51 protein-coding genes and 4 tRNA genes (2 of these 55 cut by a window edge) are annotated in these 57,671 nt (G+C 57.3%); 14 read left to right on the top strand and 41 right to left on the bottom strand.

What is annotated here, in order from left to right; genetic code table 11:
* From ABNH18_RS05885 to ABNH18_RS05840, 10 genes are all read right to left on the bottom strand, one after another.
* Nucleotides 1–1,154 carry the 5' portion of a SurA N-terminal domain-containing protein gene (locus ABNH18_RS05885; protein ID WP_349381915.1) on the bottom strand. It extends 778 nt beyond the left edge of the window, so only the first 1,154 of its 1,932 coding nucleotides appear in the window; its start codon is at nucleotides 1,152–1,154; the stop codon falls past the left edge of the window.
* Nucleotides 1,155–1,271: 117 nt separating this feature from the next.
* Nucleotides 1,272–1,348 (bottom strand) — tRNA-Asp (locus tag ABNH18_RS05880).
* Between the two features lie 10 nt (nucleotides 1,349–1,358).
* Complete coding sequence (locus tag ABNH18_RS05875; protein ID WP_039925990.1) at nucleotides 1,359–1,631, bottom strand: HU family DNA-binding protein; 273 nt, start codon at nucleotides 1,629–1,631, stop codon at nucleotides 1,359–1,361.
* A 185-nt stretch (nucleotides 1,632–1,816) separates the two neighbouring features.
* Complete coding sequence (gene lon, locus ABNH18_RS05870) at nucleotides 1,817–4,213, bottom strand: endopeptidase La (protein WP_349381914.1); 2,397 nt, start codon at nucleotides 4,211–4,213, stop codon at nucleotides 1,817–1,819.
* A gap of 55 nt (nucleotides 4,214–4,268) precedes the next feature.
* Nucleotides 4,269–5,549: an ATP-dependent Clp protease ATP-binding subunit ClpX gene (gene clpX, locus ABNH18_RS05865; RefSeq protein WP_349381913.1), complete on the bottom strand. Its 1,281-nt coding sequence runs from the start codon at nucleotides 5,547–5,549 to the stop codon at nucleotides 4,269–4,271.
* A gap of 118 nt (nucleotides 5,550–5,667) precedes the next feature.
* Nucleotides 5,668–6,285, bottom strand: a complete 618-nt coding sequence (gene clpP / locus ABNH18_RS05860; RefSeq protein WP_502876776.1) for an ATP-dependent Clp endopeptidase proteolytic subunit ClpP — start codon at nucleotides 6,283–6,285, stop codon at nucleotides 5,668–5,670.
* A 325-nt stretch (nucleotides 6,286–6,610) separates the two neighbouring features.
* A complete protein-coding gene (gene tig / locus ABNH18_RS05855; protein ID WP_349381911.1) occupies nucleotides 6,611–7,924 on the bottom strand; it encodes a trigger factor in 1,314 nt (437 codons plus the stop codon).
* A 202-nt stretch (nucleotides 7,925–8,126) separates the two neighbouring features.
* Nucleotides 8,127–8,202, bottom strand: a tRNA-His gene (locus ABNH18_RS05850).
* Between the two features lie 28 nt (nucleotides 8,203–8,230).
* A tRNA-Arg gene (locus tag ABNH18_RS05845) sits at nucleotides 8,231–8,307 on the bottom strand.
* A 26-nt stretch (nucleotides 8,308–8,333) separates the two neighbouring features.
* Nucleotides 8,334–8,410: transfer RNA gene (locus ABNH18_RS05840), tRNA-Pro, on the bottom strand.
* A gap of 256 nt (nucleotides 8,411–8,666) precedes the next feature.
* On the opposite strand from ABNH18_RS05840, the gene folD reads away from it, so the two are divergent.
* Nucleotides 8,667–9,512 (top strand): bifunctional methylenetetrahydrofolate dehydrogenase/methenyltetrahydrofolate cyclohydrolase FolD, encoded by an 846-nt coding sequence (gene folD, locus ABNH18_RS05835; RefSeq protein WP_349381910.1) that lies wholly within the window; start codon nucleotides 8,667–8,669, stop codon nucleotides 9,510–9,512.
* A 228-nt stretch (nucleotides 9,513–9,740) separates the two neighbouring features.
* Here folD and ABNH18_RS05830 read toward each other — a convergent pair whose 3' ends face one another.
* On the bottom strand, nucleotides 9,741–11,426 hold the full coding sequence (locus ABNH18_RS05830; RefSeq protein ID WP_349381909.1) for a glutamine--tRNA ligase/YqeY domain fusion protein: 1,686 nt from the start codon (nucleotides 11,424–11,426) through the stop codon (nucleotides 9,741–9,743).
* 156 nt (nucleotides 11,427–11,582) lie between these two features.
* Between ABNH18_RS05830 and ABNH18_RS05825 the strand changes: the two genes are divergently transcribed.
* From ABNH18_RS05825 to ABNH18_RS05815, 3 genes are read left to right on the top strand one after another with little or no spacing between them, the layout of a single operon-like run.
* On the top strand, nucleotides 11,583–12,080 hold the full coding sequence (locus ABNH18_RS05825; RefSeq protein ID WP_349381908.1) for a peptidylprolyl isomerase: 498 nt from the start codon (nucleotides 11,583–11,585) through the stop codon (nucleotides 12,078–12,080).
* Nucleotides 12,081–12,085: 5 nt separating this feature from the next.
* The gene (locus ABNH18_RS05820) at nucleotides 12,086–12,712 is read left to right on the top strand and encodes a peptidylprolyl isomerase (protein ID WP_349381907.1); all 627 of its coding nucleotides are present in this window, start codon (nucleotides 12,086–12,088) and stop codon (nucleotides 12,710–12,712) included.
* Nucleotides 12,713–12,714: 2 nt separating this feature from the next.
* Nucleotides 12,715–13,443, top strand: coding sequence for a UDP-2,3-diacylglucosamine diphosphatase (locus ABNH18_RS05815; RefSeq protein WP_349381906.1), 729 nt, complete (start codon nucleotides 12,715–12,717; stop codon nucleotides 13,441–13,443).
* Between the two features lie 121 nt (nucleotides 13,444–13,564).
* Here the strand turns inward: ABNH18_RS05815 and ABNH18_RS05810 are convergent, their stop codons facing one another.
* Nucleotides 13,565–14,167, bottom strand: coding sequence for a MiaE family protein (locus ABNH18_RS05810; RefSeq protein ID WP_349381905.1), 603 nt, complete (start codon nucleotides 14,165–14,167; stop codon nucleotides 13,565–13,567).
* Nucleotides 14,168–14,287: 120 nt separating this feature from the next.
* Here ABNH18_RS05810 and ABNH18_RS05805 point away from each other — a divergent pair, with 120 nt between their 5' ends.
* Both ABNH18_RS05805 and acnB read left to right on the top strand, forming a co-directional pair.
* Nucleotides 14,288–15,202: a lysophospholipid acyltransferase family protein gene (locus ABNH18_RS05805; RefSeq protein WP_349381904.1), complete on the top strand. Its 915-nt coding sequence runs from the start codon at nucleotides 14,288–14,290 to the stop codon at nucleotides 15,200–15,202.
* A 205-nt stretch (nucleotides 15,203–15,407) separates the two neighbouring features.
* Nucleotides 15,408–18,008 (top strand): bifunctional aconitate hydratase 2/2-methylisocitrate dehydratase, encoded by a 2,601-nt coding sequence (acnB, locus tag ABNH18_RS05800; RefSeq protein WP_349381903.1) that lies wholly within the window; start codon nucleotides 15,408–15,410, stop codon nucleotides 18,006–18,008.
* Nucleotides 18,009–18,141: 133 nt separating this feature from the next.
* Here the strand turns inward: acnB and hrpB are convergent, their stop codons facing one another.
* A complete protein-coding gene (gene hrpB / locus ABNH18_RS05795) occupies nucleotides 18,142–20,586 on the bottom strand; it encodes an ATP-dependent helicase HrpB (protein WP_349381902.1) in 2,445 nt (814 codons plus the stop codon).
* A 140-nt stretch (nucleotides 20,587–20,726) separates the two neighbouring features.
* On the opposite strand from hrpB, the gene ABNH18_RS05790 reads away from it, so the two are divergent.
* Nucleotides 20,727–21,293 carry a hypothetical protein gene (locus ABNH18_RS05790; RefSeq protein WP_349381901.1) on the top strand — a complete coding sequence of 189 codons (567 nt, stop codon included), beginning with the start codon at nucleotides 20,727–20,729 and terminating at the stop codon, nucleotides 21,291–21,293.
* 73 nt (nucleotides 21,294–21,366) lie between these two features.
* On the opposite strand, the gene ABNH18_RS05785 is transcribed toward ABNH18_RS05790, so the two are convergent.
* From ABNH18_RS05785 to leuC, 21 genes are all read right to left on the bottom strand, one after another.
* Complete coding sequence (locus tag ABNH18_RS05785; protein ID WP_349381900.1) at nucleotides 21,367–22,104, bottom strand: iron-containing redox enzyme family protein; 738 nt, start codon at nucleotides 22,102–22,104, stop codon at nucleotides 21,367–21,369.
* A gap of 72 nt (nucleotides 22,105–22,176) precedes the next feature.
* A complete protein-coding gene (locus tag ABNH18_RS05780) occupies nucleotides 22,177–24,213 on the bottom strand; it encodes a transglutaminase TgpA family protein (protein ID WP_349381899.1) in 2,037 nt (678 codons plus the stop codon).
* Nucleotides 24,213–25,184 (bottom strand): DUF58 domain-containing protein, encoded by a 972-nt coding sequence (locus tag ABNH18_RS05775; protein ID WP_349381898.1) that lies wholly within the window; start codon nucleotides 25,182–25,184, stop codon nucleotides 24,213–24,215. Before ABNH18_RS05775 ends, ABNH18_RS05780 begins: the two co-directional genes overlap by 1 nt.
* Nucleotides 25,185–25,193: 9 nt before the next feature.
* Complete coding sequence (locus ABNH18_RS05770) at nucleotides 25,194–26,105, bottom strand: AAA family ATPase (protein WP_349381897.1); 912 nt, start codon at nucleotides 26,103–26,105, stop codon at nucleotides 25,194–25,196.
* 201 nt (nucleotides 26,106–26,306) lie between these two features.
* Nucleotides 26,307–27,521: an O-succinylhomoserine sulfhydrylase gene (locus ABNH18_RS05765; RefSeq protein WP_349381896.1), complete on the bottom strand. Its 1,215-nt coding sequence runs from the start codon at nucleotides 27,519–27,521 to the stop codon at nucleotides 26,307–26,309.
* 71 nt (nucleotides 27,522–27,592) lie between these two features.
* Nucleotides 27,593–29,113, bottom strand: coding sequence for an amidophosphoribosyltransferase (gene purF, locus ABNH18_RS05760; RefSeq protein WP_349381895.1), 1,521 nt, complete (start codon nucleotides 29,111–29,113; stop codon nucleotides 27,593–27,595).
* 11 nt (nucleotides 29,114–29,124) lie between these two features.
* A complete protein-coding gene (locus tag ABNH18_RS05755) occupies nucleotides 29,125–29,619 on the bottom strand; it encodes a CvpA family protein (RefSeq protein WP_349381894.1) in 495 nt (164 codons plus the stop codon).
* Nucleotides 29,620–29,816: 197 nt separating this feature from the next.
* A complete protein-coding gene (locus ABNH18_RS05750) occupies nucleotides 29,817–30,440 on the bottom strand; it encodes an SPOR domain-containing protein (protein WP_349381893.1) in 624 nt (207 codons plus the stop codon).
* 80 nt (nucleotides 30,441–30,520) lie between these two features.
* Nucleotides 30,521–31,753 (bottom strand): bifunctional folylpolyglutamate synthase/dihydrofolate synthase, encoded by a 1,233-nt coding sequence (locus ABNH18_RS05745; RefSeq protein ID WP_349381892.1) that lies wholly within the window; start codon nucleotides 31,751–31,753, stop codon nucleotides 30,521–30,523.
* A complete protein-coding gene (accD, locus tag ABNH18_RS05740) occupies nucleotides 31,746–32,627 on the bottom strand; it encodes an acetyl-CoA carboxylase, carboxyltransferase subunit beta (RefSeq protein ID WP_349381891.1) in 882 nt (293 codons plus the stop codon). The genes ABNH18_RS05745 and accD overlap by 8 nt, the downstream gene beginning before the upstream one ends.
* Before the next feature lie 12 nt (nucleotides 32,628–32,639).
* Complete coding sequence (trpA, locus tag ABNH18_RS05735; RefSeq protein ID WP_349381890.1) at nucleotides 32,640–33,443, bottom strand: tryptophan synthase subunit alpha; 804 nt, start codon at nucleotides 33,441–33,443, stop codon at nucleotides 32,640–32,642.
* 112 nt (nucleotides 33,444–33,555) lie between these two features.
* Nucleotides 33,556–34,767, bottom strand: a complete 1,212-nt coding sequence (trpB, locus tag ABNH18_RS05730) for a tryptophan synthase subunit beta (RefSeq protein WP_349381889.1) — start codon at nucleotides 34,765–34,767, stop codon at nucleotides 33,556–33,558.
* The gene (locus tag ABNH18_RS05725) at nucleotides 34,760–35,416 is read right to left on the bottom strand and encodes a phosphoribosylanthranilate isomerase (protein ID WP_349381888.1); all 657 of its coding nucleotides are present in this window, start codon (nucleotides 35,414–35,416) and stop codon (nucleotides 34,760–34,762) included. The genes trpB and ABNH18_RS05725 overlap by 8 nt, the downstream gene beginning before the upstream one ends.
* A 74-nt stretch (nucleotides 35,417–35,490) precedes the next feature.
* Nucleotides 35,491–36,294, bottom strand: coding sequence for a tRNA pseudouridine(38-40) synthase TruA (gene truA, locus ABNH18_RS05720; protein WP_349381887.1), 804 nt, complete (start codon nucleotides 36,292–36,294; stop codon nucleotides 35,491–35,493).
* 178 nt (nucleotides 36,295–36,472) lie between these two features.
* A complete protein-coding gene (locus tag ABNH18_RS05715; RefSeq protein ID WP_349381886.1) occupies nucleotides 36,473–39,661 on the bottom strand; it encodes a FimV/HubP family polar landmark protein in 3,189 nt (1,062 codons plus the stop codon).
* A 165-nt stretch (nucleotides 39,662–39,826) separates the two neighbouring features.
* The gene (locus ABNH18_RS05710) at nucleotides 39,827–40,843 is read right to left on the bottom strand and encodes an aspartate-semialdehyde dehydrogenase (RefSeq protein WP_349381885.1); all 1,017 of its coding nucleotides are present in this window, start codon (nucleotides 40,841–40,843) and stop codon (nucleotides 39,827–39,829) included.
* Between the two features lie 21 nt (nucleotides 40,844–40,864).
* A complete protein-coding gene (gene asd, locus ABNH18_RS05705) occupies nucleotides 40,865–41,977 on the bottom strand; it encodes an aspartate-semialdehyde dehydrogenase (protein WP_349381884.1) in 1,113 nt (370 codons plus the stop codon).
* A 78-nt stretch (nucleotides 41,978–42,055) separates the two neighbouring features.
* Nucleotides 42,056–43,132 (bottom strand): 3-isopropylmalate dehydrogenase, encoded by a 1,077-nt coding sequence (leuB, locus tag ABNH18_RS05700; protein ID WP_349381883.1) that lies wholly within the window; start codon nucleotides 43,130–43,132, stop codon nucleotides 42,056–42,058.
* 35 nt (nucleotides 43,133–43,167) lie between these two features.
* A complete protein-coding gene (locus ABNH18_RS05695; protein WP_349381882.1) occupies nucleotides 43,168–43,614 on the bottom strand; it encodes a hypothetical protein in 447 nt (148 codons plus the stop codon).
* Nucleotides 43,615–43,635: 21 nt separating this feature from the next.
* On the bottom strand, nucleotides 43,636–44,280 hold the full coding sequence (gene leuD / locus ABNH18_RS05690; protein WP_349381881.1) for a 3-isopropylmalate dehydratase small subunit: 645 nt from the start codon (nucleotides 44,278–44,280) through the stop codon (nucleotides 43,636–43,638).
* 11 nt (nucleotides 44,281–44,291) lie between these two features.
* Nucleotides 44,292–45,710 carry a 3-isopropylmalate dehydratase large subunit gene (leuC, locus tag ABNH18_RS05685; RefSeq protein ID WP_349381880.1) on the bottom strand — a complete coding sequence of 473 codons (1,419 nt, stop codon included), beginning with the start codon at nucleotides 45,708–45,710 and terminating at the stop codon, nucleotides 44,292–44,294.
* A 169-nt stretch (nucleotides 45,711–45,879) separates the two neighbouring features.
* On the opposite strand from leuC, the gene ABNH18_RS05680 reads away from it, so the two are divergent.
* A complete protein-coding gene (locus ABNH18_RS05680) occupies nucleotides 45,880–46,755 on the top strand; it encodes a LysR family transcriptional regulator (protein WP_349381879.1) in 876 nt (291 codons plus the stop codon).
* 18 nt (nucleotides 46,756–46,773) lie between these two features.
* Here the strand turns inward: ABNH18_RS05680 and ABNH18_RS05675 are convergent, their stop codons facing one another.
* From ABNH18_RS05675 to prmB, 3 genes are all read right to left on the bottom strand, one after another.
* The gene (locus ABNH18_RS05675) at nucleotides 46,774–47,919 is read right to left on the bottom strand and encodes an MFS transporter (protein ID WP_349381878.1); all 1,146 of its coding nucleotides are present in this window, start codon (nucleotides 47,917–47,919) and stop codon (nucleotides 46,774–46,776) included.
* A gap of 135 nt (nucleotides 47,920–48,054) precedes the next feature.
* Nucleotides 48,055–49,146: a chorismate synthase gene (gene aroC, locus ABNH18_RS05670; RefSeq protein ID WP_349381877.1), complete on the bottom strand. Its 1,092-nt coding sequence runs from the start codon at nucleotides 49,144–49,146 to the stop codon at nucleotides 48,055–48,057.
* A 96-nt stretch (nucleotides 49,147–49,242) separates the two neighbouring features.
* Entirely contained in the window at nucleotides 49,243–50,172 is a 930-nt protein-coding gene (prmB, locus tag ABNH18_RS05665; protein WP_349381876.1) for a 50S ribosomal protein L3 N(5)-glutamine methyltransferase, read from the bottom strand.
* 149 nt (nucleotides 50,173–50,321) lie between these two features.
* On the opposite strand from prmB, the gene ABNH18_RS05660 reads away from it, so the two are divergent.
* From ABNH18_RS05660 to ABNH18_RS05640, 5 genes are all read left to right on the top strand, one after another.
* Entirely contained in the window at nucleotides 50,322–50,696 is a 375-nt protein-coding gene (locus ABNH18_RS05660) for a DUF7793 family protein (RefSeq protein ID WP_349381875.1), read from the top strand.
* Entirely contained in the window at nucleotides 50,693–51,172 is a 480-nt protein-coding gene (locus ABNH18_RS05655) for an EVE domain-containing protein (RefSeq protein ID WP_349381874.1), read from the top strand. The genes ABNH18_RS05660 and ABNH18_RS05655 overlap by 4 nt, the downstream gene beginning before the upstream one ends.
* 150 nt (nucleotides 51,173–51,322) lie before the next feature.
* Nucleotides 51,323–52,633 carry an ammonium transporter gene (locus ABNH18_RS05650; protein ID WP_349381873.1) on the top strand — a complete coding sequence of 437 codons (1,311 nt, stop codon included), beginning with the start codon at nucleotides 51,323–51,325 and terminating at the stop codon, nucleotides 52,631–52,633.
* On the top strand, nucleotides 52,630–53,262 hold the full coding sequence (locus ABNH18_RS05645; RefSeq protein WP_349381872.1) for a hypothetical protein: 633 nt from the start codon (nucleotides 52,630–52,632) through the stop codon (nucleotides 53,260–53,262). The genes ABNH18_RS05650 and ABNH18_RS05645 overlap by 4 nt, the downstream gene beginning before the upstream one ends.
* A gap of 96 nt (nucleotides 53,263–53,358) precedes the next feature.
* A complete protein-coding gene (locus ABNH18_RS05640) occupies nucleotides 53,359–54,693 on the top strand; it encodes a dicarboxylate/amino acid:cation symporter (protein WP_349381871.1) in 1,335 nt (444 codons plus the stop codon).
* Here ABNH18_RS05640 and ABNH18_RS05635 read toward each other — a convergent pair.
* Complete coding sequence (locus ABNH18_RS05635; RefSeq protein ID WP_349381870.1) at nucleotides 54,690–54,899, bottom strand: hypothetical protein; 210 nt, start codon at nucleotides 54,897–54,899, stop codon at nucleotides 54,690–54,692. The two genes, ABNH18_RS05640 and ABNH18_RS05635, sit on opposite strands and share 4 nt — an antisense overlap.
* A gap of 113 nt (nucleotides 54,900–55,012) precedes the next feature.
* On the opposite strand from ABNH18_RS05635, the gene ABNH18_RS05630 reads away from it, so the two are divergent.
* Nucleotides 55,013–55,831: an SDR family NAD(P)-dependent oxidoreductase gene (locus ABNH18_RS05630; protein ID WP_349381869.1), complete on the top strand. Its 819-nt coding sequence runs from the start codon at nucleotides 55,013–55,015 to the stop codon at nucleotides 55,829–55,831.
* Between the two features lie 17 nt (nucleotides 55,832–55,848).
* On the opposite strand, the gene ABNH18_RS05625 is transcribed toward ABNH18_RS05630, so the two are convergent.
* The 3 genes in view from ABNH18_RS05625 to ABNH18_RS05615 are tightly spaced (each overlapping or abutting the next) and all read right to left on the bottom strand, a layout consistent with a single transcriptional unit that may run on beyond the window.
* Nucleotides 55,849–56,355: a DUF2505 domain-containing protein gene (locus ABNH18_RS05625; protein WP_349381868.1), complete on the bottom strand. Its 507-nt coding sequence runs from the start codon at nucleotides 56,353–56,355 to the stop codon at nucleotides 55,849–55,851.
* Entirely contained in the window at nucleotides 56,352–57,440 is a 1,089-nt protein-coding gene (locus tag ABNH18_RS05620) for a GGDEF domain-containing response regulator (protein WP_349381867.1), read from the bottom strand. Before ABNH18_RS05620 ends, ABNH18_RS05625 begins: the two co-directional genes overlap by 4 nt.
* On the bottom strand, nucleotides 57,433–57,671 hold the end of the coding sequence (locus ABNH18_RS05615; protein WP_349381866.1) for a hypothetical protein. Its footprint extends 715 nt past the window's final position; the window shows 239 of its 954 coding nt (coding positions 716–954); its start codon lies beyond the right edge, outside the window — the gene reads right to left on this strand; the stop codon is at nucleotides 57,433–57,435. The genes ABNH18_RS05620 and ABNH18_RS05615 overlap by 8 nt, the downstream gene beginning before the upstream one ends.

The following is a 57,671-nucleotide window of genomic DNA, read 5'->3' as shown; positions in this document are numbered from 1 at the left end:
CGGATCTGATCCGACAATTCAGCCAGAGACGGCAAGGCACTAACGGTATCTTCTTGGGTGACTTTGATCAGGTGCACACCCGCGTCCGTCACCACTGGGGCAGACACCGTGCCGGATTCCAAATCAGCAATCGCTACTTCCATTTCTTCCGGCAAGGCACCTTTGGAAACCACGCCCAAATCACCACCCGACTGGGCGCTACCCGAGTCATCGGAATACTGGCTGGCAGCATCAGCAAAGGATTCGCCACCGGCAATGGCTTTCGCTGCTTCACGGGCACGGACCTTCGCTTGATCCAGGTCTCGATCATCGTTCACTTCGATAAGAATGTGCGACACATGACGTGGCGCATCACCGGCACCGGCATCTTCCATGATAGATGTGCGAACGTCATATTCTGCCTTCACATCTTCAGCTGTCACGCTAACCTGATCGGCATATTCGTCAGCAGACAGCTCAACATAGGACACCTTGAACTCTTCAGGGCGCATGAATTCACCCTGATTTTCGTCGTAGAAGGTTTTAACTTCTTCGTCAGATACGCTGAACTGTTTGCGCAGCGAATTGATATCCAGTTGTGCATAGCGGATATCGCGTGACTGCTCGCCCAGACGACGCTGCTCGTTCAGCTCGGAAGGAAGCGAGAAATCCGTCTGCATGAACCCCGCACGAAACTGCTCTTTAATCATGTCCTGACGCAGCCCCTGGATGTAACTTTGTGGGTTCATCCCTCGAGCACGCAGTTCACGTTCGAACCGTTGTTCAGAAAACTTTCCGTCTTCCTGGAACAACGACACTTTGTAAATATCGGCTGCAACCTGCTTTTCGCTAAACACCATGCTGGATTGCTCAGCGGCGGCCAGAATCAGTTGCTCGTTGACGATGCCGTCCAACACCATTTCCGGACGTACAAAGGAATCCAGCAATGCAGGATTCATATTCGGGCTTTGCTCTCGAAGCATGTTACGAACCCGCTCCACCCGCTGATTCACAACACTACGTGTGATCTTGCTGCCTTCCACTTCAGCCACCACGTCGCCTGTGCTTCCGCCGACAAAGTAGCCGTAAAAGCCGGAAATCACGAAAGGAAGAATGATTGCGGCAAGCAGGACCTTGCCCACGGGACCGCGGACAAACCGTCTGAACTCCTGCATGAAATTACTCCGTAGGGATACTCTCGAAATTCGATCTTATTATTCAGAACCGGCGAGCTGCTGCAGGTTCCCTTAAATGCAAAAAAGCGTACCCCTTACGAGTACGCTTTCTCAAACTGGCGGAGCGGACGGGACTCGAACCCGCGACCCCCGGCGTGACAGGCCGGTATTCTAACCAGCTGAACTACCGCTCCTGCAAACAGTTTAGTTCACCGCGTCTTTCAGTGCCTTACCGGCTTTGAAGCCCGGTACGTTGGCAGCGGCGATCTTGATGGTCTGGCCAGTTTGCGGGTTACGGCCATCGCGAGCTTCACGACGCTTCACAGCAAAAGTACCAAAACCTACCAGAGAAACGCTGTCACCTTTTTTCAGGGCGCCAGTTACCGCTTCCAAAGTAGAATCCAGAGCGCGACCAGCGTCGGCTTTGGAAATATCCGCGCTAGCGGCAATCGCATCAATCAACTCTGACTTATTCACAAAGTTCCCCTTTCTCTATTTTCCCGGTTTTATGGTCGAGGCGTGATGCACTCTCCTTATGCGAAGCCGCCTTTATACCAACGGGTATCAGGGGCGTCAAGAAAGGAGAAGCACGATCTCACCCAAGTTACAAATATTGAAAAACCATACAGATCAACAATTTAAAAAGGTTTAAATTCGATCCGTCAATGTGTACTAGGACGTTTGTTACCTTCCTGGTTTTTCTCTTCTGCCAGCGCCAAATCCTCTTCCAGTTCCGCTTCGGAAAGCGGGCTCGGTTGACGAGTCAGTGCTACATCAAGTACCTGGTCAATCCATTTTACTGGTCGAATGTCCAAGGACGCCTTGATATTGTCGGGGATCTCTTTGAGGTCCCTCTCATTCTCTTCCGGAATCAATACTGTCTTGATTCCGCCGCGATGGGCCGCGAGCAACTTCTCTTTCAGGCCACCAATCGGCAGCACCTGCCCACGCAGGGTAATTTCACCGGTCATCGCCACATCGGCACGCACCGGGATACCGGTCAGGACAGACACCATGGCCGTACACATACCGACACCTGCACTGGGCCCATCTTTGGGTGTCGCCCCTTCCGGCACATGCATGTGCAGGTCATTGCGATCCAGCGCCCGACGGCGAATCCCCAGCGTGCCTGCACGGCTTTTCACTACTGTCCACGCAGCCTGGATAGATTCCTGCATTACATCGCCAAGAGAGCCGGTAGAAATAACCCGCCCCTTGCCCGGCGTAGAAACACTTTCGATGGTGAGCAGCTCGCCGCCCACTGAGGTCCAGGCAAGGCCTGTCACCTGACCGATCTGGTCCTGCTCTTCGGCACGACCAAAGCTGAATTTTCGAACCCCGAGGTAGTGCTCAACCAACTCGTCGCTCATGGTGACGGTTTTGGCTTCACCGGAGAGCAAATGTTCCTTCACTACCTTGCGGCAAATCTTGCTGATTTCGCGTTCCAGTCCACGCACGCCAGCCTCTCGGCTGTAATGGCGAACGATGTACCGTAACACGGCTTCATCAAAAAACAGCTCATCTTTTTTCAGGCCGTTGTTTTTGATTTGCTTTGGGATCAGGTATTGCAGCGCAATATTGACCTTCTCTTCCTCGGTATAACCGGGAAGACGAATCACTTCCATGCGGTCCAGCAACGGTGCTGGGATATTCATGGAATTGGACGTACATATAAACAGGGTTTCGGACAAATTGTAGTCCACTTCCAGGTAGTGATCGCTGAACGTGTCGTTCTGTTCAGGGTCCAGCACTTCCAGCAAAGCAGACGCAGGATCACCCCGGTTGTCCATACCCATCTTGTCGACTTCATCGAATAAAAACAGGGGGTTACGCACGCCCACCTTGGACAGCTTCTGGATAACCTTGCCCGGCAAGGAGCCAATATAAGTACGGCGATGGCCACGAATTTCCGCTTCGTCACGGACGCCACCCAGCGCCATGCGAACGAACTTTCTGTTGGTCGCGCTGGCGATGGATTGCCCCAGCGAGGTCTTGCCCACCCCCGGTGGACCCACCAGGCACAATACCGGTCCTTTCACTTTGCCGACCCGAGTCTGTACGGCCAAAAATTCCAGCACGCGATCTTTTACATCTTCCAGCCCGTAGTGGTCCCGGTCTAAAATTTCCTTGGCGTAGTTCAGGTCATGACGGACACGGCTGCGTTTTTTCCACGGCACCGAGGTCATCCAGTCCAAATAGCCACGCACAACCGTGGCTTCTGCCGACATGGGCGACATCATTTTGAGCTTGTTTAGCTCCGCCTGCGCCTTGTCGCGAGCCTCTTTAGGCATGCCGGCACTGTCGATTTTCTTTTCCAGGTCGTCGAGATCATTACCGCTGTCTTCCAGATCACCCAGCTCTTTCTGGATGGCTTTCATCTGTTCGTTCAGGTAATACTCGCGCTGGCTTTTCTCCATCTGCTTTTTCACCCGTCCACGGATGCGCTTTTCCACTTTCAGCACATCGATGTCGGATTCCATCAGCGCAATCAGGTGCTCAACACGCTCGCGCACTTCCACCATTTCCAACACGTCCTGCTTTTCTTCCAGCTTGAGCTGCAGGTGTGCTGCGATGGTATCGGCCAATCGGCTGACTTCGTCGATGGAAGAAACGGAGCCGGTCACTTCTGGCGCCACTTTTTTGGAGAGTTTGACGTAATCTTCAAACTGCCCTTGCAAGGAGCGCGACAGTGCATCCTGTTCGCTCTCGTCCGGGAGCCCTTCTTCCAGCTCACGCACATCAGCAACCGCACCCTCATCGCCAAATTCAGCCTTGGCAACGTGGGCACGCTGGCCGCCTTCAACCAGCACCTTCACGGTGCCGTCTGGCAGCTTGAGCAATTGCAGGATGGTAGAAATCGTACCGACCCGGTAGATGTCATCCACGCCCGGATCGTCGTCGGAGGCATTGCGCTGGGCCACCAGCATGATCTGCTTGTCGGCTGCCATGGCAGCCTCAAGAGCCGCAATGGATCTTTCCCGGCCGACAAACAGCGGGATAACCATGTGCGGGTACACCACTACATCGCGTAGCGGTAAAAGCGGAATATCTTTCAGCACGTATTGCCTCTATGACTTAGGTGAAAGCAGGACAGACCGGGACCGTGTCCGGGTCTTAGTCCGGTGCCACCTTGGAAGACTGCTCGTTGTTTTCGTAAATCAACAACGGTTCGGATTCACCCTTGATGGTGGGGCTATCAATCACCACCTTGGCCACGCTATCCATGGACGGCACCTGGTACATGGTGTCCAGCAGTACGCCCTCAAGAATTGAGCGCAGGCCCCGGGCACCGGTCTTGCGTACCATTGCCTTGTTGGCGATCGCGCGCAGGGCGTCATCGCGGAAATCCAGCTCGACCCCTTCCATTTCAAACAGGCGGGCATATTGCTTGGTCAGCGCGTTGCGCGGTTCGGTGAGGATCTGGATCAGCGCTTCTTCGCTCAGCTCTTCCAGCGTCGCGATCACCGGCAGACGACCAATGAACTCGGGAATCAGGCCGTACTTGACCAGATCTTCCGGCTCCACATCAACCAACAGCTCACCCAGATTGCGGGCATTATCCTTACTCTTCACCTCGGCGGAGAAGCCAATGCCGCCCTTCTCAGAGCGTTCGCGAATCACCTTGTCGAGACCGGCAAAGGCACCACCACAGATGAACAGCATGTTGGACGTGTCCACCTGCAGGAATTCCTGCTGCGGGTGTTTGCGACCGCCCTGGGGCGGCACAGACGCCACAGTACCCTCGATTAGCTTCAACAGCGCCTGCTGCACGCCCTCACCGCTCACATCACGAGTGATAGACGGGTTGTCAGACTTGCGGGAAATCTTGTCGATTTCATCGATATAAACAATGCCGCGCTGGGCTTTGTCCACATCGTAGTCACATTTTTGCAGCAGTTTCTGGATAATGTTTTCCACGTCCTCACCGACATAACCGGCTTCGGTAAGCGTGGTGGCATCGGCAATGGTGAACGGCACGTTAAGCAGACGCGCCAGAGTCTCGGCCAGCAGGGTTTTACCGCTACCGGTGGGACCAATAAGTAAAATATTGCTTTTGCCGAGCTCAACTTCGTCACGGCCTTTGCCGCCACTGCGCAGGCGCTTGTAGTGGTTATACACCGCTACTGCCAGCACTTTCTTGGCGCGCTCCTGGCCGATCACGTATTCATCAAGGGTGTCCTTGATCTCGTTCGGCTTGGGCAGGCGCTCGCCACCGTTGTCGCTGGTGTCTTCCTGCACTTCCTCGCGGATAATGTCATTACACAGATCCACGCATTCATCGCAGATAAAGACCGAGGGCCCCGCAATCAGTTTGCGGACCTCATGCTGGCTTTTGCCGCAGAATGAGCAATACAGCAGTTTGCCGTCGTCGCCCTTGCCAGTGGAATCGGTCATCGAATTGCCTCTAAACCTGTGTATTTGCTTTGAAGATGCAGGGAAGCCCGGTGTTTTTCAAGCCCGCCGGGCCGCTCTGCCGTTCCGTTAGGACACTTTTTGTACTAACCCGTCCTATTTAAACAGGACGCTGGCTCAACACCGCGTCAATGATGCCGTATTCCTTCGCTTCGTCGGCACCCATGAAGTTGTCACGGTCAGTATCTTTTTCCAGCTGCTCAATGGGCTGACCCGTGTGGTGAGCCAGCAAGCTGTTGAGCTGCCCTTTGATTTTCAGAATTTCCTTGGCGTGGATTTCGATATCTGACGCCTGACCCTGGAAGCCACCCAGCGGCTGATGAATCATCACCCGGGCATTGGGCAGCGCAAAACGCTTGCCAGTGGCTCCTGCGGTAAGCAGGAAGGCACCCATGCTGGCCGCCTGGCCAATACACATGGTCGACACATCCGGCTTGATAAACTGCATGGTGTCGTAGATGGACATGCCAGCAGTGACCGAGCCACCCGGACTGTTAATGTACAGATGAATATCCTTGTCCGGGTTCTCGGATTCCAGGAACAGCATCTGTGCCACAATCAGGTTGGCCATGTGGTCTTCTACCTGGCCAATCATGAAAATCACCCGCTCCTTCAAAAGGCGGGAGTAGATATCGAAAGAACGTTCTCCACGGGCGGTCTGCTCGATCACAACCGGCACCAGACCCAGATTCGTCGGGTCTTTAATCAGCTGGCTCATTTCCGGAGTAAGCGAGTTAATACGGCTCAAGTCGATCATGTAGCGCTTTCCTTCTCGTCGATCGTCCGCGGACGTTCTCAACTGTTTATTGATGCCGGCGGTCAATAACCGGCAGTACCTTGGGCTGTCTTGGGGGCTAAAGGGCCTGAATGCAAGACAACCACGGCAAATAGGTGTTCAGGCATCTTATGACGGCACTAGAGGGGCGTCTATAAAAGCGGGCGGGAGAGGGGTTCAAGTGCACAATTCTTGCGCAAATTGCGCATAAATAACGCAAAACGGGGCCCGAAGGCCCCGTTTTGACAGTCAAACAGAAGGTTTAAAATCAGCCTTCCGCTTGTTCGCGCGGCTTCACCGCGTCCTCATAAGCCATGGTTTTCTCTTCCACCTTGGCGCTTTCCAGCACCAGGTCGACCACCTGCTCTTCCAGTACAGCGCCTTCAATTTGCTGCAGCTGCTGCGGGTTGCTGTAAACCCAGCTCACTACTTCTTCCGGCTTTTCGTACTGCTCGGCAATTTCTTCAACGCGGGCTTTCACCTTGTCGGCATCGGCCTTGATTTCATTTTTATCAATGATTGAACGCACCACCAACCCCAGACGTACAGAGCGCTCGGCCTGCTCTTTAAACAGGTCATCCGGCAGGATGGAGGGATCAAACTGCTGACCACCACCGAATTGCTGCATCATCTGCTGACGCATGCGCTGGATTTCCTGGGTGACCAAGGCGCCCGGCAGGTCAAATTCGTGCAGGTTCACCAGCCCGTCCATCGCCTGCTCTTTCACCTTGCTGGTGATGGCGTTTTTGAGCTCACGTTCCATATTCTTGCGTACTTCAGCCTTGAACTTGGCTTCATCACCATCGTCCACACCAAAGCCTTTCATAAACTCGGCGTCCACTTCTGGCAGCGCCTTGCCTTCCACCTTGTTCACCTTGATCTGGAACACAACAGCCTGACCCTTCAGGTCTTCGGACTGATAGTCTTCCGGGAAGGTCACGTCGATGTCTTTCTCATCACCGGCTTTCATGCCGACGATGCCATCTTCAAAACCGGGGATCATCTGACCGGAGCCCAGTTCCAGATTCTGACCTTCGGCGGTGCCACCTTCAAAGGCTTCACCGTCTTTCAGACCTTTAAAATCCAGGTTAACGCGGTCGCCGGTTTCGCTGGCGCGATCCACATCGGCAAACTCTGCACGCTGCTGACGCAGAGTTTCGATCATGGTGTCCACGTCGGCGTCAGTCACGTCGGACTGAGGCTTTTCCACTTCGATGGTATCAAACGCCGCCAGCTCAACCTCCGGGTACACCTCAAAGGTGGCCACGAATTCCAGATCCTTGCCTGCTTCGTTGGTCTTGGCTTCAAAGCCAGGCATGCCCGCCGGCTGCAGCTTTTCCTGCTCCACCGCTTCAATGAAGGCTTCACGCATGACGTCGGCCAGCACTTCGTTACGCACGGCCCCGCCAAAGCGACGCTTCACTTCACGCATGGGCACTTTACCCGGACGGAAACCGTCCAGACGGATGGTTTTCTGGGCTTCCTGCAGCTTGCCTTCTACTGCCACATCCACCTTTTCCGCGGGTACACCCACCGTCACACGGCGCTCAAGACCTGAAGTCGTTTCAACAGAAACCTGCATAACATCCTCTTTAAAAAAGACTTTTATCTCTGCCCGCCGCCGTAATAACGCGAAGACGGCCTAATTAAGGGCGCAGATTATAATCAAAGGGAGCCTCCCTGCCTACACTCTGCCTAACTATGGCAGTACCTAACGCTAACGTGGCAGCACCTGAGGCCCATACGAAAAAGCCTCCGGGGTTTAATCCCGGAGGCTTTTAATATGGGGTGACTGATGGGGCTCGAACCCACGACCGCCGGAATCACAATCCGGAGCTCTACCAACTGAGCTACAATCACCATAAAACTGTCTGCTTTCTTTCCTGCCTGGCGCACCTGGCAGGACTTGAACCTGCAACCTACGGCTTAGAAGGCCGTTGCTCTATCCAGTTGAGCTACAGGCGCTTGCAGATTTCCGCCATCAAGCTAACTGGTCGGGGTGGAGGGATTCGAACCCCCGACATCCTGCTCCCAAAGCAGGCGCGCTACCAGGCTGCGCTACACCCCGTCTCATAAAGCAAAGTTAGCAACTAAGCTCGAAAGCGAGGCGCGCATAATACTCGGCGCCCCCATAAGCGTCAACGGTGTTTGACGCAAAAAAATGTCTAACGTTCAGATTTTAGGCAACTTTTGTGCTTCGTTTTTGCGAACAGTGCCTGCGCATGCGAGAATCTCGCCGTTCACGGCTACCCCGGCAGGCTGCCATTACCGCAGCTCCGCTGAGCCACCCCCTATATGTAGTCCATTTCAGAGAGACCGCCCACATGACCGCCCAGATTCTTGATGGCAAAGCCCTGGCCCAGCAGTTTGAACAGGAGATGCGCCTGCGCGTCGATACCCTGAAAGCCAAGGCCAACGGCCGCACGCCGATTCTTGCCACCATTCTGGTGGGTGCCGACCCGGCATCTGCCACCTATGTAAAGATGAAAGGCAACGCCTGCCAGCGTGTCGGCATGGAATCCGTGGCCATTGAGCTCAGTGACGACACCACCACCGAACAGCTGCTGAGCAAAATTGACGAGTTGAACACCAATCCGGATGTACACGGCATTCTGTTGCAGCACCCAGTGCCTGCCCAAATCGACGAGCGCGCCTGCTTCGATGCCATCAGCCTGGAAAAAGACGTGGACGGAGTCACCTGCCTCGGGTTTGGTCGTATGAGCATGGGCGAAGCGGCCTACGGCTGCGCCACTCCCAAGGGCATCATGCGGCTTCTAGAGCACTATCAGGTGGAACTGGAAGGCAAGCATGCCGTCGTGGTGGGACGCAGCGCCATTTTGGGCAAGCCCATGGCCATGATGATGCTGGAAGCCAACGCCACCGTCACCATCTGCCACAGCCGCACCCAGAACCTGCCGGAACTGGTTAAGCAAGCGGACATCGTAGTCGGCGCCGTGGGCAAACCGGAATTTATCAAAGCGGACTGGATCAAGGACGGCGCCGTGGTGGTCGATGCCGGCTTCCACCCCGAGAAATGCGGTGATATTGAACTGGCACCGCTGGTTGACCGCGTGGCAGCCTACACACCGGTACCCGGAGGCGTCGGCCCAATGACCATCAACACGCTTATCTTCCAGACCCTGCAATCCGGTGAAAAAGCCTTCGGCTAAACGCCAGCGGGGCGCTCAAGGCGCCCCGCTCCTTGCGCTACACAAGAAACTCAGCCATATAACTACCATAAGGCAAAGCCTTTAGCGTGATGCGTGCCGCGTGAACCATGATGCGGCCGCAAAGCGGCAAAAAAAAGGCCGCACTCACCATCAGAGTACGGCCTTTGTACCTTCAGCCTGCCATTGCGCCTATCGCGCAGCAATCAGGTGATTCATTATCAAAACCGCTCAGGCCTCTTTCGGCCAGGATTCACGCAAGCCCACAGTCTGGTTGAACACCAGTCGCTCTTCGGTGCTGTCCTGATCCACACAGAAATAGCCCTCACGCTCGAACTGGTAACGGGTTTCCGCCAGCGCACCCCGCAAGCCCGGTTCCACCCAGCAACCCTTCAGCACGGTCAGAGAGTCCGGATTAATGTGTGACAGGAAGGTCTGCCCTTCCTCGAGAGCCTTGTTGGGGTTGGCCGCACTGAACAACCGGTCGTACAGACGCACCTCGCAGGGCAGGCCTTTTGCCGCGCTGACCCAATGGATCACACCGCGCATCTTGCCCTGGTCTTCGGCGTTTTCCGGATTCTTACCCAGGGTATCCGGGTCGTAGGTGCAGCGCACCTCCACAATTTCGCCCTGATCGTCGCGCACCACATCGGTGGCGCGAACCACATAGCCATAACGCAGCCGCACCCGATCACCCAGCACCAAACGCTTGAATTTCTTGTTAGCCTCTTCCCGGAAATCCTCCCGGTCGATGTAGACCTCGCGAGTCATCGGTACCTGGCGAGTACCCATGGTTTCGTTCTGCGGGTGCACCGGCGCCACCAATGACTCTTCCTTTCCCTCTTCCCAGTTTTCAATGACCACTTTCAGCGGGTTCATCACGCACATGGCCCGGGGCCCATGCTGGTTCAAGTCATCACGAATCGCTGCTTCCAGCATACCCATGTCCACCACGGAATCCGCACGGCTTACCCCCACCGATTCACAGAAGGTACGAATTGACGTGGGCGTGTAACCGCGACGGCGCAACCCGGATATGGTTGGCATGCGCGGATCACTCCAGCCATCCACGTGCCCTTCATCCACCAGTTGCTTGAGCTTGCGCTTGCTGGTCACCGTATAGTTCAAGTTCAGCCGGGCAAACTCGTACTGCCGGGGGGCAGCCGATACAGCGGTATTTTCTACCACCCAATCGTAAAAAGGACGATGGTCTTCGAATTCCAATGTGCACAGGCTATGAGTGATCCCCTCGATGGCATCCGATAACGGGTGTGTAAAGTCATACATGGGGTAGATCACCCACTTGTCACCGGTCTGGTGGTGGGTCTTCTTGCGGATCCGGTAAAGAATGGGATCGCGCAGGCTGATATTCGGGCTTTGCATGTCAATTTTTGCACGCAGCACCGCCTCACCCTCATCCAGCTTGTTGTCACGCATCTGCTCGAACAACGCCAGGTTCTCATCCACTGAACGGTCACGATAAGGGCTCGGCTTGCCGGGCGTAGTGAAATTACCGCGGTACTCAGCGATCTCAGCCGGGCTCAGGCTGTCGACATAAGCCAGACCTTTCTCGATCAAACCCACCGCCAGGTCATACAGCTGATCAAAGTAGTTGCTGGCAAAACGCTCTTCACCATTCCACTGAAAACCCAGCCACTGCACATCCTGCTTGATGGACTGGATGTACTCGTCCTCTTCCTTTTCCGGGTTGGTATCGTCAAAGCGCAGATTGCAGCTACCGCCATAGCTTTCCGCAATACCAAAATTGAGGCAGATAGATTTTGCATGTCCGATATGCAGGTAACCATTCGGCTCCGGCGGAAAACGGGTAGCCACCTGGCCGTCATTTTTACCTTCTGCGAGGTCACGGTCGATGATCTGTCTGATAAAATTGCTTGGCGCTTTCGTTTCGCTCATTGCCTGGGCCAGTCCGGATAGAGATACGGTAAATGGGTACGGTGAAAATGAAGGTGCGCTAGTGTACTGTAGCCCCCCCAACAGTCAAAGACTCAGGGCCCCTCTGCTCGCAAAATAGGCGTTAACTGACGGGCCCGACCCTGCGGAGAAACATCAATGAAAGTGTTGCTGACAACAACTTACGGCAAAATCACCCTGCAACTGGACGCAGAGAAAGCGCCGGGAACCACCGAGAACTTCGTGCAATACGTCAAGGAAGGCCACTTTGATGGCACCATCTTCCACCGCGTTATCAGCAACTTCATGATTCAGGGCGGTGGTTTCACCGAAGACATGCAGCAGAAGCCCACCCGCGCCACCATTCAGAATGAAGCCGGCAACGGCCTGTCCAACAAGGCCGGCACCATTGCCATGGCGCGTACCCCGGATCCGCATTCCGCCTCAGCACAGTTTTTCATCAACGTGGCCGACAATCACTTCCTGGACAAGGAACGCAGCCAGGACGGCTGGGGCTATGCCGTATTCGGTGCTGTGTCTGAAGGCATGGATGTGGTCGAGAAAATCCGCAATGTGGCCACCGGCAACAGCGCTGGCCACCAGGATGTGCCGGTAGAGCCCGTACTGATCGAATCTGCCGAGCTGATTGAGGACTGATCGTCATGCGCCTTGCTGCTGCCCTGCTCGCCCTGCTCCCCGGTCTGTTGCTGGCCAACCCGGTGGTCCGCCTGGACACCACCGCCGGCCCCATCACCATTGAGCTGTACGAAGACAAAGCCCCGAAAAGTGTCGCCAACTTCCTCCAGTATCTGGACAGTGGCTTCTACAATGGCACCCAGTTTCACCGCGTCATCAGCGGTTTCATGATTCAGGGTGGTGGCTTTGATCAGAGCGGCCAGCGCAAGGCGACTCGCGCTCCGATTCAGAACGAGGCTGACAACGGCCTCAAGAACAAACGCGGCACCCTGGCCATGGCTCGCACCAGTAACCCGCATTCGGCCACCGCCCAGTTCTTCGTCAACCTGGTCGACAACCGCGACTTGGATTTTAGCGGCAAAAACAGCCGCGGCTGGGGCTATGCTGTTTTTGCCCAGGTCACCGACGGTATGAGTGTGGTCGACAACATTGCCCGCGAACGCACCACCAGCCAACGCCTTAACGGCATGATGGCCCGCAACGTCCCGCAAGTACCGATCCTGATTACCAAGGCCTACCGGCTCGACACCGGTGCGGACAAGCCCGTCGCAAACACCGAAAAGAAGGGCAGCAAAGAAAAGGACGCTCAATAACCATGAGCTACACCCTTTTTATTTCCGACTTACACTTAGATCCAATTCGCCCGGAGCACCTGGAAGGCCTCAAGCAGCTGCTCGCGCAACACGCAGGCAAGGCTGACGCCCTCTATGTGCTCGGCGACCTCTTCGAAGCCTGGATTGGCGACGATGACGATACCGCCTTCAACCTGGATGCCATCAGCGCGTTCCGGCGCTTTTCCGACAGCGGCAGCAAGCTCTACTTCATGCACGGCAACCGGGATTTCATGCTCGGCAACGATTTTGCCGATGCCTGCGGTGGCACTCTGTTGGACGAAGGCACCGTGGTTGACCTCTACGGCACCGCGGCAATTCTGATGCATGGCGATAGCCTGTGCACCCTAGACACCGCCTACCAACAGTTCCGCACCATGGCCCGCAACCCACAGTGGCAACAGGGTATGCTTGCCAAGCCGCTGGAAGAACGGCGCATGATCGCCCAGGGCATGCGTATGCAAAGCCAGGGAAATAATGCCAACAAGGCGGAAAACATCATGGATGTCACCCCGGAGGAAGTGGTCCGGGAAATGCAGGAAGCCGGCGTTAAGCATTTGATCCACGGCCACACCCACCGCCCGAACGTGCACGACGTCACCCTGCCTGACGGCACCGGTAAACGCTGGGTACTGGGAGACTGGGGCGAACAGGGTTGGCAGATTATCGCCGACAGCGAAGATGGCATGCGACTGGAAAGCTTTGAGATTTAATCTGTAGGAGCGCTTCTTGAGGCGCGAACCCACGGGGCAGATGCTAACGTCACCTATCGGATAGGCCTGATCACCCGCAAGCGAGGTTCGCACCTCCAAAGGTACTTCTACAGCAACTTCGTCAGGCAGGTACGCCCGAATGAAAACGAAACTCCTCGTCCGGTGATTCGATCAAGTCCTGCTCCAGCCCCTTAAAGAAATTCACTCGCTCCTCAATGGGCTCCCCGGCGTATTGCTCCGCCAGTTTTAAATAATCCTCGAAATGCCGCGATTCACTTTTCAACAGGTAATGATAATAACGCCCCAGCTCCGCATCCACATGGGGCGCTAGCGCCGCAAAACGCTCACAGCTGCGCGCTTCAATTAACGCCCCCACAATCATGGTGTCCACCAACCGTCCAGGTTCAGACGTGCGAATACTCAGGCGTAACCCCTTGGCATAGCGCGCCGGCGTCATGTGATCGTACTGCACACCACGTTTGCGCATCAGCTGGACCACTTGCTCAAAATGCAGCAGCTCTTCGCGGGCCAACTGGCTTAGCGTATCCAGTAAGTCGGGGCGGTCCACGTAGCGAAACATCAAGTTAATCGCCGTACTGGCTGCTTTCTTTTCGCAGTGAGCGTGGTCGATAAGCAGGATATCCGGGTGCTGTAATGCCCAGTCGACCCAGGCTGACGGCGTGGCACAGGGGAGAAAATCGCGGATATGGGAAATGTCGTGCATGGGGATCTCGCTGGCTAAAAGTGACCCATCCGCAGACAGGCGCGAGCATTATAGCGTTTTTGCAGGCAATCTCATCCGCACGACTGGTGCTCACCCGTCGCGCCCGTATACTGTCGCGCCATGGGCAGAAAAACACATCCACGCGTACAACGAGTAAAAGGACAGGCGGCCATCATCGCATTGCGACTGCTGGGCAGCCTGCCCTTTGCCATCAATCGAGCTATCGCCACCGCCGTCGGTACGTTGCTTGCCTGGTTGCCCACGCAGGCATTAAAAGTCAGCAAGACCAACTTGGCGCTCTGCTATCCCACCCTCTCAGAGTCAGAACAGACCCGGCTGGCACGCCAGTCACTTATAGAAAGCGTCAAAAATACTTTCGAAATCGCCTTGTTCTGGCGCCACCCTGAGCAGGGACTGAAACGGGTGGTAGCCGTTGACGGGGAGGCGCCGTTGCGACAAGCGGTACGAGACGGCAAGCCCATCATGATCCTGGCGCCACACCTGGGCTGCTGGGAGGTATTGAATTTCTGGCTCGCCACCGAATTTGGCTTGCATGCCATGTTTGCCCCCTCAGGCCTACCGGAAGTCGACAACTTGGTACGCAGCGGCCGGGAGCATTTTGGCTCTACCATGTACCCGACCACCGCCCGAGGCGTCGCCGGCTTGGTGCGAGCCATGAAAAAAGGCGCTCTTACCGCAATTCTGCCGGACCAGGTACCCGACCGCCGCAGCGGACGGCATGCCCCCTTTTATGGCCAGCAGGCTTACACTGGCACGCTCGCCTGCAAGTTGATTCGCCAGACACAGGCCGTCACGTTTATGGCTTGGGCCCGTCGTCTGCCCGGCACCCAAGGCTACGAAATCCGGGTGCGTCCGGCAGACTCCGCCGTGGCGGATGATGACCTGGACATTTCACTGACCGCCATGAACGCCTCCATCGAGCATCTTATCGACGAGTCACCCAGCCAGTATCTGTGGAGCTACAAGCGCTTTCGCCGCCCACCAGCCGGGGTCGACACGCCCTACCAGGCCTGACTTCCCAAACCCGCTTCCCACGATTTCAGTGGCTCACCGCTTTCAGTGATTGTGAGTATTCATGCCATGAATGGTTGCAACCCCGGTTTGGCTTAACAATTGATGCCAATTCCGCTATACTCCGCGCGCAATTCCAACCCCCAGTAACACCCTAAAAGACTGATTTCCAAAAGAAATCAGCCAAGACGACGACGAGGGAAACGCTGTGCTAGAAGCCTATCGCAAACATGTAGAAGAGCGCGCCGCTGAAGGTGTACCGCCAAAGCCGCTTACCGAACAGCAGGTTGCCGACCTGGTAGAACTGCTGAAGACTCCGCCGGCTGGCGAAGAAGAATTTATCCAGGACCTGTTCGTAAACCGCGTTCCACCGGGTGTGGATCAGGCCGCATACGTAAAGGCCGCTTTCCTGACCGCGATTGTGAAAGGCGAAGCCAGCTCCCCTCTGATCGACAAGAAGCGTGCTGTCCAGCTGTTGGGCACCATGCAGGGTGGCTATAACGTGGCCCCGTTGATCGAAGCTCTGGATGATGCTGAGCTGGTTGACGAAGCCGCCGAGCAACTCAAGCACACCCTGTTGGTTTTCGATGCATTCCACGACGTGGAAGACAAAATGAAAGCCGGCAATGCCAAAGCCAAGGAAGTGATCGAGTCCTGGGCGGAAGGCGAATGGTTCACCAAGCGTGCCGACCTGGCCGAAAAAATGACCCTGTCCGTATTCAAGGTCACCGGCGAAACCAACACTGACGACCTGTCCCCCGCACAGGACGCCTGGAGCCGCCCGGATATTCCGTTGCACGGCAACGCCATGCTGAAAAATGCCCGTGATGGCATTAACCCGGAAAAAGACGGCGAAATCGGTCCGCTGACCCAGATGGACGAACTGAAGAAAAAAGGCCACCCGGTTGCCTATGTGGGCGACGTTGTGGGTACCGGTTCTTCCCGTAAGTCCGCCACCAACTCTGTGTTGTGGCACTTCGGTGACGACATTCCGTTCGTACCGAACAAGCGTGCTGGCGGTGTCTGTATCGGCGGCAAGATCGCTCCGATCTTCTTCAACACCATGGAAGATTCCGGCGCATTGCCCTTTGAATGCGACGTGGAAAAAATGAACACCGGTGACGTCATCGACGTTTACCCGTTCGCTGGCAAGGTCGAAAAAGACGGCGAAGTGATCGCTGAATTCGACCTGCGTTCTCAGGTACTGCTGGACGAAGTACGTGCCGGCGGCCGTATCAACCTGATCATCGGTCGCGGCCTGACCACCAAGGCGCGCGAAGCCCTGGGTCTGGCACCGTCCGAATTGTTCCGCAAGCCGGAACAACCGGGTGATTCTGACAAGGGCTTCACTCTGGCCCAGAAAATGGTCGGCAAAGCTTGCGGCATGGAAGGCGTTCGCGCCGGCATGTACTGCGAGCCGAAGATGACCACCGTTGGCTCCCAGGACACCACTGGCCCGATGACCCGTGACGAGCTGAAAGATCTGGCTTGCCTGGGCTTCCAGGCCGACCTGGTGATGCAGTCTTTCTGCCACACCGCCGCTTACCCCAAGCCGGTTGACGTGGAAACCCAGCACACCCTGCCTGACTTCATCATGAACCGTGGCGGTGTCTCCCTGCGTCCGGGCGACGGCATCATCCACTCCTGGCTGAACCGCATGTTGCTGCCCGATACCGTAGGTACCGGTGGTGACTCCCACACCCGTTTCCCCATGGGCATTTCCTTCCCGGCCGGTTCTGGTCTGGTTGCGTTTGCTGCTGCCACCGGTGTGATGCCGCTGGACATGCCGGAATCGGTACTGGTTCGCTTCAAGGGCAAACGCCAGCCGGGCATCACCCTGCGTGACCTGGTGCATGCGATCCCCATGCAAGCCATTAAAGAAGGCCACCTGACCGTCGCTAAAGCCGGTAAGGTCAACGTCTTCTCCGGTCGGGTACTGGAAATTGAAGGCCTGGATGACCTGACCGTTGAACAAGCGTTCGAACTGTCTGATGCATCCGCCGAGCGTTCCGCTGCTGGCTGTACCATCACCCTGTCTGAAGACAGCGTGACCGAATACCTGAAGTCCAACATCACCATGCTCAAGTGGATGATCTCCAACGGCTACGGCGATGCCCGTACCATTGAGCGTCGGATTCAGGGCATGGAAGAGTGGCTGGCCAACCCGAGCCTGATGCGTGCTGATGCCGATGCCGAGTACCACACCGTCATCGAAATCGACATGGACCAGATCAACGAGCCAGTACTGTGCTGCCCGAACGACCCGGACGATGCCAAGACCCTGTCCGACGTAGCTGGCGCCAAGATCGACGAAGTGTTCATCGGTTCTTGCATGACCAACATCGGTCACTTCCGCGCAGCCGGTAAACTGCTTCAGAAAGTGGAAAGCGGCACCATGCCGACCCGTCTGTGGATCGCTCCGCCGACCAAGATGGATCAGCACCAGCTCACCGAAGAAGGCTACTACAACATCTTCGGCAGCGCCGGTGCGCGTACCGAGATGCCCGGCTGCTCCCTGTGCATGGGTAACCAGGCTCGCATCGCGCCGAAGTCCACCGCGGTATCCACCTCCACCCGTAACTTCCCGAACCGTCTGGGTCAGGGTGCAGATGTGTACCTGGCATCCGCTGAGTTGGCGTCTGTGGCGTCCATCCTCGGCAAGTTGCCCACCACCGAAGAGTATATGGAATACGCGAACACCATCGATTCCATGTCCTCCGAGATCTACCGCTACCTGAACTTCGACCAGATGGCCGAATACCAGGAAGTGGCAGACACCGTGAAGATCCCGGTTGCCCAGTCTGTATAACGACTGACTGACCGTTTCACGGAACACAAAAAAGCCCGGCTTCGCAGCCGGGCTTTTTTGTGGGGGCTTGCGCGACTAATCGGCACTGAGTAGGTCGGGCCGTAAGCGGACAAACCCCGGAAGATCAAAAGCCCTACTGTCCCAGCCGTCGTTTGGTCAGCCCGGTCGCCCGTGCCTGCAGGGGATCTTCCGGCCATGGATGCTTGGGATAGCGACCACGCAGGTCTTTGCGCACTGCCGCATAGTTCTCTGCCCAGAACCGCGCCAGATTATCGGTAATGGCGGCCGGGCGTCCTGCCGGTGTCAGCAGGTGCGCGGTAATCGCAAGCGCCCCGCCGGCCAGCGGCGGAAGGGATTGCAAGCCAAACAGTTCCTGTAACTTGGCGGCCAGTACCACATGCTCACCGGTGTAATCCAAACGCACGCTACGCCCGGTAGGGATCATCACGGTTTCCGGCATCCACTGCTTCAATTGGCGCTGCTGGTCCATCGACAACAGCCCCGACAACGCCGCTCCCAATGGCACTTTTTTCAAATCAGCCACACTGCGCATCCCCGCTAGGTACGGCGCCAGCCACTGCTCAAGGCCTGACAGAAGGCCCGCATCACTCACATCAGGCCAGCCCGCATTCGGTTGCAGCACAGACAAACGCAGAATTCGCGCTTGCCACTGGCGCCAGCTTTCTTCCCACGGAAGCACCGCAAGCCCCAGGCTACGGATGCCGGCCAATAGGCCGGCGATCTGCTGCTCATTACTCAGTGACGCCAGCGTCTGGCTTTGCAGCACCAGATTGCCCAGCACCCGCTCACGCCGCCCAGTAACTCGCTGCTTTTCTGTGTCCCAGCCAATCTGCTCCCGCCAAGTGCCATGCTGCGCCAGCACAGACTCAACCTCTTGTTCGGTAAGCGGCCAGGCAAGGCGAATGCGAGCATCTTTAGGCTGCCCATCCGTATCCATGACCAGCAACCATTCCGTTCCTTGCAGGCTATCGCTGTCATGCAGGAACAAGCCCGGCCCCTCGGCCATTTGGTAGCGCCCCCGGCCGCCGCTTCGGAGTCGGCTTATCTGCAACGCAAACACCGAGGCCAGCAAACCGCCCATGGCGTCACGCCAATCGTGTGATACCTGACTGGCTCCTGCTATGAGACGTTTGGCCTCGGCAAGCACCGCACCAAAGCGTTGCGGCTGATTCTCCAGCGCCTCCAGACGCCGCCGCAAATCCACGCCCTCACCGGGAAGAATATCCCGCTCGGACAATAACGCGACCAACCGGGCGGCCGACTCAGCAAGCCCCGCCTCTTTGGCAGCAATCAATAGAATGGCAAGCGCCGGGTCTACGGGAAGCCGGGCAATGGCCTCACCCCGCGGTGTTAACGAACCACTGTGATCCAGCGCACCGCCGCGCTGCAGGCGTTTTACCGCGCTGTCCCAGGCGGCCTGCGGCGGTACATCCAGCCATGACATCTGTTGCGGCTCGCGGCAGCCCCAACGAGCCAGATCCAGCACCAGCCGATCCAGCCCCACGCGCTGAATTTCCGGCAATTGATAGCGCGCCAGTACGTCGGTTTCTCCCCACAGGCGCAAGCTATACCCCGGACCCAGACGGCCTGCCCGGCCACTACGTTGCCGGGCATTGGCATCGCTAATGCGGCGGGTCACTAACCGGGTACGGTGACGGGCGGGATCGTAGATCGGCTCACGGGCAAAACCGCTATCGACCACATGAGTCACCCCTTCAATGGTCAAACTGGTCTCCGCCACATTGGTGGTCAAGACGATCAAGCGCGCCTCGCTGGCGGCCAGCTCAAGCACCTGTTGTTGCTTGTCCAAAGACAAGCCCCCATGAAGCGTGGCCACAGGCACCCGACAAGCCCGCTGATGCAGCTGGCTCGCCACCCGACGCATATCGCCCTGACCCGGCAAAAAAACCAGCATTACCCCAGCATCAGCCGATAGCGCCATTATCTGTGCAGCGCAATAATCCCGCCAATCCTGGCGGGCAGGCACCGGCGCATAGGTGACGGATACCGGGTAGCTCTGTCCCTCGCTGCGCACTACCGGCGCCTGCAGCAGGGATTCAAGCGGGCCACAATCCAGGGTCGCCGACATCACCAACAGGCCAAGATCCGGGCGAAACGCCTCACCCGCTTCCAGAATCAGGGCCAAGCCCAGGTCTGCATTCAGTGAGCGTTCATGGAATTCATCAAAGATCACCAGGCTCACGCCCGGCAGTTCGGGATCTTTGAGCAGCATACGTGTGAGCACGCCTTCGGTGACGACTTCCAGGCGCGTCTGGCCACTCACCCGGGTATCGGTACGGGTGCGATAACCTACCGACTGCCCCACCGGTTCTCCCCGTTGCGAAGCCATAAACGTGGCCACCGATCGAGCGGCCACGCGACGCGGTTCCAACATCAGAATCGTCCCGCGCTGCCCCCAATCACTGTCCAGTAGCGCCAGTGGCACACGGGTGGACTTCCCCGCCCCCGGCGGCGCCTCGAGAATGGCACGGCCGTGCGCTTTTAACGCCTGTAAAAGCGGGTTAATTGCCTGATCTACCGGGAAAAATGCTGCCATTCGTTACGTCCGTCGCCGTTTCAGCGTGACCACCGTCACGCTGATACTTTTCATCACGCGCTAATGCTCGTGACGAGCAAAACCTATGCTATATTCTGCTCATATAGCTAATAATTAATAACTACGTCAGATAGTGATTTATGCTGAATGATTTGGGGATCCCTGAGCATCTAATTTGGAAACTGGACCAGTTTGACAACCACAAGCGGGCGGTCAATTTTATCAAACAGTTCCAGGAAACGCTGTGTGTTTACAGTGCGCCAGTGCAGCAGCTGTATACCAACTACGACATCTCACTGCCCGATGGTGATGATCGCTCAATGGTCATTCTGCCCAACCCGTACGCCTACCACGATACCTTCAACAGCATTGGTGACCACAGTGTGCACGCCAGCGGCATGTACATCGTACCTGGCGATCTGTTTGGTAAAGAGGGGCTGCATCTGACGTTGCGGCTGCTGAAATACGGCAAGCGTGTTATCAAGCCAGTGCCACTGAAAGTGGGGCTGTGGGCGCTGATGAAAAAAGAAACCAAGGAAGTCCCTTTCCTTCCGGTGATTACCAAAGGCGACCTTCGCGCTTTCCGTAAAGATTTTCCCTGCCTTCACCTGCATCGCATCCAGCCGTCCAAGCTGGTGGACCGCTCCCCCATGGAAATCAAGGCCATCCAGAAAGTGATTCGCGACAAGTTAAAGGTGTATATGTAGAAACGCCCGAGGCCTGACGCAGCATGCCTGACGGTTTGAAGTGAAGGTCAGGCGCGCATCAGGCCCTCCAGCTTCAAGCTTCCGGCGTTTGGTAGCAATAATCCAGTGCCTGGATGTAGTACTCCAGCCCGCGCAGGGCGGCCTTGAAGGCTCGGTCACGGCTGGGTTGATCCACACAGATTAACTTGATCAACTCCATGGCTTCATGGGGGTGATCATCATCGTAAGAGGCATGGGCCCGCAACCAGGCCATGGAATGGCGGTTGATGGTGGCGATGCCGTCTTCCTGATAGGCCTTCATGCCCTTAACCACGCTCTGGCTCCACTCACCTGTAGCCCATTCAATGGCAAGATTGGTGGCGGCAACACCCTCTTCCAGGGTCCCCTGCCGGCCCATGGTCCAGAGGAAATGATTGACGGCATCCATGGCCGCAGGCGGCTCCACGAATTCCAGGTCCTCCAGTGTCAGGCCAAAACCCATGGCCCAGTCCTGATACCAATAAGCATGGCGCTGCTCAATCTTGATGTTACCGATCAACCAGTTCTTCGCCTGCTCGTGGCCCGGGAAACGGCCCGGCAGGGTTTTCGCCAGGTTCAGCCCCATATATTTGGGGAAGTTTTCTACCAGCGGATAGAAATTCAATAACGCACAACGGAAACGCGGCAGGCTCAATTGGCCACTGGCCATCTCCGCGAATACCGGGTGGTTCACTACCTTGTTCTTGAGGGGCACCAGATCATCCCAGAACTGCTGGGCCCAAGGGGTGTGCTCTGTCAATTCTAACGCTTTCTTGTAATTTGCGGCGCGCATTCGTCGTTCTCCATAACAACCCAAAGCAATCTTTGCAGCGAACACCAGCGTAGCCAGCTCCCGGCTGGCACACTAGTCCAATAATTTGTATAAGCGATTTCTCAGGCCACGTAAATGGCGCATTTGCTGTTTACTGGCTTTTTGCCGTGGATCGTACAGAGCACGCTGGTAGTAACGGGCCCAGTCACGGGCCGGGCTGGCAGCCCGGGGCCAGCGCCCTGCAATGGCCTCAGCCAACTGTGAAGGGGTCACGCCCGGGGACAACGCCAGTCCGCAGCCCTGCACACGCTGATGTAACCGCCAGAATTCCTTCTCCATGGGCGATTGGCTATGGACCGGGTTGCGCCAGAATAAATACAGGCCATACAGTCCCAGCAGCAATGCCACAGACACCATCAGTGTCACCGCCACACGCAGCGGCGTCACCTGCCCCAATAGTTTGCTCAGCACGGACAATTGCAGCTGGCTGTCATAACCCAACACCCAGGTCTGCCAGCGGAAATCCACATAGTCTGCCCACTCGCGCATCACGCCCAACAGGCCACTACCAGCAAAGCCATCGAGTTGAATACCATCCAGCGCACCCCCGGAGTCGCCCTCTTCAAGGGCAGCCCGTAACCCAAGCTCCACGCGCTCAGGCGCCACCGCACCGGTGGGATCCACCCGCACCCAGCCCTGCCCCTCAAGCCACACCTCACTCCAGGCATGGGCGTCGTATTGGCGCACCAGCAGGTGGGAACCCAGGCTATTCTGTTCGCCCCCCTGATAGCCCACCACCACTCGGGCAGGAATGCCGGCAGCGCGCATCAGGAAGGTAAAACTGGAGGCATAATGCTCGCAGAACCCCTTGCGCGAACGGAACAGGAAATCGTCAATGGGGTCGGCCACCAGTTTGGGCGGTCGCAGCGTATAGTGGAAAGGCTGTTGGCGAAAATACCTCAGCGCCTGCTGCACCACTGCAGCATCTGAACGGCTCTCCAGGCGCCACTGCTGAGCCAGACCACGGGCACGACGGCCGCTCTCGTCAGGAATCGACAGCATCAGCGCTTTTTCCTGTGGCGCCAAGGGTAGCCGGCGGGTCGCCGCCGGCACACTGACCACCTGATAGCTCTGCCGTTGGCTTACCGGGTTGTTTGCCACCAGCCGCATGTCCCGGGCCAGGCTCACGCCCCCCTCACTCACAAACGGCACCGGCATGGCGAACAGCCAACGCCGCTGAGTAGGTTCGACAATCACCTCATAGGCATAGCTGGTGCCGTCGCTGCGACCGGCGGTCAGTGCCTTTACCCAGTCAGGAGCCTGCTCGCGACCGCTGTACAAGTACGCCGCTTCGTCCATACCGCGAGGAATGGCCTGCTGCCAGGCCCGGCCATCAAAATGGCTCAATGTCAGGCCGCGCCAGTAGCGCTCTGCCGGCGGCGGCATATCGCCGTCAAAAGCGACACGGAACGCCAGCGCGGACGACTCTGACAGCTCGCTGATCTGTCCGGGGGCCATGCTGTCCGTCATCCCAGTACGGGCTTTTCCGTTGCCCACCTGCATGTTCCATAGCGGCGCCACCCTCGGCACCAACACAAACAGAATCAGCATCAAGGGGATTGCCTGGGCCATAATCACGCCGGCACGCTTGAGGTGTTGCAGGCCCTTGGCACGGGTGTCGCTATGGTTGATACCCGCCAGGCAGGCGGTGAGCAGCATCATGCACAACAACACATAGAGAAACATCAGCGGGCTTTGAGAGAACAGCAGCGAGGTCGCGCAGACAAAAAAACCCAGCACCAGCAATACATAGGCATCGCGCTGACTAACCACTTCCAAATATTTGAGTCCGAACAGAGACACCAACAGGGCTACCCCGGCTTCCGGGCCGTACAGGCGCCCAAAGCTATAGAAAGTGAGCGCCACCGCACCCATCAGCAACAGGCTGCGGATAATACGTCCAGGCAACGCCAGCCGCTGACGGTTTACCAGTGCGCGGATCGCGACCACCAACGCAAACAGGCCACCCTGCCAGAGAGGGCCTTTGAGCAATTGAGGTAACGCACAGAGCGTCACCGCAAGGGTTAGCCAAAGCCGGGTATGAGAAGGAACCTGGTAAATACGTGCCATCAGAACTCCGGGTGACAGGCCAGCGCATCCAGCAAGCGCCAGCGATGCACATCACCGGTGTCCGGTGCCAACGTCAAGCCCGGCAGCACCAACCCGTAGGGCTGGTGCTGCCGATCCAGTTGCAGCACCCAGTGACAGAGGATGGAAAGGCGCTGCTCATCACCCAGCCCCTCGAGCTTGTCCCAACGTAGCCAGAGTCGCCCACCCACCGGCTCTTCAAACAACTTTGTGTTAAGGCCGCGACCACGGGCATATCCTTTCCAGTCAATCTTGCGCAAGGAGTCGCCGGGTACATAGCGGCGCAGGCCCTGAAATTCCTCATTGCCGGATTGGCCGCTGCTGAATGCGCGCTGGTTGTTCTGGCCCCCATCTGCCGGACAGTCCTCATTTTCCTGCGGTCGAGGCCAGGCAAGGCAATAATGATCCAAAGTCACGTAAGACCAGGTACGCAGTAACCCTAGCGGAAATCGGCTTTCCACTTTCAAACGTGGTGCCGGTATTTTTCCCCGTCGGGCCAGAGACAGGTTCAGCCACAGGCTCTCCTCTTCCCCCGCCATGACACTCACTTGCTGTGTATCTTGCCCCGGCCAGCGTAACCAGATGCAGTGGTGCGCTCGCTGCTCAGCAAATAACACCACCTCCAGCGCGCCCTCTTCGCCGCTAAAACCGGATTCCGCCGTACCATTGCGCAGGCCCAGGGCAGATAAGTTGCGAAAGGTATGCAAGATGGCCACCAGAAACAGGCTAGCCATCAAAAACGACAGGGAAAGAATCAGATTGTTTTCATAGTTAATGCCGCCAATAAACAACAGCGCAGCCACCAGCAAATAGAAAAAACCATAGCCGGTAGGAAAAATGAAAATACGTTTTTGATTCAAGACAATCTGACTGGCCGCCGGCAGACGGCGGGCCAGCCACCGTTCATACAGACGACGTGGTCCGGAAGAAACAGCGGAAGGAAGGAGCGTCACGGCGCCGCCCTAGCGCCGTACCACTGGCACGGACTTGAGCAATGATTGGCTAATGGCAGCCACAGTGCCGCCTTGCCGAGCACTCAATCGATGCTCTGCCACGGAGGCCCAGACCGCCTGCACGTCTTCTGGCAGTACATAGTCTCGGCCGGTAATTAGCGCCCAGGCCCGCGCGGCACGCAACAATCCCAAACCGGCACGAGGTGACAATCCCGCTACGAAACGGTCATCGGAACGGGTGGCATCAAGCAATCTCTGCACATAATCGAGCAGCTCTCGGGTCACCCGGATTTTGCCCACCACCTGCGCCAGCTTCATCAGCCCTTCACCGTTAATCACCGCTTTCAACTCGCGCACCTGCTGGCGCAAGTCACCGCCGGCGAGCAGTTCCAACTCCACATCAGGGGCCGGATAGCCCAGAGAAATACGCATCAAGAAACGGTCCAGCTGTGACTCTGGCAACACAAAAGTGCCAGCCTGATCCACCGGATTCTGGGTCGCCACCACAAAAAACGGCGCCGGCAACGGACGGGTTACCCCATCTAGCGTGACCTGTCGCTCTTCCATGGCTTCGAGCAATGCGCTTTGCGTTTTCGGCGTGGCGCGATTGATTTCATCGGCCAGCAGCAGCTGAGTGAATACCGGACCTTCGCGGAGGGAGAATTGCTGGGTGTTGGGGTCGAATACGGACACACCAAGGATATCCGCCGGCAGCATATCGCTGGTGAACTGCACCCGTCGGTAATCCAACTGGAACACCCGAGCCAGCGCATGGGCTAAGGTGGTTTTGCCCATGCCCGGCAGGTCTTCGATCAACAGGTGGCCATTGGCCAGCATGCAGGTAAGGGCCAGTTTCAGTTGTTCTTCTTTGCCCAGTACAACTCGCCCTACCTGGGCCAGGGCTTTATCCAGTGCCTGCATTATGTCCCCCTTAAACCCGGATTCCTCACCAAAACACGTTCCAAGGTGGCAAGCTGCAAGCCTCAAGCTACAACACAGGTTGAGGGCGATGCCGCACTGCGACTGTCCTGCCCGAGGAATCCAGTTGAAAGCTCAAAGTGAAAAGTTGAAGAGGAAAACCCGGAATTTTTCCCCTTTCCCCTATCGGATGTTGCAGCTTGGCTATGCGCTGACCAGCGCCTTCAGACCGCGACTCAGGTCTGCTTGCAGATCCTCAACCGCCTCCAGGCCAATGGCCAAACGAATCAGATTCTCTGTCACACCGGCGCGCTGTTTTTCTTCTTCGTTGACTCGCCCATGGGTGGTCGTCGCCGGGTGAGTCACGGTTGTTTTAACATCACCAAGGTTTGCAGTAATGGAAATCAGGCGAGTGGCATCAATAAAGCGCCAGGCTGCCTGGCGATCACGGTTGCCAGCCGCGTCCTCGACTTCTATGGACATCACCGCGCCATAGGCGGACTGTTGCTTGCCAGCCAGTTCATGCTGCGGGTGACTTTTCAGGCCCGCATAATGGACACGTGCAATGCCCGGCTGCGATTCCAGCCACTCAGCCAACACCATGGCCCGCTCGCTTTGCGCCTTCATGCGCAAGCTCAGCGTTTCCAGCCCCTTGATAAAGACCCAGGCATTGAACGGGCTCATGCAGGAACCGGCAGAACGCACAAACCCAAGAATGTCACTCATGGGCTCTTTCGGGCCAACCACGGCACCACCGAGGCAGCGCCCCTGCCCGTCCAGGTATTTAGTGGCACTATGGATAATCAGGTCAGCACCCAGCTCAATGGGCTTTTGCAGAGCCGGCGTGCAGAAGCAATTATCCACCACCAGCAACGCCCCGTTGTCATGGGCCAGCTTGGCCAGCGCGGCGATGTCACCCACTTCCGCCAGTGGATTCGAAGGCGTTTCCAGAAACAGCATTTTCGTTTCCGGCCGAATAGCCGCTTCCCACTGGGACAAATCACTCATGTCCACCAAGGTAGTATCGATACCGAACTTTTTCAGGTAACGGTCGTAGATAACGTTGGTGGTGCCGAACACACTGCGCGAACTGACGATGTGATCGCCTGGTGCCAGCAAAGCGAAAAAGGTGCCGCTGATAGCCGCCATACCGGACGCGAAAGCCACACAGGTCTCACCACCTTCCAGAGCTGCCAAACGCTGTTCAAAGGCGCGCACGGTAGGGTTGGTAAAACGGGAGTAGATGTTGCCTGGCTCTTCACCACTAAAACGTGCCGCCGCTTGCGCTGCACTTTCGTAGACGAAACTGGATGTCATGAAAATCGGATCCGAATGCGCCATCTCATCCGTACGAAGCTGCGCAGTACGAATGGCCAAGGTTTCCACATTCAGGGTTTTGAGATCCAGATCATCACTCATCAGGGTGCACGACTCCGCGTTACAGGTAACGTTGCCGGCGGCAGCGCCACCGACGTGATTTAATCACTGTATCAGTGATTGTGCAGATCAATAATTTCGTTATCAGCAAGCGCCTGGGTCTTCTCGCTGTCGCCCTTGGCTGCGTCACTGCGACGCGCTTCCAGGTTAGCCAGATAATCCGGGGTAATGTTGCCGGCCAGATACTCGCCATTGAACACCGAGCAATCGAACGACACCACATCCGGATTACCTTCCTGACAGGTTTCCACCAGGTCCTCCAGGTCTTGATAAATCAACCGGTCAGCGCCGATCAGCTCGCCGATTTCATCAGTGGTTCGGCCGTGTGCTATCAGCTCCTGAGCCACCGGCATATCGATGCCGTACACGTTGGGGTATTTCACCGCTGGCGCTGCGGACGCGAAATAGACTTTGCGGGCCCCGGCTTCGCGCGCCATCTGGATGATTTCGTTGCAGGTGGTACCGCGCACGATGGAGTCATCCACCAACAGCACGTTCTTGCCCTGGAACTCCAGTTCGATGGCATTGAGCTTCTGGCGTACAGATTTTTTCCGCTGATGCTGGCCGGGCATGATGAAGGTGCGGCCGATGTAGCGATTTTTAATAAAGCCTTCACGGTATTTCACGCCCAGATGGTTAGCCATCTGCAAGGCGGACGTTCGGCTGGTATCAGGAATCGGAATGACCACATCAATATCGTGGTCCGGCCATTCACGCTCCACTTTCTCGGCCAGCTTTTCCCCCATGCGCAGGCGCGCCTTGTACACGGAGATACCGTCGATAATGGAATCCGGACGCGCCAGATAAACCTGTTCAAAGATACACGGATGCAAGCTCGGGTTATCCGCACACTGGCGAGTGTGCATCTCACCTTCAGCAGTGATGTAAATCGCTTCACCCGGCGCCAGATCACGCACCACATTGAAACCCAGTGAGGACAGCGCCACAGATTCAGAGGCCACCATGTACTCCGGTCCGTTCGGAGTATCCTTGCGGCCAAAGCAGACCGGACGAATACCATGGGGGTCTCGGAAGGCCAAAATACCGTACCCGGTAATCATGGCCACAACCGCGTAAGCCCCTTCCACCCGCTGGTGGACTGCGGCTACCGCGTCAAAGATATCTTTCGGTTCTGGCTGCAACTTGCCCCGGCTTTGCAGCTCGTGGGCAAACACGTTCAGCAGGACTTCGGAATCGGAGGTGGTATTGATGTGTCGCAGGTCGGCACGGAAGATATGCTCGGCCAATGCTTCCGCATTGGTCAGATTACCGTTGTGGGCCAGCGTAATGCCGTAGGGGGAGTTCACATAGAACGGCTGGGCTTCCGCCGAACTGGAGCTGCCCGCCGTCGGATAGCGCACATGGCCAATCCCCATGTTACCGACCAGGCGACGCATATGGCGAGTGCGGAACACATCACGCACCATGCCGTTATCCTTGCGCAGGTAGAGACGATCACCGTCACAGGTCACGATACCAGCCGCATCCTGGCCACGATGCTGGAGAACGGTCAGGGCGTCGTAGATCCCCTGGTTCACATGGCTATGACCGACAATACCCACAATGCCGCACATGGTACTTTCCTCTAGCTGCCGCTTACATTCATGATAAAGGCGAGAAGGCTCTCGCCCACGTCCCGGGTCCACGCTTCCATCATTACCAGATGGGGAACCAGGGTGGATTCATGCCACCAAGGGTCAGCGGCAAACATATGCCGACCCAGAGCAACCAGTACGACCATCAGCAAGACCCCACGCAGGGCGCCGAACACCATACCCATCAACCTGTCTGTACTGCTCAAACCGGTGACGCGAATCAGTTCACCGAGCAAATGATTAATGAGGGCCCCCACTGCCAAGGTCAAGGCAAACAGGCTGCCAAAAGCGACAGCGGCCCGCAGGCTGGGGGTAGTGATCTGGTCCTGAAGAAGGAGATCCAGGGCCGGGCTAAACAGGCGCGCGATGATAAAGGCCGCTACCCATGTGAGCAACGAAAAGGCTTCGCGGGTAAACCCACGGCGCACACTCAGAAGTGCGGAGACTGCGATAACAAACAGAATGATGCCGTCTGCCAGATTCATGTAAAGCGTGCTCTCGCCGGCGGGTTAAGGCTGAAAAAGGGCAATGCCGAACCAGGAAAAGGCGGACATGACACCCTGTAAATAGAGACGGCGCAGTTTATCAGAGGCGAACCCGCTTGCCCATGCATGACTGGCCTTCCCACTGCGCTGAACGCCCCGGCGACAAGGAGCAGAGCACGGCCTGCTGCTGGCACTAATCAGGGTACGTAAATCCGAACCAAGCCCTTTATCTTGAAACGCTGATCGTCGGCTAGCTTTTGCAGAGTGGATTCGGCATCGTCCTTGCGAATTTCCGGGCCGACCATGACGCGGTGCACCACTTTCCCGTCAGGGCTGTCGGTTTGCATGTAAGCCCGATACCCCGCCGCTTTGAGCTTATCGACCATGCCACTGGCATTATCTAAATCGGAATAACTGCCGGTCTGGACCACAAAACCAGCCAGCACAGGGCCATCGGAGGGATCAACCTGGGGCGGCGTTACGGGTTCTTCCGGTGGCGGTACCGGTGCATCCTCCTTCATCGGCGTGACCGGCTCCGGGTCTTCCGGAACCGTTTTCAGCTCCTCATCGCTCAGTTGCTGCTCGGCAGCATCCTGAATCGCCTGGCGGTCGGCCACAAGGCGCTCATCCGCTGTGTCCAGACGGTCCTGCGGCACCACGGGTTCAACCAATACAGTTTTGTGTTCTGGCGGCTCGGGGATACGCATATCCAACGCATTGCGTACCTGCTCAGGGGTACGGAACAGGAACGGTGCCAGCGCGCTGGCCAGAACCAGTAACAGTACAATGCCCACAATGCGCTGACGCGCTCGATTATCCACCGGTTTCTCCATTCAGCGTTCGTTATGACTGAGATCGATTGTTGCCACGGTCGATTATTGCTGCGATCGAAACGCCATCGTTACTGCACCAGCGCCCGGGCCTCTGCCACCGTATAGAAAGAACCGAAGATGATCACCTGATCCTCGTCACAAGCGGCGTCCAGGGCTGCACGGGTAGCGGCCGCCACACTGGCGTACTCTTGATACTGCGCCGTGTCTGGCAAGCTGGTTCGCAGTCTTGCTGTCGGCGCCGCACGGGGAATCTGCGGTGCGGCCAAATGCCATTGTGCCGTCATGCCGTAAAACAACCCAATCACGGCATCAATGGGCTTGTCGACCATCATACCGAACACCAGATGCCGAGTCCCTGCACAAGGCGGGAGCTGTTGCACAAAGCGTTGCACCGCGGGCAGATTGTGGCCCACATCGAACCAACAGGACACCCCATCGATGTACTGCTGTTCGCAACGACCAAACAGGCCCAGTTCGGCCACCGCCATCACATCCGCTTCCCCGCATTCCACGCCCGCCAATGCCAACGCCTGGCAGGCCGTGGCCAGGTTATCCGCACCCAGGCGCACAGAGGCGGGCAAAGGCAGCTGCCGACCGCCCGTCAAAAACAGCGCATCACCCTGGACATGAAAGTCGCGACCGGCAAACACTGGTATCGCGCCCAACGTTGCAGCCAGGGAAACCAGGTTGTCCGGCCAGTCCATTTCCCCAAACACCAACGGTTTAGCAGGCCGGCCGATGCCGCACTTCTCGCCAGCAATAGCCTCACGGGTATCACCCAGCCAGTCTTGGTGATCCAAGCCCACCGAAGTGACCACCGATACATCAGGCTCCACGATATTCACCGCATCCAGCCGCCCACCCAGGCCCACTTCCAGCAAGATCAAATCAGCCCCGCTGGCCTTGAACAACCAGAGCGCAGCCAGCGTGGTGAATTCAAAATAGGTAAGCGGCACTTCTGCCCTCGCCTGCTCCACCTGTGCGAACGCCGCGCATAACTGCGCATCACTGGCCAAGCCTTCCGGCAGGCGTACCCGTTCGTTGAACACGTGGAGGTGAGGAGAGGTGTACAGGCAGACCTTGCGGCCCTGGCGCTCCGCTACCGCCGTCATTAGACGCAACGTGGATCCTTTGCCATTGGTACCGGCAACGGTAATCACGGGGACGGAAAAATGCGCCACTGCCAGACGGGTAGCAACGCCGTGAAGTCGATCCAGGCCCAGTTCGATCTCTGCCGGGTGCATGGCCTCAATGCGGCGCAGCCACCCGGACATAGAATCAGGCAGAGAGGTGTCAGTCATTCAGCGCCAGTGGCGACCAGCCCATCATGTTGGCCAGCAGACGGTGGAGGGTGTCACGCATGTCATGCCGGGACACGATCATGTCGATGGCGCCATGATCCAGCAAAAACTCACTGCGCTGGAAACCTTCCGGCAATTTCTGGCGCACCGTCTGCTCGATTACCCGAGGGCCGGCAAAACCGATCAACGCATTGGGTTCCGCCACATTCACATCACCCAGCATGGCCAACGACGCGGAGACACCACCATAAACCGGATCGGTGAGCACCGAGATAAACGGCAACCCCGCCTGGCGCATTTTTTCCAACGCGGCGCTGGTTTTTGCCATCTGCATGAGCGAGAAGAGAGCTTCCTGCATACGCGCCCCGCCACTGGCTGCGAAACACACCAGCGGTAGCTTCTGTTCCAGGCACACATTCACCGCGCGAACAAAACGCTCACCCACTACGGAGCCCATGGAACCGCCCATAAAGTTAAACTCAAAGGCACAGGCCACCAGCGGTTCGCCATGCAACGCCCCTTTCAACACCACCAGGGCATCTTTTTCCTCGGTGGATTTCTGGGCCGCCACCAGACGGTCTTTATACTTCTTGGAGTCCTTGAACTTGAGCCGATCCACCGGCGCCAGCTCAGCACCGATTTCCGTCTGCACACCTTCATCCAGAAACAGTTTCAAGCGTCGGCGAGCATTAATACGCAAATGGTGATCGCACTTGGGACACACATCCATGTTGCGGTCTAGTTCTGGCCGATAAACCACCCCTTCGCAACGCGGGCACTTTCGCCACAACCCTTCAGGAATATTGTTGCGTCGGCTTTCCTGGGGGCGACGTACGGCGGGGAGGATTTTCTCCAGCCAGTTGCTATTGCTCATGCAAAGGTCCCGTTATTGATCCATGGCGTTACGCATAGCGCTGAGAATACCGCCAACCGCGTTATTAATCGCGTCCGGAGTATCCTTGTTTTCAGCAATTTGGTTCACCAGAGCACTACCAACGACCACACCATCGGCTACCCGGCTCACCGCCTGCGCAGATTCAGCGTCTTTGATACCAAAGCCGACACCAATGGGCAATTGAGCAAGGTTGCGAATTGTTTCAACCCGGCTTGCCACTTCATCCACATTCAGGGTTGCGGAGCCGGTGACGCCCTTCAGGGAAACGTAATAGAGGTAGCCGGAGCCGGCTTTGCCAATTAGCTTGATGCGGGCATCCGAGGTGGTGGGCGCGACCAGGAAAATCATGTCCAGGCCTTGGGCGTCCATCAGTGGCTTCACATCCAGCGCTTCTTCTGGCGGAAGATCCACCAGCAGCACCCCGTCCACACCGGCCTCCGCTGCGGCTTTGGCAAATGCCTCGTAACCCATGACTTCCACCGGGTTCAGGTAGCCCATCAGCACCACCGGCGTGTCCGCGTTGGTTTCGCGGAATGTCTTAACCATATCCAGGATATCGCGGGTGGACGTGTTATGCGCCAGCGCACGCTCGCAGGCCAACTGGATCACCGGCCCATCCGCCATGGGATCGGAGAACGGTACGCCCAGCTCAATGATATCCGCGCCAGCGTCTACCATGGCGTGCATCAGCGGCACCGTCACTTCTTTTACCGGATCACCGGCCGTCACAAAAGGAATCAGGGCCTTGCGCTTCTGGTCGGCGAGGCGCTGGAAGCAACTTTCAATACGACGCATTTCTGCTCCTTAAAACAGGTAGAGGAAAAGCCCCGCAGGGCCTTCCCAGGTTGCTGCCAGCGCGCGGGGCAATGGAGCAACTTCTCTAATAAGCCAGCCGGCAATAACGGGATCAGATGTCCATCCCGTCGATTGCTGCTACGGTCAGAATATCCTTGTCACCGCGCCCGGAGAGGTTCACTACAATGTTCTGGTCCGGCGACATGGTGGGTGCCAGCTTGCGGGCGTAGGCCAAGGCGTGAGCCGATTCCAGCGCAGGCATGATGCCCTCTACCAGGGTCAACTCACGAAATGCCGAGAGCGCTTCCTGGTCATCCGCAGCCACATATTTCACCCGGCCCAGATCCTTTAGCCAGGAATGCTCAGGACCCACACCGGGATAATCCAGACCCGCAGACACAGAATGCGTTTCTATAATCTGGCCGTTGTCATCTTCCATCAGGTAGGTGCGGTTACCGTGCAGAACACCGGGGCGACCCGCGTTCAACGGTGCAGCATGGCGTCCAGTTTCAATTCCGTCGCCTGCCGCTTCCACCCCAAACATGGCCACGTCGTCATCGTTGAGGAACGGGTGGAACAGACCAATGGCGTTGGAGCCACCGCCCACGCAAGCGACCAGTGCATCAGGCAGCTGACCGGCTTGCTTGAGGCTTTGCTCGCGGGCTTCACGACCGATAATGCACTGGAAATCACGCACCAGCTGCGGGTAAGGATGCGGGCCAGCCACTGTACCGATGATGTAGAAGGTGTCATCTACGTTGGTAACCCAGTCACGCATGGCTTCGTTCATGGCGTCTTTCAGGGTCCGCGAACCAGAGGTCACCGGAATCACTTCTGCGCCTAGCAACTTCATGCGATAAACGTTGAGCTTCTGGCGCTCCACGTCTTCGGCACCCATGTACACCTGACAGGTTAGGCCCAGACGGGCAGCAACTGTGGCGGTAGCCACCCCGTGCTGGCCGGCACCAGTTTCCGCGATGACCCGCGGCTTGCCCATGTGCTTGGCCAACAGCGCCTGACCGATGGTGTTATTCACCTTGTGTGCGCCGGTATGGTTAAGATCTTCACGCTTGAGCCAGATCTTCGCACCACCGAGCTGCTTCGACCATCGCTCTGCCAGGTACAGCGGAGACGGACGGCCCACGTAATGGGCCAGGTCATAGTCGAAATCCGCACGAAACTGCGGATCGTCCTTGAGACGCTCGTACATGGCCGTCAGTTCGTCCAAAGCCCCCATCAGGGTTTCGGAAACGAAGCTGCCACCAAACTGACCAAAGTGGCCACGGGCATCAGGAAAAGCAGAAAAATCAGGGCGTTCAGACACCAGCTACTCCTCGTGTTTTGACACTATTGATAAAGGCGCGAATGGCAGAGGCATCCTTGATGCCACCACTGCGACGGCCCTGAACATTCTTCTGCTCAACGCCGCCACTCACATCCACCGCCCATGGCCGAACCTGTGTCACGGCTGCAGCCACATTGTCCGGGTGCAGGCCGCCGGCCAGCACCACGGGCAAGGGCAGGTCTTTCGGTACCCTGCCCCAGTTGAAAACTTCTCCGGTGCCGCCTGGCAGCCCCGGTACATAGCTATCCACCAACAGCCCTGCCGCGTTGCGGTACGCCTGCGCGCATTGATGAAGATCAACGTCGTCCCTCATCCGTACCGCCTTGATCCAGGGGCGCCCGAAACTGTCGCAGTACTGTGGGTCTTCATTGCCATGAAACTGCAGTAGATCCACCGGCACGGTGGCCAGCACCCGGTTGATCTCGTCACGGGGGGCATCCACAAACAGCGCCACCGTGGTTACAAACGGGGGCAAGCTGGCACAGATCTGTGCCGCCCGGGCCACTGTCACTGCGCGAGGGCTGGGCCCATAAAAAACCAGACCAATCGCATCGGCACCGGCCTTCGCCGCTGCCAATGCATCTTCAATTCGGGTAATACCGCAGATTTTGACCCGGGGTATGGTCATGGGTACTCCAGTGTAACAAAAATCAAGAATTATAGCGTGTTACGTTGAGCATGAGGCATGTTGCGCTTACACCATTATGCCTGAAGGTCATCCGGTAGCCACAGGGGCCCAAGGGCGTCTTTCGGCAATGCAAAGCGGTCTGGATACTCGATTTGCACCAGGTACAAGCCAAACGGCGGTGCGGTGGCGGCCCCTTTGCGGCGATCACGCCCCTCCAGAACCTCCTTGGCCCAGCATGACGGCTTCTTGCCCGCTCCCACGCTCATTAGCACTCCAGCTATATTACGCACCATGTGCATCAAGAACGCGTTAGCATGGGCTTCCAGCACAAGCACTTTGCCATGCTCGTAGAGGGTCAGGCTGTGCATTGTTTTCAATGGCGACTTGGCCTGGCAATGCACGCTGCGGTAGGCAGTGAAGTCATGCGCACCCACCAGATGCGCAGCAGCCTCACGCATGGCGGCCACATCAAGCGGGCGGTAATTCCAGGTCACCTGATTGCGATACAGGGCCGGCGGGCGGGCGTGATTGTAAATCACGTAACGATAGCGACGGCTCACCGCGGAAAAACGCGCATGAAACGCATCCTCCACGGGCACCGCCCACCGTACGGTCACGTCTCGCGGCAGATTGGTATTGGCGCCCATGATCCAGCTCTTCATTTCACGGGGAGCATCAGAGTCAAAATGTACGACCTGCCCGGTACCGTGCACACCCGCGTCCGTTCGCCCCGCGCACACCACGGCTACCTGGTGGTTCGCGACTTTACTTAATGCCGCTTCCAGACACTCCTGGACCGTACGCACCCCGGGCTGCTGTGTCTGCCAGCCACGAAAGTCCGTGCCATCGTACTCAATACCCAACGCAATACGTGCCATGTTCCACCATGTCGTTACAGAAGCTTTCTTCGCAGCTTGCCGCAAACAGCGACTTCCCCACAGTGCCCGTCAAAAGTATTGGCAAAGGTTTCAGTGATCGACAGGTACAGAGAAGCCATAAAAAAAGGGGGCGATACCATAAGGCATCGCCCCCTTTTTGCCTAGGGAGACAGGTAGGTTAACCCACCTGGCTGAGGAGCTCCCGGGCTTCGGACTGTTGCTGGTCACTACCTTCGGAGATCACTTCGTTGAGGATATCCTTGGCACCTTCGTTATCACCCATGTCGATATAGGCTTTGGCCAGATCCAGCTTGGTCGCGTTCTCGTCGGTTTCACCCAGGAAGTCGAAGTCATCCTCATCGGCCAGCACATCCGCACTGGACGGAGCAGGCGTATCATCCACGGGCGCGTCGGGCACAGCCACTGGCTCGATGGACACCGTTTCTTCCTGCGGCGTCTGCGCATCGACCACGTCAGCATCGGCGGCTTCAGGGGCATCGAACGACAAGGTCTGGTCGTCATCCAGGTTCAACTCGTCATCACCCAGCAGGTCTTCCAGCGAGCCGTCATCAGCGGCGGCGACTTCGTCCGCGTCAATCTGCTCGTCAGCCACCGGCGCAGCGTTTGTTTCCGCTGCATCCAGGTCCAGCGCGGTGATATCGTCAAGAGAATCATCAGCGTGGGCGGTACCACCCAGTGACTTCTCGGCTTCGTCTAGCTCCAGATCAATATCGAGATCTGACAGGGTATCGTCTTCTGCCAGCTGTGGAGCATTACCGGTTTCGTCAGACAAATCCAGATCGTCCAGAGACAAATCCAGCTCTTCATCAGCGGCCGGTTCAGCAGACAGATCGTCGAATTCCGCGTTCATTTCATCCAGATTCAAATCACCGAATTCGGTGTCATCTTCCAGGGTCGCGCTGCCGATATCGTCCAGCTCAAGCACCGAGTCCGCAGACAGTGACTGCTTGTCCGCGTCAGACATCTCCGGTTCTTTTTCCGCGCCGTCTTCACTGTCGAAATCCAGACTGAATTCATCATCCTGCGTGTTGGCCGAAGAAGACGATGTTTCGCTTTCCGCATCCAGCATGACAGTGGCGTCTTCGCTGTCGGCTTCAGCAGCATCCAGCTCAAAATCAAAATCCGCCAGCTCATCAGAACTTTCCGGTTCCAGATCCGGCGCTTCCGCTTCAATGGTCGGCGCGCTGGCAGGCTCGCCACCCAGATCAGAAGACAAGCCCATTTCCAGGTCATCCAGGGACAGCTCATCATCATCCTGAGCTACCGGCGTCACTGCTCCGCCCAGACGGGCAATGGCAGCATCTACATCGGCACCGGTGCCGGCATAGGCCGTCGCTTGCTGCTGGAATGCGGCGTCATCGCCCATTTCTTTCAGCAGTTCCAGCAAACGCACTTTCAGGTCTGCCCGTTCCGGTGATTTATTGATTTCGTTACGCAGGAAGTCAACGGCTTGAGGGTAGCGACCGTAGGCCACATACACTTCCACATCTTCCAGCGGATCCTGACTACCGCCCTGCCCCTGTACCGGCAGCGCGTCAGCTTCATCTTCATCGGCGGTAGCAACAGTTGGCGCGCTTTCGTCGTCCAGATTCAAGCCGAATTCATTGTCCTGCTGGTCGTCAACATCATCAAACAGTGGGCCATCCAGGTCTTCGTTGTCGTCTTTCTTCTTGCCCCGCAGTAGCAAAACAATCAGCAGCACAATAGCCAGCACACCCAGCAGGATGTACAGCAGGTTTTCCATGATCAGATCGACAATGCCACCACTTTGGGCAGCCGGCGGCTGAGCAGGCGCCACAGGCTCGGGTTTGGATACCGGCTCTACCGGTTCAACCGCACTGTCCGCCGCAACCTCTTTGCCATCGACACTGTCAGCAGCGCTCTGTGCCCCCTCAGCGGCATCTGCATCGGTTGCACCGTCATTTTTTTCCGCCACGTCTTCATCGGAGCCTTCCAGGGCCACAACATCATTGCCAGCGGTTTGCTCACCATCTTCAGCCGTGCTATCAGCCGCGGCAACAGACGCATCCGATTCAGCATCACCCGCCGTGTTTTCGCCTTCAGCATAAACCTCCGGCGGCGCCGGCTCTTCCATCAACGGATCATTGTCCGGCGATGCAAGGCCCTGTTCTTCACGCAGTTTACGCAGCTCTTCCTGCAACTGGGTGATCTGGTCATTACGCAGTTTCAGCAATTCTTCACTAGTGGAGCTTTGCGCTTCCAAATCACCCAAACGGGATTTCAGTTCAGAATTTTCACGGTCCAGACGATCCAGGCTTTCATCGCGAATCGCCAGCTCGTTCTCAAGTACCGCGGTATTGGCATTGCCCTGTTCGTCAGAACCGGTGCTGTCACCATCATCAACGCCGGCGGCGGATTCCGGAGATACCAGTTTCACTTCACCACGGGTTGGCGCCTCAGCGTCATCGTCGGTGTCAGCCACCTGGCGGGAACCGTCAATCTGCGCACGCTGCGGGGATTGAATGCCCCGCTTTTCCAGCATGTCACGCCATTGGCGATTCTGGTCAGCCACTTCCACGATGGCAGAACGGGTAGAGATGGTCCGCACTTCCTGTTCGTTAGGAATACGCAGAACGGTGCCTTCGCGTACCAGATTCACATTATTGTTGATGAACGCATCCGGGTTCATTTCCTGAATCGCCACCAGCATCTGTTGTACAGAGACACTGTTTGAGGGGCGGTTATTCAGGGCGATTTGCCACATGGTATCGCTGGAACGCACGGTGTAACTGCTGCGGGGGCCGCTATCGGCCACTGCAGGAGCAGACTGAACCTGCTGAGGTTCCGATTCGATGGCGGGCTCAGGCGTTCTGTCTGGCTGGGATGCTGTCGCAGGTGCGGGTGCCGGCGCGGGGGTCGTCGGCTCGCTGCGAGTTACCGGCTGCGGTACGCGACTGATGGTCGGCGCAGCGGTCACAGCGCTATCGGCAAAGCTGGGCGGGTCCAGCAATACCGTGTATTCACGCATCAGGCGGCCCGTGGGCCACAGGAATTCAACCAGAAAGTTCAGGTAAGGCTCACGCACCGGCTGATCCGTAGAAATATGCAGCTGGGCTTTGTCGCCCCCCTGAAGCTCTACAGAAAATTCCAGACGGTTGAGGAAATAGCTGCGATCAACGCCAGCAGCATCGAATTCTGACTGGGGCGCCAGATTCACCAGAATCTCATCTGCTGACAGGTCTCCGACCTCGTGCAGAGAGACATCCATATCCAGGGGCTGGTTCAAATAGGAATTAAGCTCGTATTCCCCTACCCCCAATGCTGCTGCTACGCCAGGCGCCATCATCGCCACAGCTGTTAAGCCAAACCCAAGTTTTCGAAGCATGGTCGAACCCTTTATTTATTATGTTTCCCGCGCTCAGCCCGATCCCGCGGGCCTTACGGATGTACCCGAGGCGGCAAGCTGTCCTATATGACGCCGTTCACACATTCTGCCTCAGGCCAGAGTCAAAACCTAGAAACCGTGTCACATAATGTCAGTAAGTATCCATTACAGATAGTCTTTTAGCAACTTCTCGACTATTTTCACCGCGTTCAGCGCGGCCCCCCAACGGACATTATCGGCAACGCTAAAATAGCTCAACGCCCCGCCCGCTTCCATCTCTTCGCGGACCCGGGAAATGCGCATTACCGGCTCCCCTTCCACCATGGCCACCGGCGACATGGCCTGTGGATCGTCACTGTCCTGCACCGACATATCGCCGCCGTTATCCCACAGAGCATGGCATTGCGCCGCCGACAGGCCCTGCATGCTACGCACGGTGACACTCTGGCCGTAACCATAAAAAACCGGCACCCGTACCGTGGTCGCCTGAATGGAGAAGGGCTGGTCGGCCAGAATGCGGCGTGTTTCCAGCATCAACTTGAGCTCTTCGCTGGTAAAGCCGTTTTCCTGGACCTGACCGCTCACAGGCAGCACATTGAAGGCAATTTGCGCCTGAGCCGCCTCACTGGGAGACAGGCCATTGAGCAGACGCACACTTTGTTGAGCCAACTGGTCCACACCGGCCTTGCCGGTGGCCGATGCCGCCTGGAACTGGGTAACGACCACATCCTGCAGAGGCCCCAGTTCAAGCAGTGGCTTAAGCGCACGCAGCAACTGAACCGTGGATGCATCGGCACAGGCCACCAGATTTTGCTCCCGGGCCTGGGCCAGCATCTCATCATTCACATCCGCCACAACCAACGGAATATCTGCCTCGTAGCGATAAGCGGGGGACAAATCCACCACCACCGCGCCAGATTCCGCCGCCGCCGGCGCCAAGGACTGGCTGACGGACGCGCCCGCCGCAAACAACGCCACCTCCACTTGGGAAAAGTCGAAACCCTCGGCGGTGCGCACAGTCAGGGATTTGCCAGCAAAGGAAATCTTGCTGCCGGCACCATTTTCGGAAGCCAAAACAAAAAGCTCGCCGACCGGAAATTTCCGATCAGCGAGCAATTTGATGATGGCCTCACCGACCAGGCCGGTTGCACCGACGATGGCCAGATTGATAGACCGATCCATCACTTACCTCTATTTGACGCCTTAGCGCTCGAGAAGAATTCGCAGCATGCGGCGCAACGGTTCGGCCGCACCCCACAATAGCTGGTCACCAACGGTAAAGGCATTGAGGAACTCGCCCCCCATATTCAGCTTGCGCAGGCGACCCACGGGAATACCCAGGGTACCAGTCACAGCGGTGGGAGTGAGATCACGCAGCGTCTCTTCCTTGGTGTTGGGCACCACTTTCACCCAGTCATTAGACTTGGCGATGATGTCATTCACTTCATCCATGGGCACATCGCGAGTCAGCTTCACGGTCAGCGCCTGGGCGTGGCAGCGCATGGCGCCAATACGCACACAAGTGCCATCCAAGGCAATCGGGTTGCTGCTGCGGCCGAGAATCTTGTTGGTTTCCGCCTGCGCTTTCCACTCTTCCTTGCTTTGACCGTTTTCCATTTCCTTGTCGATCCAAGGCAACAGGGAACCGGCCAGCGGGAAGCCAAAGTGCTCACGGGGCATGGCATCGCTACGCATGCTTGCTGCTACCTGGCGATCAATATCCAGGATGGCACTGGCCGGGTCGGCCAATTTATCGGATACATCACCGTGGATCTTGCCCATCTGGGCAATTAGCTCGCGCATGTTCTGTGCACCAGAGCCGGATGCGGCCTGGTAAGTCTGGGCACTGGTCCACTCCACCAGCCCCTCATTGAACAATCCGCCCATCGCCATCAGCATCAGGCTTACGGTGCAGTTACCGCCGACAAAATCTTTGGTGCCGTTCTGCAGCGCGTCATCAATGACTGAACGATTCACCGGATCCAGCACGATGACACTGTTGTCTTGCATGCGCAGCGTGGACGCTGCATCAATCCAGTAGCCGTCCCAGCCCGCTTCACGCAGCTTGGCATAGACCTCGCTAGTGTAATCGCCGCCCTGGCAAGTCACGATCACATCCAGCGCTTTCAATTCATCAATATTTTTGGCATCGCCCAGGGCCGGAATATCCTTGCCCACGTCCGGGCCAGCCTGGCCGACCTGAGAGGTCGAGAAAAAGACCGGTTCGATATCTGCAAAATCATTTTCGGCAGTCATGCGCTCCATCAATACGGAACCCACCATGCCACGCCAGCCGACAAAACCGACTTTCTTCATTAGAAACTGTCTCCTGAAAGGGTTGCCCTTTCTATCAGTGAATCAATGCGCGTGTTACGCCTGTGCGTCATGCCTCAGTCATGCTTGTGACAAAGCATCAGCAACGGCGCTGCCCATTTCTTCGGTGCCCACTTTGCGAGTGCCCTCGGTGTAGATATCCGCAGTACGCAGCCCCTGATCGAGAACGCGCTCGACGGCGGCCTCAATGGCATCTGCCACGTCGCCACGCTCCAGGCTGTAACGCATCAGCATGGCCAGCGACATGATGGTCGCCAACGGGTTAGCGATGCCCTGGCCGGCAATATCCGGTGCCGAGCCGTGACAGGGTTCGTACAAGCCCTTGCGGTTTTCATCCAGTGACGCGGAGGGCAACATCCCGATGGAGCCGGTGAGCATGGCGGCTTCATCGGAGAGAATGTCACCAAACAAATTGCCGGTGACAATCACATCAAACTGTTTCGGCGCACGCACCAGTTGCATGGCCGCGTTGTCCACATACATGTGTGACAACTCGATCTCCGGGTAGGCTTTTGCCTCCTCGGTAACCACTTCCTTCCAAAGCTCGGTGACTTCCAGCACGTTAGCCTTGTCCACCGACAGCACGCGTTTGTCACGCTTCATGGCGAGTTCAAAAGCCACTTTCGCGATGCGTCGCATTTCCGACTCGGTGTAAACGTAGGTGTTGAAGCCCACACGCTCACCGTTTTCTTCCTTGATACCACGGGGCTGACCGAAATAGATGCCACCGGTGAGCTCGCGGACAATCAAAATATCCAGCCCGGACACCACTTCCGGCTTCAGGCTGGACGCATCCGCCAGCTGCGGAAACAGAATGGCCGGGCGCAGGTTGGCAAACAGGCCCAGCGATGAGCGTAAACGCAACAGCCCCCGCTCAGGGCGCTTGTCACGTTCAATGGTGTCCCATTTTGGACCGCCAATGGAACCGAACAGAATGGCGTCGGCGGCACGGGCTTTTTCCAGTGTCCCTTCCGGCAGCGGATCATTTTCCGCATCCACCGCGGCACCGCCAACCAGAGCCTCATCCAGCTCCACGTCCATCCCGAACTTCTGCTTGGCCACGTTCAGCACCTTGACCGCTTCTTTCACGATCTCCGGGCCAATACCGTCACCCGCTAACACCAACACCTTGCTCATTACTGCTTCCTGCCTACTGCTGCCCTACCGGGCTATTAAAAGTTTTTGGATACCAGCACATCATCCGGCGCGGACGCCTTCACCAGTTCCAGGGTGTAATCTTTCTTGCCCTGCGCTGCGCTGATGCGAACCTGATAAATACCACCTTGCGCGAAGTCGTGACGGAACTTGCCGAAGCGAAGAATGCCAGCCTGGTCGGCAAATACTTCCACGGAATGTTTGCCGGCTTCAATCTGCACACTCTGCGTACCCGCTTGCTCGGTAATGCGCTCACCATCCACCTTGAACAGCGATGCCTTGGCATCGCTACTGGTGGGCATCTGCCAACCCGCATCTTCACCTTGTGCCGCCGGTGCCGACAGCTGGTTATCCACGCTCAACGTGGCCGCCTGCTCGCCGGTGGGGGCATCATACATGCCGGTCGTTGCACAACCTGCCAACATCAGAGTCGAGACCAGCGACAACGAAAGTAAACGCAACATACAACCTCCTTGGTTATTCTTTTAATGGTCGGCAAAAACCCAGGGTTCGCGCTCCATGCGACCTTTTTCATAGGCACGAATCGCATCCGCTTCATTCAGGGTCAGGCCAATTTCGTCCAAACCGTTCAACAAACAGTGCTTGCGAAACTCATCAATATCGAAAGGCAGCGGCGCCCCGGTTTCGGGAATCACCTGTTGGCCCTCCAGATCAATGGTGATCCGGTAGCCCTCCTTGCCGTTAACAGCCTGAAACAGGGCTTCCACGTTATCTTCCGACAACACAATGGGCAATAACCCGTTTTTGAAGCAGTTGTTGTAGAAGATATCGGCAAAGCTTGGGGCAATGATCGCCTTGAAGCCGAAATCCATCAACGCCCAAGGCGCATGCTCACGGCTGGAGCCGCAGCCGAAATTGCGGCGAGTGATCAGAACACTGGCACCCTGATAAGCCGGCAGGTTCAGCACAAAGTCTTTATTCAGCGGACGAACACTGTTGTCCTGGCCCGGAAATCCTTCGTCCAGATAACGCCACTCGTCGAACAGGTTCGGCCCGAAACCGGTCCGTTTGATGGACTTGAGAAACTGCTTCGGGATGATCTGATCGGTATCCACATTGGCACGATCAAGCGGGGCAACCAGACCATCATGACGCACAAACTTTTCCATGGTGTTGCTCCTTATGCCTGATCGAGTTCGCGAATATCGACAAAATGGCCTGCCACTGCTGCCGCTGCCGCCATGGCCGGGCTGACCAAATGCGTACGGCCGCCGTTGCCCTGCCGCCCCTCGAAATTACGGTTCGAGGTAGAGGCACAGTGCTCCCCGGCTTCCAGACGGTCCGGGTTCATGGCCAGGCACATGGAACAGCCCGGTTCACGCCATTCAAAACCTGCCGCCACAAAAACCTTATCCAGGCCTTCTTTTTCAGCCTGCTGCTTGACCAGGCCCGACCCCGGCACCACCAACACCTGCTTGACGCTACCGGCCTTCTGGCGGCCTTTGGCCACTTCCGCCGCCGCCCGCAAGTCTTCGATGCGAGAGTTGGTACAGGAGCCGATGAAGACACGGTCAACCTTGATATCCGTCACCGGCATTCCAGGCGTCAGGCCCATGTACTCATAAGCGCGGGTCATGCCAGAGCGTTTGACTTCATCACTTTCCGCCGCCGGATCCGGTAAGTTGGCATCCACCGGCACCACCATTTCCGGGCTGGTCCCCCAAGACACCTGAGGCTTGATATCCGCCGCATCAATGTTGACCTCTTCATCGAAACGAGCATCAGCATCAGAGACCAGCGTACGCCAGTAAGCTTCCGCCTTGTCCCAATCCGCGCCCTTGGGGGCAAACGGGCGGCCTTTTACGTAATCGATGGTCACATCATCCACCGCCACCATGCCGGCACGGGCGCCGGCTTCGATGGCCATGTTGCAGACGGTCATGCGCCCTTCCATGCTCAAGCTGCGCATGGCACTACCCGCAAATTCCAGTGCATACCCGGTGCCGCCTGCGGTACCAATCACGCCAATAATATGCAGCACCACGTCTTTCGCTGTCACACCGGCACCGAGGTCACCGTCAACAGAGACGCGCATATTATTCATTTTCTTGGCCACCAACGTCTGGGTAGCCAACACATGCTCTACTTCACTGGTACCGATACCGTGAGCCAGGCAAGCCAGCGCGCCATTGGTGGAGGTGTGGGAATCACCACAGACCACGGTCATACCGGGCACCACAGCACCCTGCTCAGGCGCCATCACATGCACAATGCCCTGACGCACATCGCCAATACCAAATTCGGTAATGCCGAATTCTCGCGTGTTGTTTTCCAGTGTTTGCACCTGAATCCGCGAAGTATCATCGGTAATGTCAGCGGCACTCTTGAATGGCGTCGTCGGCACGTTATGGTCGATGGTGGCCACACTGGCGCTGGTCCGCCACGGCTGACGGCCAGCCAGTCGCAGGCCCTCAAACGCCTGGGGTGACGTCACCTCGTGGATGATCTGCCGATCAATATAGATCAGCGCAGAGCCATCTTCGCGCTGGGTAACGAGGTGGGCTTCCCACAATTTGTCATAGAGGGTCTTGCCTGCCATGCCTTTCTCCTGAACCGTAGCGTATTGCCGCAGCGTATTGTCACAACTATGGCTGGTTTATCACTGTTAATTAATGTAGAACTACGCCATCAATAAATCCAATTCATATTTTTCATTTTTAAGATAACCAATTATTATCCTCCGTACCGACACTGTGGATGCCCCGGGAATGATCGACACCCCAACGCTAACCGCCTTTATGGCCGTTGCCGAAACCGGCTCATTTTCTGGCGCGGCTGAGCGCCTGTACATTACTCAGCCCGCCATCAGTAAACGTATTGCCCTGCTGGAACAACAGCTTGAAGCCCGTTTGTTTGATCGTGTGGGTCGCCAAATTCAACTGACAGAAGCCGGCCGCTCACTGCTACCGCGGGCGCGCCAGGTACTGATGGACGTGGAAGACATGGCCCGCGCCATCCACGATTTATCCGGGGAAGTGGGCGGCAAACTGCGAATTGGTACCAGCCACCATATTGGACTGCACAGATTGCCGCCGGTTCTACGCCAATTTTCCCGCGATTACCCGCTGGTGAAGCTGGATATCCACTTTATTGATTCCGAAGAAGCCTGGGAAGGCGTATTGCATGGGGAGCTGGAAATGGGCGTGGTCACCCTGCCCCCACAACCGGATGAACGCCTGCACAGTGAGGTAATCTGGAACGACCCGCTGGTGTTCATGTGTGCACCAGAGCATCCGCTGGCCAAGCAGGAAAACCTGACGCTGGAGGCCTTCACCAACCACAGCGCCATCCTGCCCTCACCGGTAACCTTCACTCGCGGCATCGTGGAACGGCTGTTCGATGAGCACAACCTGAAGCTGGATATCGCCATGTCCACTAACTACCTGGAGACCATCCACATGATGGTCTCCATCGGGCTGGGCTGGAGCGTGCTCCCCGCCACCATGGTCGATCGAGGAATGGTGCAACTACCTGTGGACGCGCCACTGCCACAGCGCCAGCTTGGTGTCGTCACGCACCCGGCGCGCAGCCAGTCCAATGCAGCACAAGCCTTCCTGCGCGCCCTGCGCAGCCAGATTATCTGAAGGAACGACGTTAGGCGGCTAGCGGTGCGGCCGGGTAACACCCCCGACCACCAAAAGCGACGCCGCCACTGCCGCCACCGCTGACGCCACGAAAAACAGCAGCACGCCCCATTGCTGCCATAACAAGCCCGACAAGCCTGCCCCGGCAGCCCAGCCAGCACCAAAACCCAGACTGGAATACAGGGCTTGTCCCTGGCCGCCCAGCGCCTCACCGAACTGACGGTGAACCCAGGCAATGCTGGCCGCATGGAAACTGCCAAAGCTGGCCGCATGCAGCAGCTGAGCCAGCGCCAACAACCACAACGAGTCTCCGGCCACGCCAATCATCAACCAGCGCAGAGACGCCAAGAGCAGGCTGGCCACCAGAATCCAGGGAATATAAAAGCGCGATAGCAGGCGATGCATCACCAGGAATAACCCCACTTCTGCCACCACCCCCAGCGACCACAGCAAGCCGACAATGAATTTGCTGAAACCCAGATCTTCCAGATAGATGCTGTAAAAGGTGTAGTACGGGCCATGGGACAGCTGCATCAGGAAGGACGCCACCAGAAACAAGCTTACCGCCGGACGGCAGAGCACCTGCCACACGGATGCCCCCTGCCCTGCCGCTTGCGCACGAGGCGCATTACCCGCCGGAAGCGTAAGCGTCCCCAACCAAAGCAGCCACAACAGGCCACTGAGCACCCAGGGCAGCACCGCCGTTCCGGCCCGGTCCAGCACTTCGCCCAACACCAACACTGCCACAATAAAGCCCACCGAGCCCCACAGCCGCACATGGCTGTAGCGGTGCGACTGTGAGCCAAGCGACTGAAGGGTAAGCACCTCGAACTGGGCCAATACCGCATTCCAGAAGAAGCTGAAAGACACCAGCAACGCTGCCATGGACCAGAACGTGTCCACCCAGAACACGGGCAGGAACACGATGGCCGCCAACAGGTTACCGGCACGAATGATACGCAGACGCTGGCCGCTTCGATCAGCCAACCAGCCCCACAAATTTGGAGCACCGATTTTGGTGAGCTGGGGAATGGCCATCAGACCGCCGATGGCGGCCGCGCTAAAGCCCAGGTCTTTCAGGTACAGGGACCAGTACGGCACCAACGTGCCGAGCAGCCCGAAGTAGAAGAAGTAGAAGCCTGACAATCGCCAGTAATAGGGCATGGAAGAGGGACCTTGCGCTTGACTGGGGGTGACGCCTGACGCCTGACGCTAATCAGCATAGAATCGCCTTTCTTCGCCTCAAGCGTCTTTTCGTTTTCTTTGCCTGGCCTCGAGCCTCCAGCGTCTTGCGCTATCTCAGCCCGGAATCGGGGCAAATGGCGGCACCACATCGCCGTTCTGGCCACGGTGGCGCAGATAATGGTCCATCAGCACAATGGCCAGCATGGCTTCAGCAATGGGCGTCGCACGGACCCCCACACATGGATCGTGGCGCCCCTTGGTCACCACCTCGGCGGGCTCACCGTCCAGCCCGATGCTCTTGCCGGGAATCAGAATGCTGGAAGTAGGCTTGAGCGCCATGGCCACGCGAACGGTCTGCCCGGAACTGATACCGCCCAGCACGCCACCCGCATGGTTACTCAAAAAACCGTCCGGGGTCATTTCATCGCGATGCTGCTCACCGCGCTGGTTCACCACTGCAAAGCCGTCACCGACTTCCACCCCTTTCACCGCATTGATGGACATCATCGCCTTGGCCAGATCCGCGTCAATGCGATCAAAAACCGGCTCTCCCCAACCAGGCGGCACGCCATCGGCAAACACTTCCACGCGGGCCCCAATCGAAGAGCCGTCTTTGCGCAATGCGTTGATCAGATCTTCCAGGGCCGGCACCTTGCCCTCATCCGGGAAGAAGAACGGGTTATTGTTCACTGCCGACCAATCACAGGATTCCGCCTTAACCTCACCGATCTGAGTACAGCCACCGTAAATACGAATCCCCAGGCGCTGCTCCAGAAATTTGCGGGCAATAGCGCCGCCGGCCACACGCATGGCGGTTTCCCGGGCGGAAGAACGCCCGCCACCCCGATAATCCCGGAAACCGTATTTCTGGGTGTAAGTGTAATCCGCATGGCCGGGGCGGAAGGTGCCGGCGATATTGGAATAATCCTTGGATTTCTGGTCGGTATTCTCGATCAGCAGGCCAATGGAGGTACCTGTGGTCTTGCCTTCGAACACGCCGGAGAGAATTTTCACCTGATCCGGCTCGCGGCGCTGGGTGGTGTAGCGACTAGTGCCCGGTTTACGGCGATCCAGCTCGACCTGCAGGTCCGCTTCGCTGATTTCCAGGCCTGGGGGGCAGCCGTCCACGATAGCGCCCAGGGCCGGGCCATGACTTTCACCAAAGGTGGTAATGCGAAAACGCTCACCAAAACTGTTGCCGGACATGCTGCCCCTCTTTCAAAATTAATAAAATCAATGTACTGCCACCAAAACCAGCCAAATCACTTCAGGCTAAAAAGCGGGCCCTTCAGCGAAGCTGGCTCAATGCGCCAGGAAGGCGTCACGGTATTCTAGCAGCTGCGCGCGGGTAAGCATGAACACCCCATGCCCACCTCGCTCGAATTCGAACCAGAAGAACGGCACCTGGGGCCATTCCTGCAACATGGCCTCCCAACTGTTGCCCACTTCCACGATCAGCACTCCGTCGTCCGTGAGCTGTTCCGGAGCATCCAGTAACAGCCTGCGCGTGAAGTCGAGACCGTCATCGCCAGACGCCAGCGCCAGCTCTGGCTCGTGGCGGTACTCGTCCGGCAGACTCGCCATATCCTGGGCATCCACATAGGGCGGATTGGACACGATCAGGTCATAAGGACCATCCACCGCCGCCAGCCCATCGGACTGCAACGCCCGCACCTGCTCCTCAAGACCGTGACGCTGGATATTTTCCTCACACACGGCCAGTGCCTCGGCACTGATATCACTACCATCCACTTGCGCGTGCTCAAAGGCGTAGGCGCAGGCAATCGCGATGCAGCCACTGCCGGTGCATAAATCCAGCACCCGATGTACCCGCTCAGGGTCCACCCAGGGCGTAAACGATTGTTCGATCAACTCAGCCAGTGGGGAGCGCGGGATCAGCACCCGCTCGTCCACGTAGAACGGCAGGCCGCAAAACCAGGCTTCATGGGTCAGATAGGGAACCGGGACCCGGTCATTCACTCGCTTGACCAATTGACTTACATAGCTGCTGATTTCAGAGGGCAACAAACGGGCATCAAGCACCCGGGGATCACTATGCAGTGGCAATGCCAGCTGGTGCATCAACAGGGCCAGGGCCTCGTCCCAGGGATCATCGTTACCGTGGCCATAGAACACCCCGCCACTGCGCAGCATACTTTCCCCGAAACGCAAACAATCGCGAACCGTTTGCAGGGTGGCCATGGCCTCATTCTGTTGTTGCGAACTGATCACGCATCCACCTCCACCGACAACACGCTAACGACAATGGCGCCGATCACCTGTGATCCTGCACCGTTGACGAACACCCGTAAAAAGAAGCGCTGAAGATTAGCACAGAATCGGTTATAAAAGCCTGTCACGCTTGCAGTAAAAGGACAGTAATGAGTGCGGTTACGGTAACGCAAGACGGGCCCTTTGCCCTGGTCGAGCTAAAGAAAGGCACCCAGGTGGACATGCGTGTTCAATTATCCATTTACCGGCAGCGGCTTCGCTTGTTCAACCAGTACCAGCAGCATAAACAGCTCACCATTTATGTTGGCCATATCAAGGGGTTGGATTATACCGCCGCCCGCTATTCCTGCGGCGAGGATTTTGCGCAAATAACTGAAGCCAAGGCCATGGTGCTGGAAAGCATACTCAACCGAACCTTTGCCAATATGATGTTGAAACTTAACAAACCCGCCTTTCCAGTTTACATTTGTGGCAGCATCAACCAGGCCAAGGAGTGCCTTCTCAAACATCACCCACAGGAGTGAGCACTATCTGGTTATTAAAAACAGAACCGGATGCCTTCAGCATCGATGATCTGCGCAACAGCAAGAACGCCACCAGCGGCTGGGATGGCGTGCGCAATTACCAGGCTCGCAACCGCCTGCGTGACGAGATGAAAGCCGGCGATACCGTGCTGATCTACCATTCCAGCTGTGCCGTCCCCGCCATTGTTGGCGAAGCCCGCGTCACCAGCGCCCCCTACCCCGATCCGACCCAGTTCGACCCTGCAGCGGATGGCTATGATCCACGTAGCACCCGGGAAATGCCCCGCTGGTATCAGGCCGATATACAGTTTGCCTGCCACTATCCGCTGCCATTGACGCTGAAACAGATCAAACACCACCCTGAGTTTGCCGACATGGAGCTTGTGGTTCGGCCTCGCCTGTCGGTACAGAAAGTGTCCGAACGGCAACTCCAGCTCATTCGGCAAATAAGCCAACCTGTGGACGCCACCGCATAGGGCACACCACGCACCACAAAAAACACCAGCACCACAACAGGGCACCAGTTAATACAAAAGAACTAAAAACCCCTGATTCCATCGGCTTTACGTACTGGCACAGCGGTTGCAATCCCTTCTCATAATCAATAACGAATGGGATTCACCGTTATGCTGCTGCGACGCTATCACTGGCTTTCTCTGCTGATTCTTCCCGAGTTCGCCAATGCCGACACCCTGACCGCCACCGATACCGTCTGGATTGCCATCGCCGCGGCGCTGGTGTTCTTCATGCAGGCAGGTTTTGCACTGCTTGAGAGCGGCCTAAGCCGGGCGAAGAACTCGTTAAACGTGGTCATGAAGAACTACATGGACCTGTGTGTGGGCACCCTGGTGTTCTGGGCCGTAGGCTTTGGCTTGATGTTCGGCACCAGCACTAATGGCTGGTTCGGGCAGGACCAGTTCATGCTCAACCACGCCGATGGCAGCACCTGGGCTATGCTCCTGTTCCAGATCATGTTTGCCGCCACCGCCGCCACCATCGCCTCCGGCGCCATGGCAGAGCGCACCCGCTACGTGGGGTATTTATTCGGCGCCGTGGTGATCACCGGGCTCATCTACCCATTGTTTGGCAACTGGGCCTGGAACAGTAACGGCTGGCTGGCACAAATGGGCTTCATTGATTTCGCCGGCTCCACGGTAGTCCACAGTATCGGTGGCTGGTGTGCGCTGGCCGGGATTATGGTGGTAGGCCCGCGTCTCGGGCGTTTCGATAGCCAGGGCAACCCACGCACCATTCCCGGCCACAACCTTTCCTATGTGGCACTGGGCGGCTTCATCCTTTGGTTCGGCTGGTTTGGCTTCAATGGGGGCTCCACCCTGTCTGCCAGCGTAGATATCGCCAAGGTGAACCTGAATACCCAGTTGGCTGCTGCGGCCGGTGCCGTGGGTAGCGTCATCTACCGCATGGTAAGCCGTCGCCCGGTATTGCTGACAGAAACCGTCAACGGCAGCCTGGCCGGGCTGGTGGCAGTAACTGCGGGCTGCGCCGTTATGTCACCAGGGTTCGCTATCATCACGGGCCTGGTGGCCGGCGCGCTGGCCGCCTTCGGCGCCCGTATTCTGCTCGCGTTCCGCCTGGATGACGTGGTCGGCGCTGTGCCTGTGCATGCCTTCGCTGGTGCCTGGGGCACCTTGGCCGCCGGGATGTTCTACGATGGTGATTTGTTCAATGGCCAACGAGTGATGGTGCAACTGCTCGGCGTTGTCGTGGCCTTTGGCTGGGCATTCTTCACCGCGCTAATCATGTACATGCTGGTGTCCATTCTCGCCGGCCTGAGGGCCCCGGCACTGCATGAACAACGCGGCCTGGATCTGAGCGAACACGCCGAAACCGGGTACCCGGAATTCCCCCAGAACACGCTCTACAACAATGAAACCTACAATGCGGACAGGGCCCACGGTCAGGAGCAGCATCCATGAGCCCTGCGCCCATCAGCCAAAGCGTTCAGCGCCGGCGACGCGCCATCGTCACCGGGCTGACGCCCTACATGAATGAACCTGTATTGCTGGAGGCTATCAGCCACTGGCAACAGCACTACGCGGAGCGGCCCAGCTTTTCTTTGCAGGGCTTTGTCAGCGATCTGTGCCGCCTGTTCGACATGGGCGAGCGTCGCCACCACATCCACATGAGCCTGGTGCAAGCGATGACGCTTTCCGACAGTGAGCTGGCCGCCGACCCTCTCGCCGACAGCAACGAACACGACACCGACGCCCACCCCTGCACCCATGCCTTTCAGTGCCTGCTCCAGGCCCTGTGGCAAGGGCTTGGCAAACGGTCGGCCACCCAGTTACAGCTGGATCTCGGTGCGCAACTGCGCCAGAGCAGTGTCAGCCCCGAAACCCGCCTGACCATGGAGTACTGGCTGCAATCACCGGAGAAACCCCTGAGCCCCCTGCCCTTGGCCAGTTTGCGCGATCAACTGAATCGCACCTACATCCTGTTATGCGAACGGCTTGGACCCGTCGAGGCGGACCGGCAGCTCAAGTGCGCTTACCAGACAACGTTGGCTCGGCTGGACCACAGGAAAGCCCTGCAAGCACTGATGTAACACTCCCTCGCTGTGCACAGAGACAGGATCAGGTACCCTCAAGGATTGAATAAATACCGGCACGGATTGCCACTTGCAGCCTGCCAAGGGGGGACAGTGAAATTACACCACCAGATATTCATAGCCATGCTCGCCGGCGCACTGGCCGGCAGCTTTACCGCTGAATCCAGCACGCTGTTTGGGCTGCCTGTGCTGGGCGGCTACGATCTGGTGGGAACCCTGTTTATCAATGCCCTGAAGATGGTCGTCATTCCGCTGATTGTAACGGCCATTATCAACGGCATGGTGGGTGTGGGGGATGGGCAGAATCTGGGCCGAATGGGCCTGAAAACCGTGGCCCTGTACATGACCACCACTCTGGTGGCCGTGTTGATTGGTCTCACCGTGGTCAACCTGTTCTCCCCTGGCATTATCAACGACCAACCCGCCCGGGAGCTGCTCGGCCTGGCCACCGAAACCCAGGATGCGCTGGCCAAAATCGAAGGCCGCGGGGCCGGCGACTTCACCGACATCCTGCTCCAGATGCTACCGCCCAACCTGATCGCGGCTGCGGCCAATGGCCAGATGCTCGGGCTTATCATCTTCTCACTGCTGTTCGGTTTTTTCCTGCGAACCGAGCGCTCGCCCTCCGGCCAGAGCTTGCGCAACATCATCGACGGCATTTATCAGGTGGTGATGAAAATCACCATGTTAGTCATTCGCTTCACCCCCCTGGGTGTATTTGCCCTTATCGCTGCCACCGTCACTCGCACCGGCATGGACGCCATTGAGCCTCTCGCCTGGTTCTTCCTGACCGTACTGGTCGCACTGGCGCTGCATGCGTTTGTGTTCATGCCAATTCTCATTGCGTTGGCCACCAAGCGGTCACCACTTCGCCATGTTCACGCCATGACCCCGGCGCTACTCACCGCCTTCTCATCCGCCAGTTCAGCCGCGACGCTGCCACTGACCATGGAATGTGTACAGAAACGCTCCGGTGTCTCGACCCGCACCAGCAGCTTTGTGCTGCCATTGGGGGCCACCGTCAATATGGACGGAACCGCCTTATATGAGTGCGTCGCCGCCATGTTTATTGCCCAGGCTTATGGCCTGGACCTGTCGCTAACCACCCAGTTCATGATCGTGATCACCGCCCTGCTCACCTCCATTGGCGTGGCCAGCATTCCTGCTGCGTCATTGGTGGCGATTACAGTGATTCTCGGCGCCATCGGCCTGCCGGCAGAAGCCATCGGGCTGATTCTGGTCACCGACCGGGTACTGGATATGTGCCGCACTGCCGTCAACGTGTGGGGGGACAGTGTCGTCACCGTGGTACTGGCGCGAAGCGAGGGGGAAGACGAGGTATTGTCGCTACCGGTCTCCGAAATGGAGAAGGTAACGACAACAGCCGGGCATGAGGGCCGTGATGCAACCGTTAGTGAACAGCCTTAGAATGCGTGCCGGGAACCAACATTATCCCAATCGCGCTTGATGGATACAGCGGCACTGGCAATAACCGGCACCATACAGGCAAACGCCAGCATTGCGAAAAACAGGCTTTCACCATTATTTTCAAGGCCTGCAACGAGCATAACTGTCACCGAAACCGCAATCATCAGGGCCAAGGTATCTTTGAACAAACGTGAGAATAAAGTCATAAAAATTGCTCCCTTCAATGCTTTATGTGAACACATGTTAACTATATAATTGATCAAGTCAACACTTGTTCACTAAAATAGTTTTGTTCTTATTCCCATACCCTGGAGACACGTTGAAACAATCACCCACCCTCCTGATCACCAGAGGCTGCACCCCGCTCGGCCAGGCCTTGGCCCGTGCCGCTGCCGGGCACTACCGGGTTGCCATCGCCAGTGACGACTCACGCACCGGCAATGCACTATGCCGCGATTTGCACGAAGACGGCCACGAAGCCCTCTTCATTGAGACAGTGGTGGGCAATTCACAGGGTATTCAACGGGGTATAAATCGAGTGCTGCGCCGCTGGCAACAGCTGGATGTGATCATTAATTTGCCAGGCAATTTGTTGGTGGGGCCTTTTGAAGCCACCCAAGAACAGCAGTGGCAAGGGCTGGCCAGCCAGCAAATGATGCACGTGGTGCACAGTTGCCAACGCGCACTGACCGCCATGAAGAAACAAGGAAACGGAAGGATTATTAAGGTAGTGCCCGATTGCGGTTTACTGGCCGGGCCCCTGACATCCGCAAGCAGTGCCACCTACGCGGCAATCGTCGCGCTCACCGAAAGCCTGAACAGCGAACTGGCCAACAGCCCCGTGAGTGCCAACCTGATTGCCTTGCCTCTCTACCGGGAACTCTCTCAACAACTGGATGCCACAGATCCTCTCAGCCAGGCCCGCTTTGAGCGCAAAACACGTGATAGTCTGGATACCGCCCGCTCGCTGAGTGCCGATATTATGGCCATGCTGGGCAAGCCCGAAAGCGTAACCTTACATCTGCCCTCAGCCCCGACCCGAGCACAATGGCGCCTCAAGCGCTGGTTCAGAAAACGCTGGGACGACAATATGCAACGACGCGGCCAGCGCTATCGCCGCAGGGAGCCTGAGCCGTAACCCAGACCTGGCATCAATCAGGTAAAGGTTTCCACGTAGCGCAGTGTGTGCCGGTAATCCCCAGCCAGCGCATCGTCAATTTTCGGGGCAACCAGCGATACCAGCTTTTTCCCCACCAGCGGTACCGAACTGCTTATTTCCACTTCGGTGTGCTGAACCGACGCCTTGTCATCCCCGGTAAGCACCATCACGCCACAGATTTTCATGGGCACACTGCCTAATTCAAACCGGTATTCGGCCTGATAACGGCCCACTTGTGACGTAGGTGTCCAAAGAAATTCCGTTAGCAAATCAGCACTTTCCGGCAGGAAACGGCGCGCCATGGACGGCACCTTATCCGTACGGATTTCAATCGGCTGGATCAGCTGAATTAATTTTCCCCGCGGCGTATCCTCAAACGCACCAAAACGGTAATTATCCACCTTGCCCCATTCATAGCGGGTTTCATAAAACGTTTTGCTCGTCAGGATTTCGTAAAGACGATCCACACCGACGGGGTACTGGCGGTCAACCATCACTTTCATACTGTCTCCTGCCCTGACGCCGTGCGCTTCATCAACTGCAGCAGTGGCGTCAGCTGGCGTTTCAAATTCGGTAAGGCACTGACAACGGCGCGGGTTTTTCCGGCACGTAACAGCGCCAGTGCCTGTTCAATGGTTAATATGGGTGCAGCGTCATCCACCGACAAGGTGGTGTCTGCATCATCACTCAATACGGCACCTGGCCCCAGGGTGCGGGCCTGTTTCAACTGTTCATCCAGCGTCAGTTGTACCTGACGCGGCGTCAATCCCGCATGAGGAGTCGGGGTCTGGATAATCACGGTCAGCGGTAAACGCTGCACCTTGCCCCGAAACTGATAAGCCAGTTTTTCGCTGACCTTCAGCGCTCGCTCCACAAAACGCTTGGCACCAGCAGGCCCGGCACTGGGCAACAGCACCGTAAATTGTGCCACGCTGCTACGCGCCAGGGAGTCCTCCTTGCGGATCACCCCCCGCAGTAATTGCGCCAATTTCAACAACACCATATCCGTTCGCTTTTTACCAAGCTGTACGAAAAGTTGATTAAATTGGTAAATCTCCAGTTGCACCATCGACAGCTTGTACTGTTGGCGCGCCGCCAATGCCAGTTCCTGGCGCATGCGGTGCTCCAGATAACGGCGGTTACCAAGCCGGGTAAGCGGGTCCATCATTGCCTGCTTGGCCAGTTCCTTGCGCTCATTCTGGTAATTGGCATGGGCTCTGGCCCGGGCCAGCAAATCCGTGGAATTAAACGGCTTACTGATAAAATCCGTACCGCCCAGGCGCAAGGCTTCGGTTCGGGCTTCTTCATCTTTTTCCGCACCGGTCACAATGATTACCGGCAACCCGGCGATGCCTTCATCCTCGCTGGTGCGAATTTTTTTCAGCAACGCAAAGCCATCCATCTCCGGCATGGCCAAGTCCGAAAACACCACACTGATGGACGGATTGTTGCAAATCATGGTCCAGGCCTGAAGCCCGTCCTCAGCCACCTCGACACGAAACTCGCCGCCCAGCATCTTGTCTGCTGCCAGGCGCATTACCTTGGAATCATCCACAAACAGCAGTAAAGGTTTGGGCGCTTTATCCATGATTGCCGGTTTCCTTTTCCAGAAGTGCCAGCGCACCGTGAGGCCCGGGCTCACGTCCGCGCACGTAGCCATAAAGCCGTGACCGGCGCTGACAGAAATCCCCCCGCACAATGGCAGGCAAATAGTGTTCGTTGAGTAGATGCCCTGGCCGGGCTGCCATGCAGTAAACCGTACCGGCGGTGCTATCTAGATGGGAGAGGATGCCCAACTGGGCGAGGTAATCCCGCCCAT

Origin of the sequence: Alcanivorax sp., assembly GCF_040118815.1 — a bacterium.
Lineage (GTDB): Bacteria > Pseudomonadota > Gammaproteobacteria > Pseudomonadales > Alcanivoracaceae > Alcanivorax.
This window is presented reverse-complemented; position numbering and strand designations above follow the sequence as displayed.

Coding starts and splice junctions, on each gene's coding strand:
- ABNH18_RS05715 (WP_349381886.1), bottom strand. CDS start 39,661: ATGCTTCGAAAACTTGGGTTTGGCTTAACAGCTGTGGCGATGATGGCG.
- ABNH18_RS05625 (WP_349381868.1), bottom strand. CDS start 56,355: ATGAAAGTGATGGTTGACCGCCAGTACCCCGTCGGTGTGGATCGTCTT.
- ABNH18_RS05770 (WP_349381897.1), bottom strand. CDS start 26,105: ATGCAGGCACTGGATAAAGCCCTGGCCCAGGTAGGGCGAGTTGTACTG.
- aroC (WP_349381877.1), bottom strand. CDS start 49,146: ATGTCCGGCAACAGTTTTGGTGAGCGTTTTCGCATTACCACCTTTGGT.
- ABNH18_RS05815 (WP_349381906.1), top strand. CDS start 12,715: ATGAGCTACACCCTTTTTATTTCCGACTTACACTTAGATCCAATTCGC.
- ABNH18_RS05635 (WP_349381870.1), bottom strand. CDS start 54,899: ATGACTTTATTCTCACGTTTGTTCAAAGATACCTTGGCCCTGATGATT.
- leuC (WP_349381880.1), bottom strand. CDS start 45,710: ATGGCAGGCAAGACCCTCTATGACAAATTGTGGGAAGCCCACCTCGTT.
- ABNH18_RS05805 (WP_349381904.1), top strand. CDS start 14,288: ATGGGCAGAAAAACACATCCACGCGTACAACGAGTAAAAGGACAGGCG.
- purF (WP_349381895.1), bottom strand. CDS start 29,113: ATGTGCGGCATTGTGGGTATTGTCGGTCATAGCCATGTGAACCAGGGG.
- ABNH18_RS05660 (WP_349381875.1), top strand. CDS start 50,322: ATGAGTGCGGTTACGGTAACGCAAGACGGGCCCTTTGCCCTGGTCGAG.
- ABNH18_RS05645 (WP_349381872.1), top strand. CDS start 52,630: ATGAGCCCTGCGCCCATCAGCCAAAGCGTTCAGCGCCGGCGACGCGCC.
- ABNH18_RS05725 (WP_349381888.1), bottom strand. CDS start 35,416: ATGACCATACCCCGGGTCAAAATCTGCGGTATTACCCGAATTGAAGAT.
- accD (WP_349381891.1), bottom strand. CDS start 32,627: ATGAGCAATAGCAACTGGCTGGAGAAAATCCTCCCCGCCGTACGTCGC.
- ABNH18_RS05755 (WP_349381894.1), bottom strand. CDS start 29,619: ATGAATCTGGCAGACGGCATCATTCTGTTTGTTATCGCAGTCTCCGCA.
- clpP (WP_502876776.1), bottom strand. CDS start 6,285: ATGAGCCAGCTGATTAAAGACCCGACGAATCTGGGTCTGGTGCCGGTT.
- asd (WP_349381884.1), bottom strand. CDS start 41,977: ATGAAGAAAGTCGGTTTTGTCGGCTGGCGTGGCATGGTGGGTTCCGTA.
- ABNH18_RS05650 (WP_349381873.1), top strand. CDS start 51,323: ATGCTGCTGCGACGCTATCACTGGCTTTCTCTGCTGATTCTTCCCGAG.
- ABNH18_RS05680 (WP_349381879.1), top strand. CDS start 45,880: ATGATCGACACCCCAACGCTAACCGCCTTTATGGCCGTTGCCGAAACC.
- ABNH18_RS05825 (WP_349381908.1), top strand. CDS start 11,583: ATGAAAGTGTTGCTGACAACAACTTACGGCAAAATCACCCTGCAACTG.
- folD (WP_349381910.1), top strand. CDS start 8,667: ATGACCGCCCAGATTCTTGATGGCAAAGCCCTGGCCCAGCAGTTTGAA.
- hrpB (WP_349381902.1), bottom strand. CDS start 20,586: ATGGCAGCATTTTTCCCGGTAGATCAGGCAATTAACCCGCTTTTACAG.
- ABNH18_RS05810 (WP_349381905.1), bottom strand. CDS start 14,167: ATGCACGACATTTCCCATATCCGCGATTTTCTCCCCTGTGCCACGCCG.
- ABNH18_RS05780 (WP_349381899.1), bottom strand. CDS start 24,213: ATGGCACGTATTTACCAGGTTCCTTCTCATACCCGGCTTTGGCTAACC.
- ABNH18_RS05695 (WP_349381882.1), bottom strand. CDS start 43,614: ATGTTGCGTTTACTTTCGTTGTCGCTGGTCTCGACTCTGATGTTGGCA.
- truA (WP_349381887.1), bottom strand. CDS start 36,294: ATGGCACGTATTGCGTTGGGTATTGAGTACGATGGCACGGACTTTCGT.
- ABNH18_RS05710 (WP_349381885.1), bottom strand. CDS start 40,843: ATGGATCGGTCTATCAATCTGGCCATCGTCGGTGCAACCGGCCTGGTC.
- ABNH18_RS05785 (WP_349381900.1), bottom strand. CDS start 22,104: ATGCGCGCCGCAAATTACAAGAAAGCGTTAGAATTGACAGAGCACACC.
- ABNH18_RS05830 (WP_349381909.1), bottom strand. CDS start 11,426: ATGAGCGAAACGAAAGCGCCAAGCAATTTTATCAGACAGATCATCGAC.
- leuB (WP_349381883.1), bottom strand. CDS start 43,132: ATGAGCAAGGTGTTGGTGTTAGCGGGTGACGGTATTGGCCCGGAGATC.
- trpA (WP_349381890.1), bottom strand. CDS start 33,443: ATGCGTCGTATTGAAAGTTGCTTCCAGCGCCTCGCCGACCAGAAGCGC.
- tig (WP_349381911.1), bottom strand. CDS start 7,924: ATGCAGGTTTCTGTTGAAACGACTTCAGGTCTTGAGCGCCGTGTGACG.
- ABNH18_RS05765 (WP_349381896.1), bottom strand. CDS start 27,521: ATGAGTGATGATCTGGATCTCAAAACCCTGAATGTGGAAACCTTGGCC.
- ABNH18_RS05620 (WP_349381867.1), bottom strand. CDS start 57,440: ATGGATAAAGCGCCCAAACCTTTACTGCTGTTTGTGGATGATTCCAAG.
- ABNH18_RS05675 (WP_349381878.1), bottom strand. CDS start 47,919: ATGCCCTATTACTGGCGATTGTCAGGCTTCTACTTCTTCTACTTCGGG.
- ABNH18_RS05745 (WP_349381892.1), bottom strand. CDS start 31,753: ATGACTGACACCTCTCTGCCTGATTCTATGTCCGGGTGGCTGCGCCGC.
- leuD (WP_349381881.1), bottom strand. CDS start 44,280: ATGGAAAAGTTTGTGCGTCATGATGGTCTGGTTGCCCCGCTTGATCGT.
- ABNH18_RS05790 (WP_349381901.1), top strand. CDS start 20,727: ATGCTGAATGATTTGGGGATCCCTGAGCATCTAATTTGGAAACTGGAC.
- ABNH18_RS05820 (WP_349381907.1), top strand. CDS start 12,086: ATGCGCCTTGCTGCTGCCCTGCTCGCCCTGCTCCCCGGTCTGTTGCTG.
- clpX (WP_349381913.1), bottom strand. CDS start 5,549: ATGACCGATTCCACTGGCAAGGGCGACGACGGCAAACTGCTGTATTGC.